Raw genomic sequence first — 54,608 nt, 5'->3', positions numbered from 1 at the left:
TAGGACAGCAGCTGGTGATGACGCCGCAATTGCGGCAGGCCATCCGGCTGCTGCAGCTGTCCGCGGCGGAACTGGAAGTCGAAATCGCGCAGGCGGTCGAAACCAACCCGTTGCTGGATTGGACCGAATCCAGCGTGTCCGTCGAAGCCGACGCCAGTCACGCCGATGGCACCAGCACTACCGCGCAGACCGAAGACCGCTACGAAACCGAAACACTCGCGCCCGCCGAGGCCGACTGGGGTCCCGGCGATGGCGAAACCTGGTACGAACGCACCGGCCCCGCCGATGCCGATGATGAGATGCCTGGCGCCGAACAGGTCGCCGAGAGCGAAACGCTGCAGGACCACCTGCTGTGGCAGCTGCACCTGAGCCCGCTGTCGCAACGCGATCGCCTCATCGCCGTCACGCTGATCGAGGCAATCGAGGACGACGGTTACCTGCGGGATTCCCTCGAAGCCATCGCCGAAACATTGAGCGCCGACATTCGTGCCGAGCCGGACGAGATCCTCATGGTGCTGCACCAGGTACAGCGCTTCGATCCCGCGGGCGTCGGCGCACGCACGCTCGGCGAATGCCTGGGACTGCAGCTCGCCACGCTGCCTGGCAACACGCCCGGCAGGGCCCTGGCGCACACGCTGGCCAACGGTCCGCTCGAGCGCCTGCCCAAGGTCGGCGTTGCGGGCATCGCCGCCGAACTCAAGCTGGACCCTTGCGAAGTCGAAACCGCCGTGCAGCTGCTGCGCTCGCTCGATCCGAAGCCCGGACTGCAGATTGGTGCCATAACCAACGACACCTACGTGGCGCCCGATGTCGTCATCTGGCGACAGCACGGCCTGTGGCGCGTCACGCTCGCCGACAGCATGCGGCCACGCATCAGCATCCATCGCGGCTACGAGGGCATGATCCGCCACGCCAGCGCATCCGACGCGCACTATCTTCGCGGCCACCTGCAGGAAGCGCGCTGGCTGCTCAAGAGCCTGGAAGCGCGCGGCGACACCCTGCTCAAGGTAATGCGCTGCCTGTTGCGTCAACAGGCGGCCTTCCTCGAGTTCGGCGACAGCGCGCTGCGTCCGCTCACCCTGCGTGAAGTCGCCGCCGAAATCGGCCTGCACGAATCGACCGTCTCGCGCGCAGTCGCGCGCAAATATGCGCGCACCCCGCGCGGCACCATTCCGCTGCGCTCCTTCTTCGCCTCCGGCATCGACACCGGGACCGGCGGCGAGGCCTCCAGCACGGCCATCCAGGCCATGATCCGCCAGCTGATCGAAGCCGAGAACCCGCGCAAGCCGCTGTCCGACGCACGGCTTGCCGAGTCGCTCAAGGCGACCGGCGTTCCTGTGGCTCGACGGACGGTGGCGAAGTACCGCGAGGCCATGAGCATCCCGTCTTCGCAGGATCGCGTGCGGATGTGACGCTCGCTGCACCCAGCCACACGGTTGGAATTGAAACCGTCAAAGGCCAACTTGATGGCTTCAGGTGTGTCGAATAACGATATTTTTCGGCCATCTTTTCCCCCGCCTTACGTCGCATTGCCATTCACCGGAAAGAGGCGTTGAATGGACTCACCCGAAGCCAGTGACGTGAGGAGGTCAACGATGCGTATCGAAACCTATGGCCAGCAGATCGAAGTCACCAACGCGCTCCGGGACTACGTCGAAAGCAAGCTCGAGCGATTGCAACGGCATTTCGACCAACCCTTCGATGTGCGTACCCAGCTGAGGCTCGACAAACCCGATCACCGGGCCGAAGCCACCGTCACCATCGCCGGCCGCGTGCTCCACGCCGACGCCGCCGCGATCGACATGTACGCCGCGATCGACCTGCTTGCAGACAAGCTCGATCGCCTGCTGGTCAAGCACAAGGAAAAGATCGTCGACCATCATCGCGGCGAAAGCCTCGCCCGCAACGGCGACTTTGCCTGAAGTGCGCCACCGCCCCGCAGCGGGCGGTGCAAGCATTGAACCTGGAAGGGACGGATCTCCGGATCCGTCCCTTGCCTTTTGTGGGCTCCTCATCTGCTCGTTCCGCATCGCCTCGCCTGGCCAGTTACCATTGCGCGGGGCGGCAAGCGGAGCGGCAGCATGAACCAGAGCATCAGCGCGGCGCAGCTTTTCGAGCAGCAACACGACAAGCTGGGACTGCGCTGGCTGGCGGGCGAGCGCATTGGCGGCCAACGCATTCTCGAAGCCGGCGACACGGTCTCGCGTCGCCCCTCGCTGGCCGGCTACCTCAACATCATCTATCCCAACAAGGTGCAGATCCTCGGCAGCGAGGAACTCTCGTGGCTCGACGCGCTCGATTCACGCCAGCGCTGGGACACGATCGTCAAGATCATCGACTTCAGGCCGCTTGCGCTGGTGATCAGCAAGAACCAGTCGTGTCCCGAAGACCTGCGCCGGCTCGCCGAGGAAAGCGATACCCCACTGTGGGTATCGCCCAAGCGCGGGCACGAACTGTTCAACCACCTGCAGTACCACCTCGCGCGCAAGCTCGCGCCGCGGATCACGCTGCACGGCGTCTTCATGGAGATCTATTCGATCGGCGTGCTGATCACCGGCGAATCCGGCGCCGGCAAGAGCGAGCTCGCGCTGGAACTGGTCACGCGTGGCCACCGCCTCGTCGCCGACGACGCTCCCGAATTCACCCAGATCGCACCCGACGTACTCGATGGCACCTGCCCGGACCTGCTGCAGGACCTGCTGGAAGTGCGTGGCCTGGGCGTGCTCAACGTGCGACAGATGTTCGGCGACACGTCGGTCAAGAAGAACAAGTACCTGCGGCTGATCGTGCACCTCACCAAGCCTGCACTGGAACCTCAGCCCAGCGGCATGGAACGCATCACTGGCGACCTGGGTGCGCGCCGCGTGCTCGACCTCGACGTGCCGATGATCACCCTGCCCGTCATGCCCGGCCGCAATCTCGCGGTCCTCACCGAAGCCGCCACCCGCACACATATCCTGCGCGCGAAAGGCGTCGATCCTGCCGCCGCCTTCATGGCGCGACACAGCCATTTCCTCGAACGCGCCGAGTGATTGCAATGAACGACGCGAACGCCACTCCTTCTTTCCGCGACGCACACGTGAACACTACCGCTGCCCCCACCCTCATCATCGTCAGCGGCATGTCCGGCTCCGGCAAGTCGGTCGCGCTCAACACGTTCGAGGATCTCGACTTCTACTGCGTCGACAATCTGCCGGCGGAGCTGCTGCCGCAGTTCGTGCAGAGCGTCACCGGGCAGAGCAATGCGCCCGAGAAGCTCGCCGTCGGCATCGACGTGCGCAATCGCCGCGACCTCGCCAACCTGCCCGAGTGGCTGTCGGCCGTTGGCACGCTCGGCCTCGACCCCAAGCTGGTGTTCTTCGACGCGAGCGACGAAGTGCTGCTCAAGCGCTATGCCGACACGCGCCGCCGCCACCCGTTGAGCACGCTGGGTTTGTCGCTGGTCGATGCGATCGCGCTGGAACGGCAGGTATTGCGCCCGCTTCGCCAGATCGCCGATGCCGTGGTCGACACGAGCGAGATGAACGTGCACGTGCTGCGCCGGCACGTGATCACAGAATTCGGGCTCGGCAGCGATGCGACCGTGTCGTTGCTGTTCGAGTCGTTCGCGTATCGCCACGGCGTACCCGCCGACGCCGACTTCGTGCTCGATGCACGCGCCCTGCCGAACCCGCACTGGGATGCCACCCTGCGCCCGCTTTCGGGCCGCGACGCCGCCGTGCGCGAATACCTCGATGCCGACCGGGACGTCGGCTTGTTCGTCGAACAGGTGAGCGCTTTCCTCGATACCTGGCTGCCGAAGCTGAAGTCGGAAGGCACCCGCAGCTACGTGACGGTTGCGTTTGGCTGCAGCGGCGGCCGCCACCGGTCGGTGTACCTGGCCGAACGCCTCGCCGAGCACGCGCGCGAGAAGGGCTGGGAGGAAGTCGCCGTCCACCATCGGGAATTGGACTAACCGCGGCGCCTTCCATTTGGGCAACAAAACCGTCCATCCGGACGCTTCCTGACCGTAACCCGGCTCTGATAAGTTGCAGGCATGTCCGTCGGCGTCCTGCTCATCACCCATGAAGGCATCGGCTCGGCCATCCTGGCCGTGGCCACGCGGTTGCTGCGCACGCTGCCGCTGCGCACCGAAGTGCTCGAGGTGCCCTTCGACGGCGATCCGGACGAACTGCTTCCGCTCGCCAGCGCGGCTTTGCGCCGCGTTGACGGCGGCCAGGGCGTACTGGTGCTGACCGATCTCTACGGCGCCACGCCCAGCAACCTCGCGGCGAAGGTCGCACGGCTGGGCACGCCGGTTCGCCGCGTGTCCGCACTGAGCCTGCCGATGCTGCTGCGGGTGATGAATTACGCCGAGCAGGATCTCGATGAACTGCCCTCCGTCGCCGGCGCCGGTGCGCGCAACGGCGTGATCATCGACGAGGCCTGAGGACTGCTGACGCCATGATCGAAAGGGAACTCACCGTCAGCAACCGCCTGGGCCTGCACGCGCGTGCGACGGCCAAGCTTGTGCAGTTGCTCGCGCCGTATCGCAGCAGTTGCACGCTTACGGCGAAGGGCCGCGAAGTGAACGCCAAGAGCATCATGGGCGTGATGCTGCTCGCTGCCGGCCAGGGCACGCAGGTGAAGCTGCGCGTGGAAGGCGAGGACGAGGACGCTACGGCCGAGGCCGTGTGTGCGCTGTTCGAGCGCCGTTTCGACGAAGACAGCTAAGGGGCCGAGGCCTGCCAATGCCTATGGCACAGAGTGCATTGCTTTCCAATGGCTGCCAGGTGGTGTTGCGTGGGGCTGCGCCTTGCTGCCTGCAAGGTCAAGCCACGCGGCGCCGCATGGCGGCCATTGGGAAGCAACCCGCAGGGCCGGGCCCGAATGGGCCCGGTGCGGTCCGCGCCATAGGCATTGGCAGGCCCTAAGCATGCGGCAGGAGTTCAAAGGGCTGGGAACGTCGCGTGGCAGCGCTCTGGGGCGCGCACGCATCCGCCTCCCGCACGCGCTGGAAGTCGCCGAGGAGCACATCCCCGAATCCCAGGTCGAAGCCGAACGCGCACGCCTGCAGCGCGCGATCGACACCGTGCGCACGGAAATGCATGCGTTGCGCGAGCGGCTGCATGGCGCGCTCGCGCACGAGATCGGCGAGTTCCTCGACCTGCATGCGCTGCTGCTCGACGACCCGGAACTGCTCCAGGGCCTCGACACGCTGATCCGGACCGGCCGCTACACGGCCGACTATGCACTGCGCCTGCAGCGCGACCGCATCGCCGCCGTCTTCGCCGGCATGGACGACCCCTATCTGCGCAGCCGCATCGACGACATCGACCAGGTCGTCGGCCGTATCCATTCGGCGCTGCACAGCCGCGAGAACGGTTCCGAAGGCGTGGCTGGCGAAATCCTGGTCACCGACAACATAGCGCCAGCGGAGCTCGCGCAGCTGCAGGCGCAGGGCGTGGTCGCGATCATCACCGCGGCCGGCAGCACCCTTTCGCACAGCGCCATCCTCGCCCGCAGCCTGCACCTGCCGCTGATCGTCGGCGTGCCCGGCGCGCTGCTGAAGATCAACGATGGCGATGCGCTGATCGTTGATGGCGGCAGCGGACTGGTGGTCGTCGAACCAGCACCCGCCGACCTGCGCGCGCATCGCCTGCGCGAGCGCGAATACATCCGCGAGCGCAAGGAACTGCATCGCCTGCGCCGCGAACCGACCCGCACCATCGATGGCGTCGACATCAATCTCTACGCCAACGCCGAATCGCGGGAGGACGTCGCCGAAGCGCACGCACTCGGCGCCACCGGCGTCGGCCTGTACCGCACCGAATTCCTGTTCCTGCAACGGCATGAACTGCCGGATGAGGAAGAACAGTTCCGCGCCTACCGCGATGTCGTGCTCGGCATGAGTGGCCGGCCGGTCACCATCCGCACGCTCGACCTTGGCGCCGACAAGGCCGACCGCACCGGCCTGGCGCTGCGCGACGAACCGAACCCCGCACTCGGTCTGCGCGGCGTGCGATTGTCGCTCGCGCGTACCGGCCTGCTCGAGACGCAGCTTCGCGCATTGCTGCGCGCGTCAGGCTACGGGCCGTTGCGCATCCTCGTACCGATGGTCACGTGCCGCGAGGAAATCCACGAAGTGCGCACGCAGTTGAAGCGTGTCGCGCGCGACCTGCGCACGCAGGGCCACGAGATCGCCGATCACGTGCCACTGGGCGCGATGATCGAAGTGCCTGCTGCCGCGCTCGCACTACCGGGCTTCATCTCCACCGTCGATTTCCTTTCCATCGGCACCAACGACCTCCTGCAGTACCTGCTCGCGGCCGATCGCAACAACGAGGCGCTGGCCGACCTCTACACACCGTTGCACCCGGCGGTCCTGCGGCTCCTGCGCGATGTCATCCGCCTCTCGCGCCTGCGCCGCAAACCCATCGCGGTCTGCGGCGAAATGGCGGGCGACCCGCTCTACGCGCCGCTTCTGCTGGCATTGGGGCTGACCGAATTCAGCCTGCATCCGAACACGTTGCTGGAAGTGCGCCGGGTGATCCGCGAATGCGACCTCGCCGCGCTGCGCAAGGACCTGCCACAACTCACCCGCGCACGCGATCGCGCAGGTATCGAAGCCTGGGTGCGGTCGCACCAGCCCTGCCCTTGAGGCAATCCGGCAACTCCGGGGTGGGCAGCCTCGCCCCGCCTCGTCATAATGCGCGCATGAACGCATAAAGCCCGGTCGCATCCTCGTGGATGCGGCTCATGCCAGCCGGAGTATCCATGGCCGAAGCCGTCCGCCACGACAAGACCGCGCGCCAGCTGCGTCTGCTGTCGGACGCGCTCGACTCCGGTCGTCTCGGCCCGGTACGTCGGCTGGTCAACACGCTCTCGCCGGCCGAAATCGGCAACCTCCTCGAATCGCTGCCACCGGCCAAGCGCACCGTCGTCTGGGGCCTGGTGGATGCCGAGGACGACGGCGAAGTGCTCGTCCACGTCGGCGACGACGTGCGCGAAAGCCTGCTCGCGGAAATGGACCCCGACGAAATCGTCGCGGCGGTCGAGGACCTCGACATCGACGATCTCGCCGACCTCGTCGAGGACCTGCCCGATACCGTCATCGACGAAGTCCTCAAGTCGATGGACCGCGAGAACCGCGAGCGCCTCGAACAGGTGCTCTCCTACGACGAGGACACCGCCGGCCGCCTGATGAATCCCGACGTGGTGACGGTCCGTACCGACACCACCGTCGACGTCGTGCTGCGCTACCTGCGCCTGCGCGGCGAACTGCCCGACCACACCGACCATCTCTACGTCGTAAGCCGCCGGCACCAGTATCTCGGCCGCATCGCGCTGCAGTCGCTGCTCACGCGCGAACCCAGCACGCCGATCAACCAGCTGGTCGACGACGAGCAGCCTGCCATCGGCGTCGATGAATCCGCCGACGAAGTCGCACGCCAGTTTTCCGACCACGACTGGATCTCCGCGCCCGTGGTCGACGACAACAACATCCTGCTCGGCCGCATCACCATCGACGACGTCGTCGACATCATCCGCAACCAGGCCGAACACCAGGCACTGGGTGCCGCCGGTCTCGACGAGGACGAGGACCTGTTCTCGCCCGTTCCGCGCGCGTGGCGCCGGCGCATCGTGTGGCTCGGCATCAACCTCGGCACCGCATTCCTGGCATCCAGCGTCGTCGGCCAGTTCCAGGGCACGATCGACCAGATCGTTGCACTCGCAGTGCTGATGCCGATCGTCGCGGGCATGGGCGGCAACGCGGGAACGCAGGTGCTCGCGTTGATGGTGCGCGGCCTGGCCCTCGGCCAGGTGGGCGCTTCCAACGTGCAGACGCTGATGTGGAAAGAGCTGCGCGTCGCGGCCATGAACGGCGTTGCGCTTGGCAGCATCGTCGGGCTCGCTACCTGGGCCTGGTTCCGCGACCCCATGCTCGCGCTGGTGATCGGCATCGCGATGACGCTCAATCTTCTGTTCGCGGCAAGCGCCGGCGTGCTTGTTCCCCTCACGCTCAAGCGCATGAGGCTCGACCCGGCGCTGGCCGGAGGCGTGATCCTGACGACGGTGACCGACGTCATGGGTTTCCTGGCGTTCCTTGGCCTGGCGACGATCATCCTCCTGCATTGAAGGCACATCGCATGCGCGCGCTCCGGTTCCTCCTTGCCTGCGCCGTTCTGTCCTGCGGAGCATGCAGCACACTTGCCACAGGACGCGACACCGGCGTATTCGTGAAGCGCGAGCTCACTGTCGATGGCGTCGCCCACCGCTATCGGGTATTCGTTCCCGCGCGCGACGCGGGAGGCCGCAAACCACCGGTCATCCTGTTCCTGCATGGCGTGGGCGAGCGCGGCAGCGATGGCGACAAGCAGGTGCACGTGGGGCTTGGTCCGCACGTGCGCGCGCACAGCGCGGAGTTCCCTGCCATCGTGGTGTTTGCGCAGGCGCCGGAAGATCGCGACTGGAAAGGTGAAACCGCCGCGCTCGCCCTCGCGGAACTCGAACACGCCACGGAAGAATTCAATGGCGACCGCGACCGCACCTATCTCACCGGCCTGTCGATGGGCGGCTACGGCACTTGGGAGATCGCATTGAGGGAACCACAGCGTTTCGCAGCGCTGGTGCCGATCTGCGGCGCCTTGCTGCCGCCGCGCGAAGAGCGCCTGAATCTCTTCGTCACGCCGCTCGCCGGTGAATCCGATCCGTACGCGACGCTTGCACGCCGGCTTCGCCACCTGCCGATGTGGATCTTCCACGGCGCGAAGGATGATGTGGTCCCGCCCGATGATGACCGCCGCATATATGCGGCGTTGCAGAGCGCTGGCGCCGATGTGCGCTACACCGAGTTCCCCGACGCAAACCACAATTCATGGGATGCAGCCTACGCGACGCCGGAAATGTGGCCATGGTTGTTCGCACAGCGCCGGAACGCGGCCGATGCGCGCCAGCGCTGATGACCAGACCGCGCTCGATGCCTTGAGCGCGCGGTTGTACGCGGCCTTCGGCAATGCGAATGGCGCAGTGCCCGATCTCGATGGACTTCGCGATGTGTTCCTGCCCGGGTGCGTCATCGCCAAGGCGGTCGACCCCGATGCGCAGGTGCAGGACCTGGAAGCCTTCATCGCACAACGCAGGCCACTGTTGACGGATGGCCGCCTCACTGGCTTTACCGAAAAGGAAACCGCGGCGCAGACATGGGCCTGCGGCAACATCGCCGGGCGCTGCAGCGTCTACGAGAAGTCCGGCATGCTCGACGGCGTCGCGTTCGCTAAGCGCGGCATCAAGAACCTGCAGTTCGTGCGACTTGCTGGGCGTTGGTGGATCAGTGCACTGGCGTGGGACGATGAACGCCCGGGACTCTCGATTCCTGACCGTCCGTAATCCGGCAGCTCCGACAGCGGCAGCGGGTTACCGCGCGAGCAGCATTTCCAGCGCCGCCATCCGCACCAACACGCCGTTGCTTACCTGGCGCAGGATCAGGGACTGCGGTCCATCGGCCACTTCATCGGTGATCTCGACACCGCGGTTCATCGGTCCCGGATGCATTACCACGGCTTCAGGCGCAGCACGGCGCAGGCGCGAAGCAGTGAGCCCGAAGTCGCGGTGATATTCGTCGAGCGATGCGATCAGCCCGTCTTCCATGCGCTCGCGCTGGATGCGCAGCATCATCACCGCATCGGCGCCTTCCAGCGCCGCATCGAAATCCTGCGTAACGACGCAACCCCGCAGTGTGCCGTCGTCCGGCAGCAGCGATGCGGGGCCGCACACGCGCACTTCGCCCGTGCCCAGCGTGCGCAGCGCATGCAGGTCGGAACGCGCGACGCGCGAATGCTTCACGTCGCCGACGATCAGCACCTTCAGTTTCGAGAAGTCCCGGCCCTTCGCCTGGCGCAGCGTCAGCATGTCGAGCAGGCCCTGGGTCGGATGCGCACTGCGGCCATCGCCGGCATTGAGCAGCGCGACGCCCGGCATTGCTGCATTCGCCAGAGCTTCGACGGCACCGTCCACCTTGTGGCGGATCACGAAGCCGCGCACGCCCATCGCCTCGATGGTTCGGAAGGTATCGAGATCGGTTTCGCCCTTCGTGGTCGAAGACGTCGACGCATCGAAGTTCAGCACATGCGCACCCAGCCGCTGCGCCGCCAGCTGGAAGCTCAGGCGCGTGCGCGTGGAAGGCTCGAAGAACAACGTGCATACCGCCACGCCGGCCAGTGCATCTCGCGCTTGCGCGCCATCGGCGAACGCCTGGGCCCGGTCGAGGACGGATTCGAGTTCGGCGCGCGGCAGCTTGTCCAGCGTGAGCAGGTGCTTCATTTCGGTCATGGGTGAAATGGGTGAAGTTGCCGGCGGTCAGCCGGGAGAAATTTCCGTACCGTCCTGCGGTGCCGCCAGCCAGCGTTCGACGATCACCGCGGCGGCGACCGCATCGAGCGCTTCGGCGTCGCGGCGGCGCTTGCGTCCTTCGGCGCGATCGCTGGCGAAGCGCTGCGCGGCTTCGATCGAACTCGCGCGTTCGTCCACGAGCACCGCCGGCAGCTTGAACCGCGACACCAGCTCCCGCGCGAACGCATGCGCACGTGCACGTGCAGGCTGGTCGCCGCCTTCCAGCGTCATCGGATCACCGACGATGAATCCGTCCGGCAGCCATTCCTTGCGCAGGCGCTCGATCGACGCCCAATCGGGACCATGCGCATGCACGTCGATGACCGCCAGCGCGCGCGCACCGGAACCGAACGCACTGCCGACCGCTACACCGATCCGACGGGCCCCGACGTCGAAGCCGAGCACGGTGCCGTCGCGACGGATGTTCATGCGAGCGTGTCGCTCATGCGTGCCCGGCGTAATCGGCCAGATGGGCGAAGTCGACGCCGATGCGCCCGGCCGCGGCCTGCCAGCGCGATTCCAGCGGCTCGGAGAACAGCAGTTCGGCATCGGCAGGCGCCGTCAGCCAGTCGTTCTCGGTGAGCTCGTGTTCGAGCTGGCCCGTACCCCAGCCGGCGCAGCCCAAGGCGACGATCGCATTGTCGGGACCGGCGCCGCGCGCCATGTCCTCGAGGATGTCGCGCGAGGTGGTGAGGAAGAGCTTGTCGGTGATCGCCAGCGTCGAATCCCAGCGCGGCCCGCCATCGTGCAGCACGAAACCACGCTCCGGATGCACCGGCCCGCCGGCCAGTACCGGCTGCGCGCGCAGCGATTCGGTACCACCTTCGACGCCCATCTGCCCGAGCACTTCACCGAGCGTGTATTCGGAACGGCGGTTCACCACGATACCCATCGCGCCATCGTCGTCGTGTTGGCAGATCAGCGCGACACTGCGCGAGAAGTTGGTTTCCGACAGCGCCGGCAGCGCGATCAGCAGCTGGTTCGTCAGGGGCTCGGGCATCACGGGCATGTGGGCATTCTAGCGCGAGGGCTCTAGGGCCTGTTAACGCTCTGCGGATAGGTCGCGTTGCTCCTCAGTGGCCGTCAGGTGGTGTTGCGTGCCGCAGCGCCTTGCTCATTGCAAGGTCAAGGCGCGCGGCGCCGCATGGCGGCCACTGAGGAGCAACCCGGAGGGCCGAGCCAGCCAGCGCACGATGCGGCGTCATCGCTCAGTTGCGTATCGACATACGCCTCGCACGCTGGCTGGCTCGGCGCGACCTATCCGCAGAGCGTTAACAGGCCCTTCGCGCCAGATGACGAAGGCCTGGCATCCGGGCGTAGGATGGCGGCTTTCCCGACCATTCCGTGCATTCGCCATGACCGCATCGAAGCTTCGTCCGCTCGCCCTCGCCTGCTTCGCCGCCCTCGCAATCGCCGCGTGCAAGCCACAGGCCGCCCAGGAAACCGCGACTCCCAACAGCGACGCGAAGCCCACAGTTTCGTACGCGCAGGCCCACGCAGGCGACTACGCCGTGGTGCCGCTAAAGGCCGATCTCTCGCGCCTCGACGAGAACACGCGACGCATGGTCGCCAAGCTCGTGCAGGCCGCCGATGTCATGAACGAACTCACCTGGAAGCAGAGCTGGCGCGGCGATCGCGCGGCCCTGCTCGCCCAGGCGCCCGACGATGCCACGCGCGAACTGGTGGACATCAACTTCGGCCCTTGGGACCGGCTGAACGAGGACACGCCCTTCATCGCGAACATCAAGCCACGCCCGCCGGGCGGCGTGTTCTATCCGGTCGACATGACCAAGGAAGAATTCGAGGCCGCCGACCTCCCCGGCAAGACGTCCAACTACACGCTGCTCCGCCGCGATGCGGCCGGCAAGCTGGTTACGGTGCCGTATCACGTCGAATACAAACCGGAGCTCGAGCGCACCGCCGCGCTGCTGCGGGAAGCCGCCGAACTCAGCGGCGACAAGTCCTTCGCCGATTACCTGCGGATGCGCGCCGATGCGCTGCTGACCGACGACTTCCGCGCCAGCGACATGGCGTGGATGGACATGAAGACCAATCCCGTCGACATCGTGATCGGTCCGATCGAGACCTACGAAGACCAGTTGTTCGGCTACAAGGCCGCGTACGAAGGACTGGTCCTGGTGAAGGACACCGAATGGAGCCAGAAGCTCGCGCGTTACGCGGCCTTCCTCCCCGAACTGCAGCGCGGCCTGCCCGTCGACGCGAAGTACAAGGCGGAAAAACCCGGCGCGAAGGCCGACCTGAACGCATACGAGGCCGTCTACTACGCAGGCGATGCGAACGTCGGCGCCAAGACCATCGCGATCAACCTGCCCAACGACGAGGAAGTCCAGCTCGCCAAGGGCACGCGCCGCCTGCAGCTGGAAAACGTGATGAAGGCGAAGTTCGACGCCATCCTCCTGCCGATCGCGAAGCAGCTGATCGCAAAGGACCAGCTGGCGAACGTCACCTTCGACGCGTTCTTCGCCGACACCATGTTCCATGAAGTCGCCCACGGCCTCGGCATCAAGAAGACACTCGACGGCAAGGGCACGGTCGACGAAGCGCTGAAGGAATATTCCTCCAGCTTCGAGGAAGGCAAGGCCGACATCCTCGGCCTGTACATGATCGATGCGCTCAGCAACAAGGGCGAGATGGAGAAGGACAAGCTGATGGACAGCTACGTCACTTTCCTCGCGGGAATCCTGCGCTCGGTGCGTTTCGGGGCTGCCGACGCGCACGGCAAGGCCAACATGCTGCGCTTCAACTACTTCGCCGATGCCGGCGCGTTCAGTCGCGACGCCGACGGCCGCTATCGTGTCGACTTCGACAAGATGCGCGCCGCGATGAATTCGCTGAGCGCGAAGCTGCTCACCGTGCAGGGCGACGGCGACTATGCCGAGGCCGCGCGCATGACCGAGGCGCTGGGCGTGATCAAGCCTGAACTGGCCTCGGATCTCGCGAAGCTCAAGGACGCGAAGATCCCGGTCGACGTGCGCTTCGAGCAGGGCCTGGACGTGCTCGGGTTGACTCAGTACGCGACGCCGGCCATGCAGTGACATGTCGGGCTACTGCGATTTTGCGAGGGGCCATCCGCTGCATGGCCCTTATCACGACACCGAATACGGCTTCCCGAGCCGCGACGAAGCGGTGCTGTTCGAACGCCTGATCCTCGAGATCAACCAGGCGGGCCTGAGCTGGGAGACGATGCTGAAGAAGCGCGAGGGATTCCGCCACGCGTACTCGGGCTTCGACGTGGATGCCGTGGCCGCTTATGGCGAGCGCGACCGCGAACGGCTGCTGGCGGACACCGGCATCATCCGCAACCGCCTCAAGGTCGACGCCGCGATCCACAACGCGCAGGTGATCCAGCGGCTGCGCATCTCGCACGGCAGTTTCGCTGGCTGGCTCGATGCGAATGTGATGGACGGGAACGAGCCCCGCGACAAGAGCGGCTGGGTGAAGCTGTTCAAGAAGACCTTCCGCTTCACCGGCGGCGAGATCACCAATGAATTCCTGATGAGCCTCGGCTACCTGCCCGGCACGCATCGCGAGGACTGCCCGGTGTTCGCGCGCATCGCGATGTTGAATCCGCCGTGGCGCAACCTGGCTTGGCCGCAGCAAGGTTGATCGCACCAATCCAAGCACCGAAATCGCGGAGGAATCGCGCATGACCCAGGGTACGCAGCACTCAGCCGACGACCCGCGCAACGCGGACATCCGGATCTGGATCAACGGCGCGCTGAAGCCTCGCAACGAAGCGGTCGTATCGGTCTTCGACAGCGGCTTCGTGCTCGGCGACGGTGTGTGGGAGGGATTTCGCGTGGTCGACGGGCATCCGGCCTTCCTGGATGCGCACCTGGACCGCCTGTTCGAAGGCGCGAAGGCGATCATGCTCGACATCGGACTGGACCGCGCCGGACTTACCGAGGCGATCTACGCCACGCTCGCCGCGAACGGCATGGATGACCACGCCATCCGGGGCGACGGCGTACATGTCCGGCTGATGGTCACGCGCGGCGTCAAGCGCACGCCTTACCAGGATCCGCGTGTGACGATCGGCCCGGCGACGATCGTGATCATTCCCGAATACAAGGCCGCTTCGACCGAAACGGCTTCGCGTGGGATATCGCTGTTCACCGTGCACGTGCGCCGCGGGTACCCCGACGTGCAGGACCCCAAGCTCAATTCGCACAGCAAGCTCAACTGCATCACTGCATGTATCCAGGCCTATACCGCAGGCGCGGACGAAGCGCTGATGCTCGATCCGCATGGCTTCGTCGCCACCTGCAATTCGACCCATTTCTTCATCGTGCGCAAGGGCGAGGTGTGGACGTCGACCGGCGAGTATTGCCTGGGCGGAATCACCCGCGGCAACGTGATCGCGATGTGCCGCGAAGCGGGCATTCCGATATTCGAAAAATCGTTCAGCCTGACCGACGTATATGGCGCCGACGAGGCCTTCGTGACGGGCACCTTCGCGGGCGTGGTTCCCGTGCACACGGTGGACGGCCGCCGCATTCGCGACGGACGCGGCCCCTTGGTCGAACGTCTGCAGTCGCTTTACCGCGGCCTCATTGCCCGCGATGCCGAAGCGCGCGCAAGACTTCGGGTGAGCGCTTCGCAATGAGCACACCGGTGCGCGTCGCGATGTGGTCCGGGCCGCGCAACATCTCCACGGCGATGATGCGCGCCTGGGAAAATCGCGAGGATTGCGTGGTGACCGACGAGCCGCTGTATGCGCATTACCTTGCCCATACCGGACTCGACCATCCGGGCCACGACGAAGTCATTGCCGAAGGCGAAACCGACTGGCGCAAGGTCGTTGCGGCATTGACCGGCCCCGCGCCCGAAGGGCAGCCGGTGTGGTACCAGAAACACATGACCCACCACCTGCTCGCGCACATCGACCACGGCTGGATCGCGCAGCTGCGCAACGTGTTGTTGATCCGCGATCCGCGCGAGGTCGTTGCCTCCTACGTGAAGTCGCGCGCCTCGGTCACGGCGCAGGACATCGGACTGCCGCAGCAGGTCGCGCTCTACGAGGAGCTGAGTGCGTCCGGCGAACCGCCGCCGGTCATCGATTCGGGCGATTTCCTGCGGGCGCCGGAAGCGCATCTGCGCGCACTTTGTGCATGGCTGGGCATCGAATTCACCCCACGCATGCTGCGCTGGCCACGCGGTCCGCGGGCGAGCGACGGCATCTGGGCGCCACACTGGTACGCGCACGTCTGGGAATCGACGGGCTTCGAAGCGCCGGCACCACGCGAGATCGAACTCTCCGGCGCGGCGGCCGAAGTCGCGGAGGAATGCCGTCCGCATTACGAGCGGCTGCACGCGCTGCGGGTGAAACTCTCGTCCTGAAGGACGACGGCGTCGTCACGGCATCCCTGCATTCATGGCGGTGTTCCACTACGGAGCAGCACCATGATCCGCAAGCTCCCCAGCGGCGGTTATCGGCTGTATTCACGCAAGAAGGACCCGCGCACCGGCAAGCGCCGCAACCTGGGCACGTTCCCGACACGCCAAGCCGCCGAGCAGCACGAGCGCGAAGTGCAGTTCTTCAAGCGCCGCGGCTGACGCTCACGAGTCGCCGACCATCGCGCCGCCATGCTTCACGCATGGCCATTCGCATCGGCATCTCGGGCTGGCGCTATGCACCATGGCGCGGCGTGTTCTATCCGGAAAAGCTGCAGCAGCGGCGCGAACTGGAATTCGCGTCCGGCGTATTCCCGACGATCGAAATCAACGGCTCGTTCTATTCGCTGCAGTCCCCGAAAAGCTGGAAAACCTGGCACGACGAGACCCCACCCGGCTTCGTCTTCGCGGTAAAAGGCCCGCGCTACATCACCCACCTGCTCAGGCTGCGCGAGTACGAAACGGCGCTCGCCAATTTTCTTGCCTCTGGCGTGCTGCAACTCGGGCCGAAGCTGGGGCCGATGCTCTGGCAGTTCCCGCCGAACTTCCGTTTCGATGAAGAACGCTTCGAGAACTTCTTCACCCACCTGCCGAAGGACACGGACACGGCACTGGAGCTTGCGCGCAAGCGCGACCGCTCGCGGATGAGCGGCCGGACCGCGTTGCCGACGCAGGCGAACCGACGACTAAGGCATGCCGTGGAGATCCGGCACGAAAGCTTCCGCGACGACGCGTTCGTGCGGTTGTTGCGCCGGCACGACGTCGCCCTCGTCGTCGCCGACACCGCCGGGCGCTGGCCGCTCCTGGAAGATGTCACCGCCGACTTCGTCTACATCCGCCTGCATGGCGATGAAGAGCTGTACGTGAGCGGCTACACCGACAAAGCGCTGGACCTGTGGGCTCGGCGCATCGACGCGTGGTCACGCGGTGCGGAGCCCGATGACGCCCGCAAGGCCAGCTCGCTAAAGCCGCGGCGGCGCGCGTCGCGCGACGTCTATTGCTACTTCGACAATGACGCCAAGGTGCACGCGCCGTTCGATGCGCAGACGCTCGCCATGAAACTGGGCTTGCGCGACGACGTCACTGCGCGCGGTGTGCCGGCGACACCAAAGGCGGAACCGCCGCGGTCGATGCAGGTGTTTGGCCGGCTTGAGAAGCGTCCGTAGCGCCGGCCTGACCGGTGCTGCGGGCATCGCACCCCGGCGCTACGAAGCAGAGCAGCGGAGCAAGCTCCGCTCTACAAAGCTGGCTCGCGCGTTCCAACAAAAAAGCCAGGCGAATGCCTGGCTTTTCCGGGCAGCCGGTGGCGAGGATCAGCGGACTTCCGCCACCTCGACACCATCCAGCCCCTGCGACAGCGTCTTCGCGTCGCCGCCCTGGGCGAGCTTGATCCGCAGGCGAACTTCGTTCTGCGAGTCGGCGTAACGCAGCGCATCTTCATAGCTGATCTCGCCGGCCTGGTACAGCTCGAACAGGCTCTGGTCGAAGGTCTTCATGCCGAGCTGCACGGATTCCTTCATCACTTCCTTCAGCTTGTGGATCTCGCCATCGCGGATGTAGTCCTGCACCAGCGGGGTGCCAAGCAGGATTTCCATCGCCACGCGGCGGCCCTTGCCGTCGGGGGTCGGGATCAGCTGCTGCGCGACCACGCCCTTCAGGTTGAGCGAAAGATCCATCAGCAGCTGGCCGCGGCGGTCTTCCGGGAAGAAGTTGATGATGCGGTCCATCGCCTGGTTGGCGTTGTTCGCGTGCAGCGTGCACAGCACCAGGTGACCGGTTTCGGCGAACGCGATCGCGTGGTCCATGCCCTCGCGGGTGCGCACCTCGCCGATCATGATCACGTCGGGCGCCTGGCGCAGGGTGTTCTTCAGTGCGTTGTCCCAGCTGTCGGTGTCGATGCCGACCTCGCGCTGGGTGATGATGCAGCCCTCGTGCTTGTGCACGAATTCGATCGGGTCTTCGATCGTGATGATGTGGCCGGTCGAGTTCATGTTGCGGTAGCCGATCATCGCGGCGAGCGAAGTCGACTTACCGGTACCGGTCGCACCGACGAAGATGATGATGCCGCGCTTGGTCATCGCCAGCGTCTTGATGATCGGCGGCAGGCTCAGCTCTTCGACCGTCGGGATCTTGGTCTCGATGCGGCGCAGGACCATGCCGACCTGGTTGCGCTGGTAGAAGCACGACACGCGGAAGCGCCCGACGCCGGTGACGCCGATCGCGAAGTTGCACTCGTGGGTCTTTTCGAACTCCTCGCGCTGGCTCGGCGTCATCACGTTGAGGACGAGGTCGCGGCTCTGCTGCGGCGTCAGCGGGTTCTGCGTGATCGGCGAAAGCTTGCCGTTGACCTTCATCGACGGCGGCATGCCGGCGGTGATGAACAGGTCCGACGCCTTCTGGTGCGCCATCAGCTTGAGGAAGGAGGTGAAGTCGATGGTACTCATGCGTTAGCTCCCTGCGGAGGTGTTCTGCTGTGTTTCATGCTGATCGGGCGATCAGTCGAACAACCGCTTGTCCTTGGCGTACATGCGGGCCTGCGGCTTCAGGATCAGGCCGCGCTTGACCAGGTCCTGCAGGTGCTGGTCGAGGGTCATCATTCCGTACTGCTGGCCGGTCTGGATCGACGAGTACATCTGCGCCACCTTGTCCTCGCGGATCAGGTTACGGATCGCTGGAATGCCGACCATGATTTCCCAGGCCGCGGTACGGCCGCCGCCGACCTTCTTCAGCAGCGCCTGCGAGATCACGGCGCGCAGCGATTCGGACAGCATCGAGCGGACCATCGGCTTTTCGCCGGCGGGGAACACGTCGATGATGCGGTCGATGGTCTTCGCGGCCGACGAGGTATGCACGGTTGCGAACACGAGGTGGCCGGTTTCCGCGGCGGTCAGCGCCAGGCGGATGGTTTCCAGGTCGCGCAATTCGCCGACGAGGATGTAGTCGGGGTCTTCGCGCAGCGCCGAGCGCAGCGCCTCGTTGAAGCCGTGCGTGTCGCGGTGCACTTCGCGCTGGTTGATCAGGCACTTCTGCGAAGTGTGGACGAATTCGATCGGGTCCTCGACGGAGAGGATGTGCGCGTATTCGCTCTTGTTGATGTGGTCGAGCATCGCCGCCAGCGTGGTCGACTTGCCCGAGCCGGTCGGGCCGGTTACCAGGATCAGGCCCTGCGGCTGGTCGATCAGTTCCTTGAAGATGCGCGGGCAACCCAGGTCGTCCAGGGTGAGCACTTCGGAAGGAATGGTACGGAACACCGCACCGGCACCGCGGTTCTGGTTGAACGCGTTGACGCGAAAGCGCGCCAGGCCGGGGATCTCGAACGAGAAGTCGACTTCGAGGAATTCTTCGTAGTCGCGCCGCTGCTTGTCCGACATGATGTCGTACACGAGCGCGTGGACCTGTTTGTGGTCCAGTGCCGGAATGTTGATTCGGCGAACGTCGCCGTCCACGCGGATCATCGGTGGCAGGCCTGCCGACAGGTGCAGGTCCGACGCCTTGTTCTTGACCGAGAACGCCAACAGTTCGGCGATATCCATGCGTGCTCCCCTGCACTGCAAGTGGTCCGGTAAACCGGAATGATGATGTTGCTACGTACCGGCAGAATGCTGGAACGCTTATGCCCCGTGAGGCAGTATAGCCCCCAGCCTGCACCAAAAAACCAGCCCTTTCGAGCCCTTTTCCGGGCCCTACCCGAGAACTGCGAACGTGCTCACGCACGCCCTGCAAGAGATCCTGCACCGTTTAGAAAACGCAGCCCAAGCAGCGGGGCGGCCAGTCCCACGGCTGTTGGCGGTCAGCAAGACCCAGCCTGCGGATGCCGTGGCCACGTTGGCGGGCCTCGGGCAGCGCGCGTTCGGCGAAAACTACGTCCAGGAGGCGGCAGCCAAGCAGGCCTCGCTCGCGCATATCGGGCTGGAATGGCATCTGATCGGCCATCTTCAGTCGAACAAGGCGAAGGAAGCGGCTTCACGCTTCGATTGGGTGCAGACCGTGGATCGCGAGCGGCTCGTGCACGCCTTGGCGAAGTACCGGGAGGCGAGGCGATCTCCGCTGAATGTGCTCATTCAGGTGAACATCGACGATGAAGCCAGCAAACACGGCTGCCGGCCGGACGAAGTCGCAATGCTGGCCGCGCTGATCGCCGCGCAGTCCAATCTGATGCTTCGCGGACTGATGGTGATCCCCTCGCCACATGCGGACGTCGAAGCACGGCGGCCCGCCTTCCGGCGCGCGCGTGAATTATTCGATTCGCTTGCGGCGGCGCATACGCACGTCGATACGCTGTCGATGGGCATGAGCGACGATCTCGAGATCGCCATCGCCGAAGGCGCGACCCTGGTGCGCGTGGGGACGGCACTGTTCGGCGCGCGTCCCCGCAAGAACTGAGCATTCCCCACCTGAACAACGGGCTCGGACGCAGCAGCTTCGCGAGCCCCTGCCGCGCGAGCTACGATGCCCCGACTTCCACTGAATGATTCATCCGCGCCGATGACCGCAAACTCCTTCGCATCCGGTCCCGTCGCCTTCATTGGCGGCGGCAACATGGCCCGCAGCCTGATCGGTGGACTGGTGGCGCGCGGCGTACCCGCTTCATCGATCCGGGTGGCCGAACCGATGGCGGAACTGCGTGGCTCGTTGACGCGCGATTTCGGCGTCCATGTCTTCGCCGACAACGCGACGGCAGCGGCGAACGCCACCACCTGGGTGCTGGCCGTGAAGCCGCAGGTCATGCGCGCCGTCTGCGAAGCGCTGGCCCCGGCGGCACAGGCGACTCGCCCTCTGATCGTTTCCATTGCCGCCGGCATCACCGCTGCGCAGCTCGAGCGGTGGCTGGGAGGCAGTCTCGCCGTGGTTCGCACCATGCCGAACACGCCGGCCCTGCTCGGCGCCGGCGTGACCGGCCTGTTCGCCAACGGCCGCGTCGATGCCGCGCAACGCGAACAAGCCGCGGACCTGCTGGAAGCCGCGGGCCGGAACGTGTGGATCGAGGACGAACCGTCGATGGATGCAGTGACCGCAGTGTCCGGCAGTGGCCCGGCCTACGTATTTCTCCTCGCCGAGGCAATGCAGTCGGCGGCCGAAGCCGAGGGCCTCTCGAGCGAGGCAGCGCGTACCCTGGTGCAGCACACGATCCTGGGCGCCGCGCGCATGCTGGTCGAGAACGACGAGATGCCCTCCGAACTGCGGCGTCGGGTGACTTCCCCGGGCGGCACCACGCAGGCGGCGATCGAACAGTTCGAAGCTGGCGGCTTCGCCGATCTCGTCCTGCACGCGATTCACGCTGCCACTGAGCGTGGACGCCAGCTTTCGGCCGCCAACGACTGAGGCACGCCATGTTCCGGATCCTGATCGCGACTTCCTGTCTCCTGGTGCTGTGCGGCTGCGGTGGCGGAAGTGCGCCGACGCCCGCGCCCACTGCGCCTGCCACCCAGCAGGAAACCGTCAGCCGCATCGGCGACATCACCATTCGCGCGACCGCACTGCAGACCTCGACGCTCGCGGCGGAAGTCGCCCGCCAGTACGGCATCGCACGCGACGACCGTACCGTCATGCTGCTGGTCGGTGTCCGCCAGGGATCCGATGCGCAGGAAATCGCCCTGCCCGCCGACATCACCGCAACCGTCACCAACCTCAGCGGGCAGCGGCAACCGGTCACGCTGCGGGAACTGCGCAGCGGCGACCCGTCGACAGGCCCAGGGCAGGCTCTGCTCGATTACGTCGGCACGGTGGAAACGAGCTTGCCGGATACCCTGCGATTCGACATCAGCATCGTGCGCGAAGGCGGCGCGAGATCGACGATGCAATTCAGTCGCGAGTTCTATCCGCACTGAAACTTCAGGCGTTGGCCCAGGCCCGGATGATGCGGGCGATCTCGCTCACGCCTTCGGTCAGCGCCGCGGGACCGGGCTGGAGAATGATCGGCGACTTGATTTCATGCAGCTCGCCATCGCGCACGGCCGGAATGGCGTCCCAACCGGGGCGTGCGGCGACTTTTTCCGGGCGGAACTTCTTGCCGCACCATGATCCCAACACGATGTCGGGCGCGCGCCGCACCACCTCGCTGCCGTCCTCGAGAATCCGCTGCTTCGCCAACGACTCGGTCGCGCGTTCCGGGAAAACGTCGTCGCCTCCAGCGATGCGGATCAGCTCGGCCACCCAACGGATACCCGTGATCAACGGCTCGTCCCATTCCTCGAAGTAGACCTTCGGCCGGCGCGGCAGGCTGGCGGCGGCGCGCCCGATGTCGGCAAGTCCGCGCTGCAGCTCGTCGGCATAGGCATTCGCCTTGTCCACCGCGCCCACGAGCGCGCCAAGACGGCGCACATAGTCGAGGATCTCTTCAACCGACCGGTGGTTGCTGATCCAGACCTCGACGCCACGGCGGATCAGCTCGGCGGCGATGTCGGCCTGGATGTCGGAGAAGCCGATCACGAAGTCGGGCTTGAGCTTCAGGATCTCGTCGATCTTCGCCGACGTGAATGCACTGACTTTCGGCTTTTCCTTGCGCGCGATTGCAGGCCGGACCGTGAACCCGCTGATACCCACGATGCGATGCTGCTCACCGAGCGCGTACAGCACTTCGGTGGGTTCTTCGGTGAGGCAGACGATGCGTTGCGGGCCCATGGCTCAACCGGAAAGATGCTTGCGGAAATACACCACGCGTTCGGTTTCCTCGAAACCGCAGGCGACATGCGCGCGATGGCCGGGCTGATTGTCGAGCAGCACGTCGGAAGCCAGTTCGGCACACCCCTGCTCGCGGGTCCACTGTTCGACGGCGGCAACCAGCGCACGACCGGCACCTCGGCCCCGTGCTTCGGGAACGACGTACCAGCCCTCGAGGAAACCCACCGGAGAGCTCCCGGTGCCGTTCACGTAGTCGCGGCGCAACGCGGCCTCGGCGAAACCGCATGCGCGGCCATCCGCGTCGATGGCCAGGAAACCAATCGTCCCGCACGGCTGCGCCAGGACGCGGCGGAGTTCGACGGCATGCGACGCCGCATCGTCTTCCGGCCACAAGGCGGCGCGCAGTTCGGCCCACGCGCCGACATCGGCTTCAGCAGCGCGGCGGACCTGCCATCGCGATGTCACGGATACAACATCCGCTTGGTCCATTCGCCCGCGCGATTGCGCTCGTACAACCAACGCTCGTGCAGGCGGAATTCCGCACCGAACCAGAATTCGATCCGTTCCGGTTTCACGCGCAGCCCGCTCCAGCGTGGTGGGCGCGGGACGTCGCGGCCTTCGAATTCCGTTTCGGCTTTGTGCACTCGTTCGTCGAAGGTTTCGCGCGATTCGAGCGTCTCGGACTGCTTCGACGCCCATGCACCGAGCTGGCTGCCGCGCGGACGGCTGGCAAAGTAGCTGTCGGCCTCGGCGTCGCCGACGATTTCGACGGCACCCTCGATGCGCACCTGCACGCCATTGCGCACGCGCGGCCAGTGGAACAGCAGCGCGGCGTGCGGATTGGCCTGGAGTTCGCGGCCCTTGCGGCCATCGAGATGGGTGTAGAAGACGAAGCCGCGCGCGTCGTGGGCCTTGAGCAGCACGATCCGCGCCGAAGGCCGTGCGTCGAGCGTGGCGGTGGCGACGGTCATTGCCGTGCGGTCGGGCTCGCCCGCAGGCGCGGCTTCGTCGAAGAGCTGGTCGAAGGTGGCGAGTGCTTCGGCGTAGAGAGCGGCGGTCGTCATGCCGCCATTGTAAAGGGCGGGCCAGTGGAGACGCGCCCACCGGCCCTGCGCAACCGCCGCGTAACGGCGGCCGTTGTCCCGCAATGCCGCCCTACTCGACCACGAAACTCACGCGCAGGTTGACGCGCCACTCGACCACGTTGCCGCCGTCATCGGTGACCACCTTGATCTCGTTGACCCATGCGCCCTTGATGTTCTTGACCGACTCGGCGCATTTCTTCAGGCCGGCTTTCACCGCGTCTTCCATGCTGGTCTTCGAGGCGGCATTGAGTTCGATGATCTTGGCTACGGACATGGTCTTCTCCCTGGAGTGCCGTGCGCCGCGGAATGCGGAGACGCGGAAACCCGAAGCTACGCCGCGATTTGTTAAGACCGCGGCTACAATCGAAGCCATGAATCCGGCCAGCAACCTGATCCTCGTCGGCCCCATGGGCGCCGGTAAAACCAGCATTGGCCAGCGCCTGGCCGCGCGCTTCGGCCTGCGCCTGGTGGATGCGGACCGGGAAATCGAGCGCGAGAGCAACGCGACCGTGGTGGAGCTTTTCGAACGTGAAGGCGAAGCCGGCTTCCGTGGGCGCGAGAGCGCGGTGCTGGCGCGCCTGCTGCAGGAAGACGGCATCGTGTTGTCCACCGGCGGTGGCGCGGTGCTCGATGGCGACAATCGTGCGTTGCTGCGCGAACGCGGTTTCGTCGTGCATTTGCAGGCCAGCGTCGGGCAGCAACTCGCGCGGCTTGCACACGATCACACGCGCCCGCTGCTCGCGCGCCCGGATCGCGAACAGGTGCTGCGCCAACTCGCTGCGATTCGCACGCCGCTGTATGCGCAGGTCGCGGACCTGGCCTTCGATGCGGACGATCTCGACATCGACTCTGCTTCCGCGCGACTGGCCGACCTGCTCGCCCGCCACTGGCAACGCCTCGGAGCTGCCGCATGAACCTGTTGCACACCGATGCGCTTCGCACCGTCGACGTCGCGGGCGATGCGCCTTACGCGATCACCATCGGTCCTGGGCTGCTGGACCCTGCGCACGCGGGCAATGCCAAACGCCTGCGGGACGTGCTGCGTGGCCGGCATGCGCTCGTCGTCAGCGACAGCCATGTCGCACCGCTGTACGCCGAGCGCGTCGAAGCCCTGCTGCATGCCGCGAAGCCGCAGATGGTGCTGGCGCAGTGGGTGATGCCCGCGGGTGAGCAGGAAAAAACCCTGGCCCGCTTCGGCGAATGCCTCGATGCGCTCGCCACGCTCGGCGCCACGCGCGATGCCGTGGTCATCGCGCTGGGCGGCGGCGTTGTCGGGGATCTCGCCGGTTTCGCGGCCGCGTGCTGGATGCGCGGCATCGACTGCGTCCAGCTGCCGACGACTTTGCTGTCCATGGTCGACTCGTCCGTCGGTGGCAAGACCGCGGTGGACCTGCCGCAGGGCAAGAACCTCGTCGGCGCCTTCCATCCGCCCCGCGCGGTCGTCGCGGATACCACGATGCTGCGCACGCTGCCGGATCGCGAACTGCGCGCGGGCCTCGCCGAAGTCGCCAAGTACGGCGCCATCTTCGACGCGGATTTCCTGCCGTGGCTCGATCGCCACGCCGACGCGCTGCTTGCGCGCGACGATGCCGCACTCGCCGAAGCCATCGCGCGATCCTGCGAATTCAAGGCCGATGTGGTCGCGCGCGATCCGTACGAGCGCGGCCATCGCGCCCTGCTCAATTTCGGCCATACGTTCGGCCACGCGATCGAGGCCGCGCAGGGATACGCCGGCACCGGCCGCGATGCGCTCAATCATGGCGAAGCGGTGGCGGTCGGCATGGTGCTGGCCGCACGGCTGTCGACGGTGCTCGGTCTCGCGCCTGCTGAAGATGCGGAGCGGCTCGAATCGTTGCTGCAACGATTTGGCCTGCCCACGGCCGTGCCTGGCGGGCTGGACGCGCAATCCCTGATTGCCCGCATGAGGCTGGACAAGAAGGCCGATGCGCAGGGATTGCGCTTCGTGCTGTGGGATGGCGCGGGTAGCGCGCGTGTAGTGGCGGGCGTTGATGAAGGCACGGTCCGCGCGGTGCTCGAGGCCCGTTGACGGTCGCGGCATGCCGCGGTGTGCGCTGCGCAAACGATGGATGGTCCGGATGCGCCAAACGGTCGTGCGTAAAGCGCACGCTACGAGAGGCAGCCACGCCCGAGGATCCTCTCCAGCGATGGACCGGTAGTTCGCCATGACAACGCGCGGCGGCGCGTTTTTCAGCCTGGCACGTCCTGATCCCCTGGGGCCCCTTTACAATGCGCGTCCCATGCGCCTGCTCCTGCAACAACGACCCCAAGGCCACGAAGCCCCGCGCTTCGTGCAGCTGATGCTGCAACCCGACCTGCTGGGCGGCTGGGAACTGGTGCGTGAAACCGGTCAGATCGGCGGCCGCAGCACGGTACGGCGCGAGGTCTTCCTCGATCAGTCCGCCGCGCTCGCCGCGCTGGAACATGCGCGGGACCAGCAGCTCAAGCGCGGCTTCCAACTGATGTTTGCCCAGGGCGTCGAAGCGCCGAAGTAGTTTCCTGCCGTCATCGCGAGCGCAGAGAGGGAGGCCCGCGGTTGACCCGAATCCATTGTGAAAAATGATGCCGCGCCGGCGGCCGACGATGACAAACTGACGGGCTTCCCCGGCACTGCGGCCATAACCGTCCCAGCCGTGCCCGACATACATAAGAACAACAAGGCTGACCTCATGTCCCCCACTCCACTCAAGAACGACCGCCTCCTCCGCGCGCTCCGCCGCGAACCTGTCGACTGCACGCCCGTCTGGCTGATGCGCCAGGCCGGCCGCTACCTGCCGGAATATCGCGCCACGCGCGCCCAGGCCGGCAGCTTCCTGGCGATGGCGAAGAATCCGGAACTCGCCTGCGAAGTCACGTTGCAGCCGCTGCGCCGCTTTCCGCTTGATGCGGCGATCCTGTTTTCCGACATCCTCACCGTGCCCGATGCAATGGGCCTGGGCCTGTATTTCGCAGAGGGCGAAGGTCCGAAGTTCGAGCGCCCGATCCGCTCGGCTGCCGACATCGACCGCCTCGGCGTGCCGGATATGGAAACCGACCTGCGCTACGTGATGGATGCGGTGCGCACGGTCCGCCGTGAACTTGATGGTTCCGTGCCGCTGATCGGCTTCTCCGGATCGCCCTGGACGCTGGCCTGCTACATGATCGAAGGCGGCGGCAGCGACAACTATTCGAAGGTGAAGTCGCTCGCGCTCAACGAGCCGGCAGCGATGCACAAGCTGCTCGGCGTGGTCACCGACGCGGTGATCGCGTATCTCGCGGCGCAACACCAGGCTGGCGCGCAGGCGTTGCAGGTGTTCGACACCTGGGGCGGCGTGTTGTCGCCCTCGATGTATCGCGAATTCTCGTTGCGCTACCTGCAGCGCATTGCCCGGGAACTGCCACGCGGCGAAGGCGCGCAACGTGCACCGCTGATCCTGTTCGGCAAGGGCAATGCGCCGTACGTCGAAGAACTTGCAGCAAGCGGTACCGAAGCGGTCGGCGTCGACTGGACGATCGATCTCGGCGATGCCGCACGCCGCGCTGGCGGCAAGGTCGCCATCCAGGGCAATCTCGATCCGGTCACGCTGTACGCCGAACCCGATGCAATCCGCCGCGAAGCCGGCCGCGCACTGGACAGCTACCGCGACGGCAACGGCGGTTCACGCGAGAACCATGTCTTCAACCTTGGTCACGGCATGTCGCCGGACATGAAGCCCGAACATGTCGCCGTGCTGGTCGATGCGGTGCATGAGCTCAGCAGGCGCTGAGGCGGCCCGCGTCATTCCCTTGGACCATTCTGCTTTTGCGTGGTGGGTAAGGCGGAAAGCACGCGACCGTAAAATCAATGGATCCCGACTTGACCCGCCTTCGGCTATGGCAAAGCGCTTCGCCGAACGACGGAATGGTGATGCGACCGGTTAATCCACCGGTCTCAAGCCTTCAGATCGAAACAACCTCCGCCGGCCACGACGAATCCTGCACGCGCCCATCCGTGGGGATTGCCTGCTCCAGCAGCGCCATCAGCATCGCCTTGGTCATCGGCTTGCGGATGAAATGATCGAAACCGGCTTCGATCGCCTCGGGCTCGGCACCCGCATCCGCTCGCGCCGTAACGGCGATGAGGGGTTGCGTGAAGCCCTGGATTCGGAGCTGGCGCGCGAGGGCGAGGCCATCCATGCCGGGCAGGTCGAGATCCAGCAGCGCGGCGTCGAACGGCGTCGTTGCGACCGCTGCGAGCGCAGCCAGGCCGTGCGGCACGTGCACGACGTGATGACCGAGCAAACGCAGCAGGCCCGTCAGCACGTCGGCCACGGTCGGATCATCCTCGACCAGCAGCAGCGAGAAGCTGCGTGGCGCCGGCGCATCCGTTTCGCCGACATCTTCGCGCCCTGATGGATTCGCCACCGTCTCCAATGGCAGGCCAACACTGAAGCGAGTGCCCTCGCCCGGCGTGCTGTCGATTTCGATCCGGCCATCCATTGCGGCGGCGAGTTCCTGGCTGATGGCCAGCCCCAGTCCGCTACCGCCATAGCGTGCCGCGGTGCGCGCGCCTTCGGCCTGTTCGAAGCGGCGGAACAGGCGCGATCTCTGCTCGGCATTCAGCCCGGGACCGGTGTCGACGACCTCGAAGCAGATCCCCTGCGGCGCGAGTTTCGCCACGCGCAGCGACACGGTCCCGCGCTCCGTGAACTTCACCGCGTTACCGAGCAGGTTAAGCAGTATCTGCCGCACGCGCGCGACGTCGCCACGCACGTGACGCGGCGTGTCGTCCGCGATCGCCGAGGCGAAGGCGAGGCCGCGCTGCTTCGCCAGCGGACCGACCAGGCCGGCGAGCTCGTCCATCAACGCGTGCAGGTCGAAGGCCTCGTCGGCGAGTTCGAGCCTTCCGGATTCGATCCGCGCAAGGTCGAGGGCATCGTTCACGAGTCGCAGCAGGTGCTCGCCCGCTCCGCGGATGGCCGCGACATGACCGCGCTGCTGCGGATTGAGTGGCGTCGAGAGCAACAGTTCGCTCATGCCCAGCACGCCGGTCATTGGCGTGCGCACTTCGTGCCCGAGCGTCGCGAGGAAGCGGGTCTTCGCCTCCGAGGCCTGTTCCACGAGGTCCTGTTTCTGCTTCGCCATCTGCCATGCATGGCGGCGCCGGACGCGGTCGCGATAGCGCGTCGCGAGCGACAGCACGGCGACTGTGCCCGCAAGCAGGAACGCCATCGTTGCCCAACCCGCGCGCCACCACGGCGGCTGCACATCGAACGCGACCGTCTGCACTGGCGACCACACGTTGTCCGCCGCGCGCGCCTGCACCTGCAGGCGGTAATGCCCGGGCTTCAGGCGAGAGAAGATGCGCTCGCCGCTCGCACCCGTCTCCACCCATCCGGCGTCATAGCCATCGAGACGGAAGCGATAGGCGTGGTTGCGCGCATCGTTGAACGACAGCAGTCGCGCGACGATGCGGACTTCACGATCGTCGTGCGCCAATCCGATCGGGGCATCCGGCGAGAAGGACACCTGTTCCTCGCCACGCAACGCGCCGATCGATTCGATCACCAGGCGCGGTGGCGTACTGCGTTCGCGCACGGCGGCGGGATCGAAGATGACCAGCCCTTCGGTCGCACCGGCGAGAATGCGGCCATCGCCGGGTCGGACGACCGGCGCGTCTTCGAATTCCTGGCCCGGCAGGCCATCGTGCACCCCGTAGATGCGCACCGAACGCTCCGCCGGATTCACCCGGATGAGCCCGCGCACGCTGGTGAGCCAGACGTTTCCGGCGATATCGATGACCAGCCCACTGGGTTCGATCGCGGGGAAGCTGCTGCGCGTATCGATGCCGGACACAAGCGCCAGCGATGCGCCATCCCAGCGATACGACTCCACCGCACCGAAGCGTGCCAGCCAGACCGTTTCCCTTTCGCCATTGGCGAAGCCGAAAACATGCCCGCGAGGCGTTCCGGGCACGGGTTCGAAACGGCGCGAACCGCCATTCCACATCAGCAATCCGTTCGAACCGGAGAGCCACAGCGCACCATCGGGACCACGGCCGATCTGCTCTATGGAGAAGTCCGCGGGCAGCCCGCTCTCGCCGCCCTTCAACGAAAGCTGCACGCGTCCTTCTTCATCGCGGAGCTGCACGCCATGGTCGGTCGCCAGCCACACGGTTCCGTCCGCCGTCTGCGCGAAGCGTGCTTCGCCGAACAACGTGCCATCGGTGGTATCGGAGCGGTTCCAGCGCGTCACGCTGCCCGAGGCCGGGTCGATGCGCGCCAATCCTTCCTGCCAGCTCGCCCAGACGTGGCCGCGGCGATCCTCGAATACATCGGCGAGCACGTAACCCGATCCGACATCGCGCGCGACATGCGCGACCTGGCCGGTCTCCGGATCCAGTCGATCGAGCACCCCACCCGTCCCGACCAGCCACATGTGTCCACTGGCGGAAGGCGCGATGCCGCGAACATGCGCATTCGCGATCGACGTGGTGTCGTCCACGCGCCGCGAAAGTACGGAGAACCGCCGCCAGTTCGCCGGCAGGTACCACAGCCCGTTGTTGTAGCTCACGAACCAGAGACCACCTTCGCGATCCTCGTGCGCACCGATCCACGCCGGCCGCACGAGTCCGCTCGATACCGTGCTGTACAGCGGCACGGATTCGATTGCGCTCTCGCCATTGATGCCCAGGCCAGCAGGCACGTCGAACCAGTACTGCCCGCGGCGATCATGCCTCAGCACGTGCAGCACCTTCGTATCGCCCGCGAGCGCCGCCCACGGCGACTTCGAGTACGTTCCGTCCGGCCGGCGAACGCTGACCCCGTTCGGCGTCGCGATCCACAACGTGCCATCGCGCTCCATCGTCAGGCCGTTCACCACCGGCGAATTCAATGCATCGGCGGGCACACGCTCGAAGTCGCGTCCGGTCCATCGCGCGACACCGCCCTGCGTGCCGATCCACAGGGTTCCCTCCGGCGCGACGACGAGCTGGCCCACGCCCGCGTGCGGCAGGCTGCGGGGATCGCCTGCGCGCGGCATGAAGCGGGTGACGGTTTTTCCATCACCGCCTATGCGGTAGAGCCCGGCGTCTGCGGTGCCGAACCAGACCACGCCGTCGGACGTCGACACGACCGACCACACGTCGTCGCTGGCCATGCCCGGCGTGTTGCTGCGGTCGAAGTAGCGGAACCGGCGGCGCTGCGCGTCGAACACGCCCAGTCCTGCCTGGTGCGTGCCGAACCACACGCGATTGCCCGCATCGACGTGCACCGACCAGATGAAGTTGTCGTGCAGACCCTGATCCACGCGCCAGGTGCGGAAGTCGACCCCGTCGTGGCGCGACAGGCCATCGCTGGTCGCGATCCACAGATAACCGGAGCGGTCTTCGGCGATGCCGTTGATCCGGTTGGACGGCAGCCCGTCGGCCACGGTCAGTTGCCGTGGGCGCGGCGTTTCCGGCAGGCCCGCATGCACAGCCGCCGACATGCCGGCCAGCAGCACCGCGAGCAGGACCCGGCCGGCGATGCCATCAATGCAGCGCCGCAAAGCGAGCGTAGCGAACGCCTTCCTGGCGCGTGTCATGCCGGCTCCTGCCATGCGATCCCCCCGGATCATTCCCCGGCACTAGGCTCGGGCAAGCCGGGGCGAACCGCAAGTCGCAGCGTCCTTCACACGAATTCGGGCCCGCGTCGCCCGATCGCCGTTCAAAACATCGCCATTCAAGATCCCGAGCCTAGAATCCAGTCGCATTCCGTCCAGGTCACGCCCATGGCAAACCGCTTCCGCTGTCTCCTTGCCTGCTCCCTGGCGTGCGCAGGTGCTGCAAACGCGGCCGGCCCGGAAACCTACGCTCTCGATCCGGTGCATACCCGCGTCGTCTTCCTGGTCGAACACGCGGGCTTCTCACGCGCGATGGGCGCCATTTCCGGCAGTTCCGGCACGCTCCGTTTCGATCGCGACGACTGGCGCGATGCGCAGCTCGACGTTACGGTGCCGCTCACGCGCCTGGATCTTGGCGATGCGAAATGGAATGCCGCCGCGCTGGCCGGCAACCTGCTCGACGGCAAGCGCTATCCGGAGGCCCGTTTTGTATCGACCCAGGTCGAAGCCATTGACGCCGACCATGCCAGAGCCTGCGGCGACCTCACGCTTCACGGGGTCACGGGACCGGTATGCATGGACGTGACGTTCAATGCGCTCAAGCGCCACCCGCTGCCGCCGTTCCGCCGCACAGCGGGTTTCTCCGCTACCGCGACGTTGAGCCGCAAGGCATTCGGGATCGACGCCTGGCCCAGCGTGATCGGCGACGAGGTGAAGCTGCTGATCGAAGCCGAAGCCGTGCGCAGCCGGACAGGCCAGGTCGACGACGAGCCAAGCGGGAACGAGCCGCCTGAAAGCACGCCAGCCGAAACCGACCCGGCCGAAAGCCAACCCGAAGGCGAACCCATTCCCGTCCCGCCCGCCTCTTCCAATCCGTAGTCCTTCGCACGAGACCGTCCATGACCTGGAAAAACACCGACGAACGCTGGGGCCCCGTCAGCCAGCTGCTGCACTGGCTGATCGTGCTGCTGATCCTCGGGATGGGCACCGTCGGGCTGGTGATGACGGAGATGCGCAACAGCCCGGACAAGATCCAGGTGTACCTGCTGCACAAATCCTTCGGCCTCACCGTGCTCGTGCTGATCGCGCTGCGCCTGCTATGGCGCCTCTATGCCGGTGCGCCGAAGCCGGTGCCGGGCACGCCGCACTGGCAGGAACGCATCGCTTCGCTCACCCATGGCGCGCTTTACGCGCTGGTGTTCGCGATGCCGATCAGCGGCTGGGTGCTGAATTCGGCCGCGGGCTTTCCGCTGCGCTGGTTCAACCTCTTCAACCTGCCGTCGATCGCGGCGAAGAACGAATCGCTTCATGAACTGTCGGAACAGGTGCACGAATGGCTGTTCTGGACGCTGATCGCGGTCGCGCTCGTGCACGCTGCGGCGGCGATCTACCACCACGTTTTCCAGCACGACGCGACGCTCGCGCGCATGTTGCCGCGCGGCTGGCTGCGCGTGCCGGGCACTGACCATGCCCTTCCCCCGATTACCGAGGAATCACGAGATGTCGTCTAAATCCATTCTCTTCGCCGCCCTCCTGCTCGGCGCGGCGCCGGTTTTCGCCGCCGACTATGTGCAGGCGCCGGGCTCGGCGCTCACCTTCGCCGGCAGCTACCAGGGCGAAGTATTCACTGGCAAGTTCCCGGGCTTCGTCACGAAGCTCTCGTTCGACCCAGCGCAACTGGCGACATCCAGGCTCGATGTCACCATTCCGCTGGCCACCGCGAGTACCGGCAACAGCGATTACGACGGCGAGATGCGCGGCAGCGCGTTCTTCAATTCGGCGAAGTTCCCGCAGGCGCGCTACACCGCGACGAAATTCCGCGCACTCGGCGGCAACAGGTACGCGGCTGACGGAACCCTTAGCCTGCGCGGCGTGAGCAAGCCGGTCACCCTGACCTTCACCTGGACGCCGGGCGCCAAGCCGGTGCTGACCGGCAAGGCGGTGGTGAAGCGGCTCGACTTCGGCGTGGGCGAAGGCGATTGGGCCGATACGGAGCTCATCCCGAACGACATCGCGGTGGGCACGAAGGTGATCTTTACGCCAGGGAAGTAAGACCGGCCTTGTGGAGCGGAGCTTGCTCCGCTGCTCCTGCACGAACGACAGGCCACCCTGTGACGCCCGTGCCTGCGGTGCGGCTCGTCGTAGGCCGTCAGCACCCGCGCAGGCGCGACGCTACAAACGGCGGCTCGATCTACAAGCGGCACGGGATATGCAATCGTGCGTACGGCGCACGTTACGCCCCGTTCCGGCCAAGCCACCTTTGCAACTGTTCGGCATCGAAAGGCCATCCCAGCTCGGCCGCACGCTCCTCGTCGCGCAAGACCGGTACGCGGATTCCGTAGCGCGCTTCGAGCTCGTCGTCGCCATCGATGAACACGCTTTCGAATTCCGGAGCACGCGCCTGCGCCAGCACCTCGAGCGCGAGGTCGCAAAGGTGGCAGTCATCGCGCTGGAACAAGGTGAGGCGGGGCCTGGGAATGGGCATGAACAGTTCGATGCTGTATGGCAGGGCAGGTCCGCCGCGGCGCGTAGAATAGTCGGATCGCCCACTTGCCATCCCTCGTGGGCCCGGGAGTATTGCGTGGCTGTCAGCAGTTTCGATTTGTTCAAGATCGGCATCGGGCCGAGTTCGTCCCATACCGTTGGCCCCATGAGGGCGGCCTGTCGCTTCGCGCAGAAGTGGCTCGAGGAGAACGGCAATCTCGCGAAGACCGCGCGCGTCCGCGCCGAGGTGTTCGGGTCGCTCGCATTGACCGGCCGTGGCCACGGCACCGACAAGGCGGTGCTGATGGGCCTGGAAGGCCACATGCCGAACCAGATCGATCCCGACGTGATTCCCGACGCGCTCGCCCGCATCCGTGGCGAAAAGAAGATCCGTGTACTGGGCCGGCACGAAATTCCGTTCGACGAGAAGAACGACCTCGTCATGAACAAGCGGCAGAAGCTGCCGTTCCACACCAACGGCATGCGATTCACCGCCTTCGATGCGAATGGCGAAGTGCTGGCTACGCGCGATTACTACTCGGTCGGCGGCGGCTTCGTCGTCAACCAGGACGAGGCGGCGGAAGACCGCATCGTCGCCGACACCACCGAACTGCCCTACCCGTTCCACAGCGGCGCCGAATTGCTGCAGCAGTGCGAAGTGCATGGGCTCACGATCGCGCAGCTGATGTTCGCCAACGAGCACGCATGGCGAAGCGGCCCCGAAATTCGTGACGGGCTTCGCGAAATCTGGAAGGCGATGCAGGACTGCGTCGCCCGCGGCATCCTCCAGGAAGGCACCTTGCCCGGCGGCCTGCACGTCGCGCGGCGCGCACCGGCGTTGTACGCGGAGCTCTCCGAACGCCCCGAAGCCGCGATGCGCGATCCGCTGACGGTGCTCGACTGGGTCAATCTCTACGCCCTGGCCGTGAACGAGGAAAACGCGGCCGGCGGTCGCGTGGTCACCGCGCCCACCAATGGCGCGGCCGGCATCATTCCAGCAGTCCTGCACTACTACGACCGCTTCTGCGCACCGTCGAGAACGGGCGGCGCGAATGAGCCGGACGGCCGCGAAAAAGGAATCTTCGACTTCCTTCTCACCGCCGCGGCCGTCGGCATCCTCTACAAGGAAAACGCCTCGATCAGCGGTGCCGAAGTCGGCTGCCAGGGCGAAGTCGGCGTGGCCTGCTCGATGGCGGCCGCGGGACTCACCGCCGCGCTCGGCGGCACACCCGGCCAGATCGAGAACGCGGCCGAGATCGGCATGGAACACAACCTCGGCCTTACCTGCGATCCCATCGGCGGCCTGGTGCAGATCCCGTGCATCGAGCGCAACGCGATGGGGTCGGTCAAGGCGATCAACGCGAGCCGCATGGCGATGCGCGGCGACGGCAAGCACAAGGTGTCGCTGGACAAGGTGATCAAGACCATGCGCGACACCGGCCGCGACATGCAGGACAAGTACAAGGAAACCTCGCGCGGCGGCCTGGCCGTCAACGTCATCGAATGCTGACGCTTCCGGCGGCACGATGCCGGCGCACGCTGCAGTGCTGAAGGGAAGAATCGGCATGACGATGCATTCGGCGAACCCCGCTCCGCGGTTTCGACTGTAGACTGGGGCCATGCAAGGAAAGGCCCGGGACATCCAACGCTTCCTGCTGTGGACTGCGCTCTATCTCGCCGGCGCGGTGATTGCATCGCGTTTTCTGCGCAGCCCCGATGGGGTCTCACTGCTCTGGCCAAGCGCCGGCATCGGCTATGCCCTTGCAGTGCGTTACGGCCTGCGCTGGACCGGCGTGGTCGCGCTCGGGACGCTTCTTTTCGCATTGTCCTCCGCGAATCCATCGCCGCTCTATGTAACCCTGACCGTCACCGCGAAAACCGCGGCCACGGCCATCGCGGCGTGGTACGTGCTGCGCGGGCAGGCCATGCACCTGCGTACCAGCGACGGCATGCGGCTGCTGGGCGGTGGCGTGTTGCTGGCGATCCTCAGCGCGGCGTTCGGGGTGTTTGCCCTGCAACAGACCGGGCGACTGGAAACGGCGCATATCGCCGATGCGTTCGCGCGATGGGCGCTTGGCGACGTGCTCGGCATTGCCGTCGTGACGCCAACGCTGCTGCTGGCGACGACCAGCCGCAACCCGGAACACCCGCTCTCGCCGTTCCATGAGCCATCGAACATCCGCGAGCGCCTCTTCTGGCTCGCATTGCTGGCAACGTGCTTCCTCGCCATCCGTTCGCTCGGCGATCGCGGGATTTACGTGCTCGGGCTGGTCAGCCTCCCGCTGGTGTTGCTGCTGTGGTCGGCACTGCGTTTCTCTGCAGTGTGGACCTCGGTTACCGCGGGTATCACCGTTCTCTATTTCAGCGTGTCGACGGTACTGGGCCTAGGCGGCTTTACCGCGCCCAGGACGCTACTCGAAGCAACGGTCCTGCTGCTTCTGCTCTTCCTGGTGGCGATTATCCCCGTGATGATGGCGCTGGCAGGCCTGGAGCAGCGCACGACTTCGTATGCGCTGTACCAGCGTGCGACACGCGACACGCTGACGGGCCTGCTCAACCGCACCGCGTTCGAGGAAGAAGCCCGACGCCACCTTTCGACCACGAGCACGCCCGCAACTCTGCTGTATCTAGATCTCGACAACCTCAAGATCATCAACGACAGCACCAGCCACGTCGCCGGCGACGACATGATCCACGCGATTGGTGGCGTCATCGCGGCAACGGTCGGCAACGATGCGCTGGTGTCGCGTACCGGTGGCGACGAGTTCGCCATCCTGCTGCCGCGCGCGGAAGCCGGTGCGATCGTGGAAGCACGCCGCCTGCTCACTGAAATCGAGGCGATGCGCGTGCCCTGGGGCGACCAGGTGCTGACGACCACCGCAAGCATCGGGCTGGTTTCGGCCACCGCGCAGAACGAACCCTTCAACGGCCGCGACTACGACGTGCTCTTCTCGCACGCGGATGCGGCCTGTTTCGCCGCCAAGGAGCTCGGCGGAAACCGCTTCCACGTCACCTATCCCAGTAGCGACGAGGCGCAGGCGCACAGCGCCGTGATGCGTTCGGCACTGCGAATCCGCGAAGTTCTTGAACGCGAACAGTTCCTGCTCTACGTGCAGCCCATCGTGCCGATGCATGGGACCAGCAACGCCGGCGTGCATTTTGAGGTGCTGCTGCGCTGGCAGGAGCCCAGTGGTCGCATCCACGTACCCGCGGAATTCATTTCGGCTGCCGAACGCTTCCGCATGGGCCCGCGCATCGATCGGTACGTGATCAACGCGGCGCTGACCTGGATGGAAAAGAATCCGCAAGCCGCGAAGGGCGTCTCCAGCTGCGGCATCAACCTGAGCGGCGCCACGCTGACTGACGAGCACTTCGCCGACTACCTCGCCGCGCGCCTGCGCCGCAGCAGTTTCCCGGCGCAGAACCTGTGCCTGGAAATCACCGAAACCAGCGTCGTGCGCGATCGCCAGCGCGCGCAACGCTTCATCGCGCAGATGCGCGACCTCGGCTGCCGCTTCGCACTCGACGACTTCGGCACGGGGTTCTGCTCCTTCGGCTACCTCAACGATCTCGACGTCGACTACATCAAGATCGACGGCAGCTTCATCCGTGGCCTGGACCAGTCGCCGCTGTCGCAGGCGGTCGTGCGCTCGATCGGCGAGATCGCGCACGTCATCGGCAAGAGCACCATCGCCGAGCAGGTGGAAACCTCCTCCGAGCACGGCCTCCTGCAGGAGATGCAGGTCGACTACGCGCAGGGGTATCTGTTCGGGCGGCCGCAGTCGATAGAGACGTTCTTCGCACCGGCGGCGGCCGATCCTTCGATTGCCCGGGCTGGCAGCGCTTAAAGCACCGAGCGGGCAATACGCAGTGCATCGTCCAGCAGGCCGGCCGCGGTAACTTCCGCGCCGGCGCCAGGCCCCTGGATCACCAGCGGCTGCGTGCGGTAGCGATCCGACCAGATCGCCACCTTGTTGTCGGTGCCTGTGCCTGCGGCGAGCGGATGGTCGCCGGGCAGTGCCTCGAGTCCGACCCGTGCATGGCACCGGCCATCATCACTGCGATCCAGACGCGCGACGAAGCGTAGCTTTTCGCCGTTCTTGTAGGCCTCGGCGAAGCGGCGGCGCAAAGGCACGTCCATCGCCGGCAGCGCGGCGTCCACGGCTTCCTTCGACAGCAGCACCAGTTCGCGCGGCACCAGTGAAGTCACTTCGACATCGTGCGGCTCGATTTCGAAACCGGCGGCGCGCGCGAGGATCACGGTCTTGCGGCGCACATCTTCGCCGGAAAGATCGTCGCGCGGATCGGGTTCGGTGTATCCCGCGTCGCGCGCCTGCCGCACCAGCGCCGAGAACGGCCGCATGCCGTCGTACTGGTTGAAGAGCCACGCGAGCGAGCCGGAAAGAACGCCCGCGATGCCGTGGATGCGATCGCCGCCGGCTTGCAGCTCGCGCAGCGAACGCAACAGCGGCAATCCGGCACCGACGGTGGCGCTGTCGCCATAGTCCGCACCGGCTTCTGCTGCATCGCGGATCGAACGCCAGCGCGCGAGCGACGTGCCCTGCCCCAGCTTGCAGGCGGTCACTACGTGGATGCCATGGGTGAGCCAGCGCGCGTGCTGTTCGGCGACAGCTTCGCTCGCGGTGGCGTCGATGATGATGCGGCACCCGCCTGCGCCGAGCGTTGTTACCGGGGCAATGAGATCGGATGGAGCCGCTGCCGCCACGCGCGAAGGTGCTGCTGACGCTGACGCGCTTGCGCCAAATGCCATCGCCGCCTGGCGCGGGCACACCCCTTCTTGATCACTCACTGCAACCCGCGAATTCGCCACGTGCACGAGCCGCAGCCTGTCGGCGAATGGCGTATCCACCCACGACGCGAGCCGCTTGAGCACGGCGTGCCCGACGGTACCGGTGCCGAGCAGCGCGATGCGCGCGCGTGGCGCCGCGACCTCCTCCGGGCGAAAACGCGGCGCCGGGAAGACGGCTTCGAGCGCGCCGGCGTTGGTCCTCATTTCGTGACGCGGCGTTTGTCGTCGCAGAAGGCCTGCGCGCGCTCGAGCGCGGCAGCGATGTCGGCGGCCAGGTCGTCAGCGTGCTCGATCCCGACCGACAGTCGCAGCAGGCCGTCGCCGATGCCGGCGGCGGCGCGCGCTTCGGCTGACATCGCCGCATGGGTCATTGTCGCCGGATGCGCGACGAGGCTTTCCACGCCACCGAGCGACTCGGCGAGAGTGAAGCACTCCAGCCCATCGAGGAACGCACGCACCGCGTCCGCGCCGCCTTCGAGCTCCACGCTCAACATGGCGCCGAAACCGCTCTGCTGCTTCGCCGCGATCGAGTGGCCGGCATGATCCTGCAGTCCCGGATAGTGCAGCGCCGCGACGGCAGGATGTCCATCAAGCAGTGCCACCAGCGCCTGCGTGTTTTCCTCGTGCACGCGCAGGCGTGCATCGAGCGTGCGCAGGCCGCGCAGCGTGAGGAAGCTGTCGAAGGGCGAGCCGGTAAGACCCAGCGCATTCGCCCACCACACGACCTGCGTGTGCTGCTCGGCGTCCTTCGACACGACTGCGCCGCCGACCACGTCGCTGTGGCCATTGATGTACTTGGTCGTCGAATGCAGGACGAAGTCGGCGCCGAACGCGATCGGCTGCTGCAACACCGGCGACAGGAAGGTGTTGTCGACCACCGCGAGCGCGCCGGCCTTGTGCGCGGCTTCGATCACGAAGCGCAGGTCGGTGATGCGCAGCAACGGGTTGGATGGCGTTTCGACCCACACCACCTTGGGCGAATCCTGCAGGGCTTCAGCCAGCGCGCGTGGATCGGTGAGATCGGCGGTGACGAGTTCGAACGCGCCTTTCTTCGCCAGTGCGTTGAACAGGCGCCAGCTGCCGCCGTAGCAATCGTGCGGCACGACCAGGCGATCGCCCGGCTGCAGCAGCGCGTTCAGCAGCAGGGTGATCGCGCCCATGCCCGTCGCAGTGACGACGCCACCCGCGCCGCCTTCGAGGTCCGCAAGCGCTTCGCCGAGCAGGTCGCGCGTGGGATTGCCGCTGCGCGTGTAGTCGTACTGGCGCTTCTGCTCGAAGCCGGCGAAGCTGAAGTTCGACGACAGCACGATCGGCGGCGTCACCGCACCGAACGCAGGATCGCGATCGATGCCGGCGCGCACGGCGCTGGTACAGCGATTGCGGAAAGCGGGACGAAGGGGCTGGATGCTCATGCGGCGGCCTCGATGGAAATGTCGGAACGGAACGTCGCAGCTGCCTGCAGCGCCCGGGTCAGGATGGTGGCGATCGCGGCTTCCTCCTTGAGGAAGGCGTCGTGGCCATACAGCGAACTCAATACTTCGATGCACGCGTTGCCGCGCAGGCGTTGCGCGAGTGCGGTGCTGTCTTCCACGGGCACGAGCCGGTCCTCTTCGACAGCGACGACCGTCACCGGCGTGTCGATGCGCTCGGGCTCGACCGATTGCAGGTCGATGGATTCGGACAGGCGCTGGAACGCGACCGGCGAAGTGCGTGCGGTGTACTGCGCGCCGCAGTAATCGAGATAGTCCTCGGCCGCGACGCGCACGCGGCCGTCGACGATCTTCGCGGCGTCGAAACGCCCGGCGAATTCCTCCGGCGTGCGGTAGCTCAGGATCGCCAGCTGGCGCGCGAGCGCGAGGCCGTGCGTTTCGTCGCACTGCAACGCCCCCAGCGCCACCGCGCGGCGCTGCAGCGCGCGCCATGCGCTCGAAAACGGATGCGCGCGATGCGCGCCGCTGATCGCAACCAGGTGATCGAGGCGCGCGCCATGGCGCGCCGCGAACTGCAGGCCGACCATCGCGCCGTATGAGCAGCCGACGAAGGCACGCAGCCGTTCGATACGCAGGGCATCGAGCACGGCCGCGACGGCATCGGCCTGGTCGGCGGGATCGATCACCACGTCGAGCGTGCCGTCGCCTCCCAGCCAGTCGAAACCGACGATGCAGTGCTGCGATGGATCCAGCGCACGGCCAACACCGGACTGCGCTTCCCACCAACCGGGCTCCGCGAAGGCCTCGCTACCGGCCACGTGGCGGTGAGCGGAGATGCCACCTGCGACGAATACCGCCGGCAGATCTTCGTGGCCGAGGATTTCGTAGCGCAGCGTCACGGTGCGGGTGCCGGCATACCGGAGTGCCAGGGTCACCGCGACGTCGCCGCGCCGTGCGGGAATGGCGGAGCGCGCGCCCGGCTGGAGGGATGCGGGATCGATGCCGGTCGCCCGATGGAGGCAGGAAGGATTTTCGGAAGTGCTGACGAAGCTCATGACGGTGATTCCATCCAGGAGGACCACCGAGGCGTCAGCTGCGCGTCCGCCGCGAACGGCGAACCCACAACCATCTTCCGGATCACAGCGCGAAGCGGCTGGTCCGCAGGAGTTGGCACCTTCCCGCCGTCACCGCAATGCGGTGGAAGCGGTAGGTTGCCCCGGCGTCAAAGGGCCTGTCCCTCAGCCGGTCTCGATGGATGGCAGGCAGTCTGCCAGCGCCTCGCGCCGTTCGTCAATCTCTTCATCCGCATAAAGAGATTCATATTCCCTTTCGTCATGACGCTTCCGGCACGACAAGGCTCCGGCGCCGCGTTCCTGTGCACTTCCGTCCACCTGCCTCGCGCGGCGCGTACCGACTACACTTCTTTCATGAATCCACGTTTTATTCTCGCCACAGGCCTGGCTGCCCTGCTGGGCGCCTGCGCCACCGCCCCACGCGAATCCACTCCCGCTCCTGTCATCGCCGCTCCCGAGCCGGTCACGGTCGTGGAGGCCTACCTCTCGGCCGAACTGCCGACGGAAGAGCTCGATTCGCTCGCGGCCTGGCCCACCGAAGACGGCAGGACGCTGCTGATCGCCAGCGGCAAGTCGAGCCATCGACTGGTGGTGTTCGACGCGGATACCGGCGAACAGCTGCGCACCATCGGACAGGAGGGCCAGGGACCGGGCGAGTTCAAGCGCCCCAACGGCGTTGCCGTGCAGGGCGATTACCTGTTCGTCGTCGAGCGCGACAACCATCGCGTACAGGTGCTGTCACTGCCGGACTTCAAGGTCGTCGGCATGTTCGGCGAGAAGGAGCTGCGCAGCCCCTACGGCATCTGGCTGACCGAAACCGAACCGGGAGAGTTCGAGGCCTACGTCACCGACAGCTTCATGTACGGCAAGAAGTTCGATGTGGTGCCGCCGTTCAACGAACTCGACCAGCGCGTGCGTCGTTATCGCGTCTCCTTCGACCACGACGGCGGCATGCGCGCGCAATACGCAGGTTCCTTCGGCGATACGCGCGAGGAAAGCGCGCTGCGCATGGTCGAATCGATCGCCGGCGATCCCGCCAACGACCGCATGCTCATCGCCGACGAGGACCGCCGGCATCTGTCGACGCTGCGTGAGTACAGTTTCAGCGGCCGCTACACGGGGCGCACCCTGCCACAGGATGCATTCGGGGCCGAAGCCGAGGGCGTGGCGCTCTGGACCTGCCCGGACGGGAGCGGCTACTGGATCGCGGTCGATCAGCTCGCACCGCTCACCATCTTCCATCTGTTCGATCGCGTGACGCTGCAACCGCGCGGCAGCTTCCACGGTGCGACCACAGCGCGCACGGACGGCGTGGCGCTGCATGCCGCGGCGAGCGCCGGCTTCCCGGGCGGCGCGCTGTTTGCCGTGCACGACGACAAGTCCATCGCGGCGTTCGACCTGCGTGATGTGGCACGATCGCTCAACCTGAAGCAGGGTTGCACCGAGTAGGGACATGGTGTTCTCACGCCGCTTGCTTACGTTGGGGATTGCCGCACTGGTGGCCGGAGCCGCCATGAGCACGCACGCGGCCAAGGTCTACAAGTGGACCGACCGGAACGGCGTCACCCATTACGGCGACAGCGCGCCCGACAACGCGAGTGCGGCGGTGAAGTCGGGGTCGGTGAAGGTGATTCCCGTGGCGGCCGAACCGGGCGCCGTCGCGCGCCTTCGCCTTGAAACAAACAACGGGCGGTATCTGGCCTTCGCCGACAACAATCTCGCGGGACCGATCGAAGTGCTGCTGCAATCGCGCGGGGGCGGCGTCGATAGCGATCCGCCGCTGCCGGCGCGCGCCACCGTGCCCGCACGTGGCTCGACGCTGGTCGCGGTGCTCGACGGCTCGCGCGGCGGCGAGCTGCTGATGGACAGCCTACCCGGGGATCCCAGCGCGCAGCCCCGCGACTTCGAGTACCTCCTGCCGCTGCAACAGCGCGGGTTTCGCATCGACCAGGGATTCGGTGGCGGCTTCAGCCACAATGACTCGCAGAACCGCTATGCCATCGATTTCGCCGCGGAGATCGGCACGCCGGTGCTCGCAGCGCGCGAGGGCGTGGTCATGCAGGTCGAGAACGACTTCGCCAAGGCGGGCCTCAACCGCGAGCGTTACGGCGGCCGCGCCAATTTCATCCGCATCCTCCACGACGACGGCACGATGGCGCTGTACGCGCACCTGCGCGAGGAAGGCGTCCTGGTCCGGGTCGGCCAGCGCGTGCGCGCGGGGCAGCAGATCGGGCTGTCGGGGAACACCGGCTTCACCACCGGGCCGCACCTGCATTTCGTGATCCAGGTGAACCGCGGGATGAAGCTGGAGTCACTGCCGTTCCGCATGCGCGGGCCGGCGGGCCCGTTGCGGATTGCCGGTGGCGCCGGTCACTGAGCCGCCTCGCGGCCTATAATTCCCGCCCTTTCCCGCTTCCCGACGCGTCGCCCGGCGCGCCGCTGCCATGTCCGACGTTTCCCTCGAAGCCCAGCGCCGCCGCACCTTCGCGATCATTTCGCACCCCGATGCCGGCAAGACCACGCTCACCGAAAAGCTGCTGCTGTTCGGCGGCGCGATCCAGATGGCAGGGTCGGTCAAGGGCCGCAAGGCCGCGCGCCATGCGACATCCGACTGGATGGCGCTCGAAAAGGAACGCGGCATCTCGGTGACGTCGTCGGTGATGCAGTTCCCGTACGAGGGCCGCATCGTCAACCTGCTCGACACGCCCGGCCACGCCGACTTCGGCGAGGACACTTACCGCGTGCTCACCGCGGTCGACTCCGCGCTGATGGTCATCGACGTCGCCAAGGGCGTCGAGGAACGCACGATCAAGCTGATGGAGGTGTGCCGCCTGCGCGACACGCCGATCATGACCTTCATCAACAAGCTCGACCGCGAGGGCAAGCCGCCGATCGACCTGCTCGACGAAGTCGAAAGCGTGCTCGGCATCCAGTGCGCGCCGGTCACGTGGCCGATCGGCATGGGCCAGCGCCTCAAGGGTGTGGTGCATCTCGTCACGGGCGAAGTGCATCTGTACGAACAGGGCCGCAACTTCACCCGCCAGGATTCCACGATCTTCCCCTCGATCGACGATCCCGCCCTCGAGGCACGCATCGGCGCCGCCATGCTTGCCGAGCTGCGCGACGAACTGGAACTCGTGCAGGGCGCCTCGCATCCCTTCGATCCCGCGGCGTACCTGGCCGGCAAGCAGACACCGGTATTCTTCGGTTCGGCAGTCAACAATTTCGGCGTGCAGCTGCTCCTCGATTTCTTCGTCGAACACGCGCCGTCGCCGAAGCCGCGCGCGACGACCACGCGCGAAGTCGCGCCCTACGAGCAGCATCTGTCCGGTTTCGTCTTCAAGATCCAGGCGAACATGGACCCGCAGCACCGCGACCGTGTCGCATTCATGCGCATCTGTTCGGGCAAGTTCAGTGCCGGCATGAAGACCTTCCACACACGCAGCGGCAAGGAAGTGAAGCTGGCGAACGCGCTCACGTTCATGGCCAGCGATCGCGAGATTGCCGAGAGCGCGTGGCCGGGTGACGTCATCGGCATCCACAATCACGGAACGATCTCGATCGGCGACAGTTTCAGCGAGGGCGAATCACTGTCGTTTACCGGAATTCCCAACTTCGCACCGGAACTGTTCCGTCGTGCGCGCCTGCGCGATCCGCTGAAGCTCAAGCAGCTGCAGAAGGGTCTGGCGCAGTTGTCGGAAGAAGGTGCGACGCAGTTCTTCCGTCCGCTGATGTCAAACGACTTGATCCTGGGCGCAGTCGGCATGCTGCAGTTCGACGTGGTGGCGTATCGCCTGAAGGACGAGTACGGCGTCGACGCCAGCTTCGAGCAGGTCAACGTCGCCACCGCTCGCTGGATCAAGTGCGCGGACGCGAAGAAGCTGGAGGAATTCCGCGACAAGAACGCCATGAACCTGGCGGTTGACGCCGCGGGTGAGCTGGTCTACCTGGCCCCGACCCGCGTCAACCTGCAACTCGCGCAGGAACGCGCGCCGGGCGTGCAGTTCCTCGCCACCCGCGAACATGCGCATGCGGTGTCGATCGACTAGATACTGACCGGCCCACATTCCAGTTCGATTGGCTAACGCCCGTACCGCGGGGCCGCGACATTAATAGGCCGAGCAGACCGGGACGCAACAAACGCTTCGACACGAAATGAAAAGCCCGGTCAACCCGGGCTTTTTTTGTTTATCCAACCGGGATCAGGCTGGTCCAGATCGTAGTACTCGAAAATCAGGTGAATACGATCCGTCGTTCCATCATTGCGCACCGCATGGATCCCCAGATTGTTTACCTCGACAGCGTCTCCTTCCGGGAAGTGATACACCTTTTCCCCTATGCGAAATCCGACCTGCGGATTGGTCAGTAGCGGGACATGGATCTTGTGCGGCCACTGCGCTGCAGGATTCGCGTCGACATGCGGCAGGATTTCGCCACCCGGGGGCATTCGCGCCAGCATGACCCTGGGATACGCAGGCCTCCCGTACCCATAGGGACGCGTGGCCTGCTCCATTACCGGAATGAGCACACTTCGCCAAGCCGGCCACAACGGCCAATCCGCGGATTCCCGCCAATCTTCGTGATTGGTGATGAACCGGAAAATGATGTGGCGGGTATCGGTGAAAGCCTTATATCGATGATTGGGCTTTCCCTGGTTCTCGGCATCCCAGGCCGACTCGGGAATGGCAAGCACGGCACTGCGAAGGCTGCCGATGTCTACGCGGCCAAGCGGACGGACCGACGTGGTTTTTCGTGGATTGGGCAGCATGGTTATCGTGGAAGCTGGAACGTTCATGGCGGAGCTCAGAACCGGTAGTCGAACAACTCGAGATCGCGGCGATAGAGGTCGGCCACGCCATCGATCAGTTGCTGGTCATAGTAATTGCGGTAATCCCCGCGACGCGAACTGTTGACCTGGTCCAGCAGGCGGGACGGAATGCCGATCCGGGCACAGATGGCATCGTAGGAGGCCTGCATTTCCTCCACACGCCCGACAGTGTCAGCCAGCATCCGCCCGTCTTCCGCGGTGACAAACGTGTGCTGGGGTACGAAGAGGATGTGATGCATGGGCCGTACTTCGAACAGGATGTTGCGCATCACCGCTTTTGGATTGCGATTGAACGCATCGGTTGCCCGGGTCATGAAGGCACAGTACGAAACGAAACGATCGAACGGATTGCGTACGAATGCGAACTTCAGGTAGCTCGCGAACTTCTCTTCCCCCAAGTACGGCCGGATCTGCTCCAGGGTGATATGCCCATGTTTGATGGACGCAAGTTCCGCGAACGGAAACCGTTTGTTGACGAACAGTCCCACCTGCTCCAGGTCCTCCGCACTCATGTGCTCCCGCAACGCCTGCCGGACTGAATGCGTTCCCGTCTTGGGAATGGCGGCGAAGACAAAGCGGTGCTGGTGCGAGATGATCATGCGGACGCCAGGTGCGGGAAGCCGGAACAAATGATAGGCGAGCCCCCGCGCTTCCGCCCCGGAGCATTTGCTCCACGCACCCGGACGATTCTCTGACCATGACAGTGATATCGGCTCCGCACGACGCCCGCGAGGAACTGGCCAACGCCTGGACCCATGGCCTGGGCGCTACCGCCGCACTGGCAGGCGGGGCGGTACTGATCGCGCTCGCAGCCACTCGCGGAGACACGTGGCAACTGGTTGGGGCCATCGTGTTCGGAATCAGCCTGCTGCTGCTCTATGTCGCCTCGACGCTCTATCACGCGATCCGGCATCCGCTCGCGAAGGCGCGGCTGAAGGTCTTCGATCATTGCGCGATCTATCTGCTGATCGCCGGGACCTACACGCCATTTACGCTGATCGGGCTGCGCGGCGCGCTTGGCTGGTGGCTGTTCGCGGCAATCTGGACGCTGGCGCTTGCCGGCATCGCTTTCAAGCTGTTCTTCACCGGACGCTTCAAGCTGCTGTCGACGATGATCTATGTCGCCATGGGCTGGCTGGTGCTCGCCGCGATCGTGCCGGTGTTCCGCGCCCTCGATGGCTGGACGTTCGGATGGCTGCTCGCCGGTGGCGCCTGCTACACGCTGGGCACTTTGTTCTATCACCGGCCCGCGATGCGGTATTCGCATGCGGTCTGGCACATGTTCGTGATTGGGGGCAGCGTCTGCCATTACGTCGCCGTCATGGCGCAGGTATTGCACCGCGCCTGAGCTTCGCAACTCTGAATCGCCCACAACGCATTCACCCACGCTTGACCCCGGGTTGTCGAAGGTGGAACCAACCAAGCCACGGAGGCCGTGATGACGCGTTTCGCATACGCGCTGTCGTTGGCCATGCTAGTAGCGGGATGCAAGCCAACCGTATCACCGCCGCAACCTGACACCGCGACCCGCACTGAAACGGCAGAGCTACCGCCGATGCAGGCGAGCGCGATGCGCGGACGGGAGATGCGTCCCGCCGGGGTCACGATGCGCTACAGCTGCGAACAGGGCCATCGCGTCGACATCGTTGGCAGCAACACTGCGCGCGTCATTCTTCATGACGGACGCATCATCGACATTTCCCGCGTAGCCAACAGTGCTCCTCCGCGATATGCCGGTGTGGCCTTGTCGTTTGATATCGGCAGCGAAGGCGCAACGCTTGGCCAGGACGAAACGGGTGGTTTCGCCTGCCACGAGGCCGATTGAACGCCCGGCATGGACATGCATCGCCCGCGCGAATCGGCTGTTGCAATCGCGGGCGGCTTGCGGCGCCATCCATGGCTGAGCTTGTTGGGCCTGATCCTGGTGGGACTGGCCATCCTGATCCTGCTGTGGGACTGGAACTGGTTCAAAGGTCCCATTGAACGCCAGGTGGAAGCGCGCACCGGGCGCGAATTCGACATCGGTGGAAACCTCGACGTCGACCTCGACTGGACCACGCCGACCATCCGCGCGGATCGCCTGCGCTTCGGCAATGCGAAGTGGTCGAAACAGCCGACGATGGCCTCCGCCGATCGCGTCGAGTTCAGGATAGAAGTCTGGCCGTTGCTGCGCCGCCAGGTCCGCATTCCAGACCTGCGGCTCACACGGCCGGTACTGCATCTTGAGATGGGCCCGCAACGCATCGGCAACTGGAAATTCGGTAAAGGCGGCGAAACCGACACGCAGTTCGCGCAACTCCGGATCGACGGCGGAAAACTGACCTTCGTCGATGCAGCCGCCCGCACCGACATCGCGGCCGATGTATCCAGCCAGCGCACGCATGAGAAGGCCGGATCTTCGGTTGTTGTCGAAGGCGGCGGACACTGGAAAGGCAATCGCTTCCGGGTGGAAGGAACGGCCGAGTCACCGCTGGCCCTACGGGATCGTCAGCGTCCGTACCACGTCGATGCGCATGCAACAGCGGGTGCGACGAAGGCACACGCTCGCGGAACGCTGACCGATCCGATACTGCTGCGCGACTTCGACCTGCAACTGGCCCTCTCGGGCCAGGACATGGCCGATCTGTATCCGCTGATCGGCATCGTTACGCCCAATACGCCGCCCTACAAACTCGATGGCCGGCTTACGCGGGAGGCCAACGGGCCCAACGGATACATCTGGCACTACGACAATTTCCGGGGCGTCGTCGGCGACAGCGACCTCGCCGGCGATGCGAGCGTCGCAACAGGCGGCGCAAGGCCCGACCTGCACGCGGATATCGCTTCGAAGCGGCTTGACTTCGACGATCTGGCCGGCTTCATCGGCAAGGCACCGCACGCCGGCGATGGCGAATCCACGAACGCGCGATTCGCGGCACAGACCGCAAGCGATCGCGCGAAAACACGCCTGTTGCCGGATCGTCCCTATGAGCTCGACAAGCTTCGCGCCATGGATGCCGACGTCCGCTACAAGGCGCACCGCATCAACGCGCCGAAATGGCCGCTGGACAACATGGAAACGCACCTGCGGCTCGAGAACGGGTTGCTGCGCCTGGAGCCGCTCAACTTCGGCGTCGCGGGCGGACAGGTGCGTTCAATCGTACGAATGGACGCGCGCGAAAGTCCGATCCGTACCCGCGCCAGGATCGATGCCAGTGGATTGAACCTGCGGCAGTTGGTTCCCGACGTGAAGCTCGCGCAGGACGCGATCGGGCGGCTTGGCGGCAAGGTGAACCTCGCGGGCACCGGTAATTCGATCGCGCTGATGCTCGGCAGCAGCGACGGTGATGTAGCCGTCGGCATGGGGCGCGGGCAGATCAGCAACCTGATGATGGAGCTGGCGGGCATCGATGTCGCCGAAACACTCAAGTTCATCGTTCGTGGCGACCGCAAGGTGCCGATCCGCTGCGCCTTCGGCGATTTCGCGGTGGAGAACGGCGTCATGAAGGCCCGTTCGCTCGCGTTCGACACCACTGACACGATCATCCTTGGCGAGGGCACGATCAGTCTTCGCGACGAAACGTTGCGTCTGAAACTGCGACCACGTCCGAAAGACCGCAGCCTCATCTCGCTGCGCGCACCGCTGTGGATCGACGGCACATTCAAGGACCCCGAATTCCATCCGGACTACGGGCGCATCGGCCTGCGCGGCGCATTGGCGGTGGTGCTGGGGAACATCGCGCCGCCCGCCGCGTTGCTGGCGACGCTGGAACTCGGACCGGGCAAGGATTCGTCGTGCGGCGGGCGCTACGCGAAGTGACGAACCGGCCCGTGTGCTGTGCGCACTGCTTTGCCAATTCGTCATCCCCGCATGCTTCTGGCGGGGCCCGTGACTTCGCGTTTTTACGTCCCCGTGCACATCCAGGCTTCACGCAGACCGCCGCTTGAATGCATCAACTCGCGATATACCGCTGCAACTGATCGAGTTCGACCTGTTGGTCCTCGATCACCGCCTTCACGAGATCGCCGATCGATACCACGCCGATTACTTCGCCACCCCTGACTACCGGCAGGTGGCGGATACGGTTGTCGGTGACGACCTGCATGCAATGGTCCGCGGTGTCGTCGGGGCGCACGGTGATGACATCGGCCGTCATGATCGTGCTCACCGGCGTGTCGCCCGATGAGCGGCCCTGCAGCACGATCTTCCGCGCGTAGTCGCGTTCCGAGAGGATGCCTGCCAGCCGCGACCCTTCCATGACCAGCACCGCGCCGATCCGTTTTTCGGCCATCAGCCGGATCGCGTCGATCACCGGCGCGTCGGGCGCTATCGCATAGATCTCAGGGGCTTTCGCTTCGAGCAGCTGCCGTACGGTACGCATGGGCTTCTCCTTCGCTGGCGACTGGCGGGACCGAGAATACTCCTGCCGCCGGCTTCCAGACGTCGACCAGGTACAGCGGCCGCTGCTTGGCTTCGTCATAGATGCGGCCCAGGTATTCGCCGATCATGCCCAGCGCGATCAACTGTACTCCGCCGAGGAAAAGGATCACCGCCATCATGGTCGGCCAGCCCGCCACGGGATCGCCCCAGAAGAGCGCCTTCACGATCACCCACAGGGCATACAGGAACGCGACGGCCGCCGTCAGCAGCCCGAGGTAGGTCGCCAGGCGCAAGGGTGCGGTCGAGAAGCTGGTGATGCCTTCCAGCGCGAAATTCCACAGGCGCCACAGGTTGAACTTGCTGTCGCCGGCGCTGCGTGCGTCGCGGTGGTAGGGGATCGCGACGGTATTGAATCCGACCCAACCGAACAGCCCTTTCATGAAGCGATGGCGCTCGCGCATTTCCCGCAATGCAGCGAGCGAGCGCTGCGACAGGAGCCGGAAATCACCTGTGTCGGCAGGAATCGGCGTATGCGACAGGCGCCCGATGACGCGATAAAAGGCATGCGCCGTCGCGCGCTTGATCCAGCCCTCGCCTTCGCGTTCGATGCGGGTGCCGTAGACGTCGTCATAGCCTTCACGCCACCTGGCGACGAATTGCGGGATCAGTTCCGGCGGGTCCTGGCCGTCGGCGTCGAGGATCAGCGCCGCGCCCGCTTCCACGCGATCGAGGCCTGCGGTCAGCGCAGCTTCCTTGCCGAAGTTGCGGGACAGGCGCAGCAGGCTCACACGTGGATCGCCGGCCGCGATCCGTTGCAGCACCGTCCAGGTGGCGTCGCGGCTTCCGTCGTCGATATAGAGGACGCGCCCGTCGACGTCATGCATGCCCTGCAACGCGGCGCTCAGTCGCGGATGAAGCAGCGGCAATGCATCGGCTTCGTTGTAGGCCGCTACAACTACGGTCAGCAGGTCACGGGTCATGGGCGGATGGTAACGCGGCAGGCCTCTGCTTCAGTCGAGCCGCTGCAGGAACGCCGGTCCGCCCATGTAGCGCATCTGCCGCTGGATCGCATTGCTGCGGCGCTGCACGTAAGGTCCCGGCCGGGCGATGCTGTAGCGCCGCGGATTCGGCAGAACCGCGGCCATTCTCGCGGCCTCCGCGGGCGCGAGCCGGTTGGCGTCCTTGCGGAAATACGTGCGTGCCGCGGCCTGCGCGCCGTACACGCCGTTACCGAGCTCCACGGTATTGACGTAGACCTCGATGATGCGGCTCTTCGGCCACAGTGTTTCGATCAACAGGGTGTACCAGACCTCCAGTCCCTTGCGGGCCCAGCGCGTGACGCCCTGTCCCTTCCACAGGAAAAGATTCTTGGCCGTCTGCTGGCTGATGGTGCTGGCGCCGCGGATCCGCTTGACCGGCTTGTTCCGTTTGCGCGCGCGCTCTTCGGCACGCTCGTTGTGCGCACGCGCTTTTTCAATCGCCTGGAAATCGAAGCCGTTGTGGTTCGCGAAGTTCTGGTCTTCCGAAGCGATCATCGCCAGCGGCACGTTTCGCGAGATGTCATCCAGATCGCGCCAGTCGTAGGCGACACGGAAGCCGAAGTCGCCCGAACCCACGGCTTCCAACTGCCGCGCCGCCATGAAAGCGGTGAACGGCGGGTCGATGAATCGCAACAGCAACACCTGCAGAACCGTTATCGCCACGAACAGCAGGGGCAGCCGCCACAACCACGAACGCCAGCGCCTGCGCCCGGGCGAAACCGCTACAGCGACCGTATTCTGTTCTGCGTCTTGCACCCGACTTCCCCCATCCCCATCTTTGCGGCCATCCCCGCAAACCGCGCGCATTATCCCTTGACTGCTGCGCGCCTTACCGTGTGAATCCGATGACGAACCTTGCAGACCGTGACCAGCTGAGCCGTTTCCTGATCGATGGTGCCGGCGTTCGCGGCGTTCGCGTGCACCTGCGGGAGACCTGGCAGCAGATACGCACCCGCGTCGCCAGTTTCAATCAGGAACTGCCCGAGGCCGCCGCCGAACTGCTGGGCGAAGCCGTAGCTGCATCCGCGCTGTTCACCGGTCACGCCAAGGTCGATGGCCGGTTGTCGGTACAGCTTCGCGGACACGGCGCGCTGCGGGCCTTGTTCGCTGAGTGCACGGCGGCAGGCACACTGCGCGGCATCGCGCAGTTGGCGGAGGACGGAACCGTTTCGCGGGACCTGCGCGAACTGGGACCAGATGCCGTACTTGCGATCACCATCGAAAATCCTTCGCGCGACGATCGCGAGCCGGTCCGGTACCAGGGCCTCGTGGAACTGGAGGCGGATTCCCTTGCAGGGGCCTTCGAGGATTACTTCCGCCGGTCGGAGCAGCTGCCCACGCGCCTTCTGCTGGCCGCAGACGAGAACTCCGCCGCTGGGCTCATGCTGCAGAAGCTCCCCGGGGATGCGGGCGATGGCGACGGATGGTCGCGTGCCGGCGCCCTGTTTGACACGCTCTCACCACGCGAGTTGTTGGAATGGACGGACGAGCAACTGGTGACGCGCCTGTTCCATGAGGACGGGGTCCAGATGCTCGGCACCAAGCCCCTGGCATTCGGATGCTCCTGCTCCCGGGAACGGGTCGAGTCGATGCTGGCCTCGCTCGGAGAGGAGGAAGCCCATGCCGCCCTGACCGACGGGGAGGCAGTCGTGCGTTGTGAGTTCTGCGGCCAGTCGTACCGCTTCAGCACGGAGCAGATCACCGGCCTTTTCACCCCCGGACCGGACGTCCAGCCCGCCCCGGAACGTACCCAATAAGCAGCTTGCGACGGATCGCACAGATTGTTAAATAAGCATAAAGTAGCTATAGTCCCAGACCCAGAAAGCGGGGAACTTCGCCGGCCCTACCAGGTCGTAACCACGCCATGAAAGCGCGCCTGCTCCAACTGCCTCTCGCCCTGTTGCTCGCCTTCGGTGCAGCCACGGGCGCGCATGCGCAGTCGACGGCTACGCGTTCGGACGCGACGTTGCTCCCGGTGTGGAATACGAACGGCAAGCTCGAAGCCGTCCTGCAACTCGAGCCGAGCGCGGCTCCCGCTGCAGGGGCCCGGTGGCGCGCCGGCGGCAACACGCTCGACGCGGTTTTCGGGGTGGCGGCCGGCGACACGCTCGGCTTGGTGTGCGATCGCAAGAGCGGACTCGCCGCGACCATTGGCAACCTCGCCAACCATTGCATGCTCGCCACGCTCGACAACGACGGCAGCAACGATCGCCAGCTCAGTGCAGGCACCAGCCTTACCCGCGGCAGCAACCGCATCGGCCTTGTCTTCGGCAATGCCCGCGACACCTTGCCCGCGTGGCTGAGTCCCAACAGCAAGACGAGCCGCGTCGACGAGAACAGCCTGACGTTCTATGGCCAGAAGAACGTCGGCCGCGAGGCAACCGTTTCCATCGGCGGCACGCTGGCCCGGGCGCGGCTGATCCCGGCCGACGACATCCCCTCCGAAGTCGCCGACCGCTGGACGACCAGGACCATCACACTCGGGGCGGGCGTGGGAAATTTTGGCGCAAACATCATCGGCCGCGTCGTCGACACCCCCGGCCTGCCAGGCCAATGGAGCGGCTTGGGACTGGGGCTTACCTGGCGCACGCCCTGGAGCGGCCAGCTCACCGTCGGCGCCGAAAACGTCGTCACCCGCGGCAAGAATCCGTTTGCCCCCGGCAATAGCGACAAGGACGAGGGCACCGTGCCCTACGTCCGGTACGAGCAGGATCTCTAGCTCGCTCTCTGAGGCCCGATTTGGGGGCCTCCCAGCTTTCTCTGCATTGTCCTTGATCCCGCTGGCGCCGCCTGCAGGCCATTCGGCGGCGTTTGTTAACGACACTTTAATTTTTCAAAGGACGGGTCTACTATCCGGACGGCCTTGCCGGATTTGGTGTCTTTCTTGACCCCACCGGGGAGGTTCCCATGGGAAATAAACCAAGACCGACTTGGAGAGAGAGATGACCTTGAAGACCAACCAGCTCCGCGACGCAATCAAAATTGCTATCGCAGTGGGCACGATCGCCGGCACCGGCACTGCGTTCGCGCAGGACGCCGCGGCGCCGCAGGAAAAAGAAGCCACTACCCTCGATCGCATCGAGGTGACCGGTTCGCGCATCAAGCGCACCGACATCGAAACCTCGCAGCCGGTGTTCTCGCTGAGCCGCGACGAAATCAGCGCCCAAGGCCTGACGTCGGTCGGCGACGTGATCCAGAACATCACGTCGAACGGCTCCACCCTCAACAGCACGTTCAACAACGGGGGCAACGGCGAAACCCGCGTCAGCCTGCGCAACCTCGGTTCCAACCGCACCCTGGTGCTGGTCAACGGCCGTCGCTGGATCGGTGGTACCGGCCTGGGCGGCGCGGTCGACCTCAACACCATCCCGACCGCTGCGGTGGAGCGCATCGAAGTCCTGAAGGACGGCGCATCCTCGATCTACGGTTCGGATGCCATCGCCGGCGTCGTGAACGTCATCCTGCGCCAGAACTTCGACGGTGCCGAAGCCAACGCCTACATTGGCCAGTACG

General features: G+C 65.7%; 56 protein-coding genes and 1 riboswitch (1 of these 57 running past the window's edge). Of the genes, 37 read left to right on the top strand and 19 right to left on the bottom strand.

Features of this window, described 5'->3' with window-relative positions; genetic code table 11:
• From ASD14_RS09535 to ASD14_RS09490, 10 genes are all read left to right on the top strand, one after another.
• On the top strand, nucleotides 1-1,412 hold the 3' portion of the coding sequence (locus tag ASD14_RS09535) for an RNA polymerase factor sigma-54 (RefSeq protein ID WP_056133467.1). It extends 25 nt beyond the left edge of the window; the window shows 1,412 of its 1,437 coding nt (coding positions 26-1,437); the start codon falls outside the window, past its left edge; the stop codon is at nucleotides 1,410-1,412.
• Nucleotides 1,413-1,595: 183 nt separating this feature from the next.
• The gene (gene raiA / locus ASD14_RS09530; protein ID WP_056132575.1) at nucleotides 1,596-1,922 is read left to right on the top strand and encodes a ribosome-associated translation inhibitor RaiA; all 327 of its coding nucleotides are present in this window, start codon (nucleotides 1,596-1,598) and stop codon (nucleotides 1,920-1,922) included.
• A gap of 159 nt (nucleotides 1,923-2,081) precedes the next feature.
• On the top strand, nucleotides 2,082-3,032 hold the full coding sequence (gene hprK, locus ASD14_RS09525; protein WP_056132572.1) for an HPr(Ser) kinase/phosphatase: 951 nt from the start codon (nucleotides 2,082-2,084) through the stop codon (nucleotides 3,030-3,032).
• 5 nt (nucleotides 3,033-3,037) lie between these two features.
• A complete protein-coding gene (gene rapZ, locus ASD14_RS09520) occupies nucleotides 3,038-3,955 on the top strand; it encodes an RNase adapter RapZ (RefSeq protein WP_056132568.1) in 918 nt (305 codons plus the stop codon).
• Nucleotides 3,956-4,036: 81 nt separating this feature from the next.
• Nucleotides 4,037-4,429 (top strand): PTS fructose IIA subunit family protein, encoded by a 393-nt coding sequence (locus tag ASD14_RS09515; RefSeq protein WP_056132565.1) that lies wholly within the window; start codon nucleotides 4,037-4,039, stop codon nucleotides 4,427-4,429.
• A 14-nt stretch (nucleotides 4,430-4,443) separates the two neighbouring features.
• On the top strand, nucleotides 4,444-4,713 hold the full coding sequence (locus tag ASD14_RS09510; RefSeq protein WP_056132561.1) for an HPr family phosphocarrier protein: 270 nt from the start codon (nucleotides 4,444-4,446) through the stop codon (nucleotides 4,711-4,713).
• Nucleotides 4,714-4,915: 202 nt separating this feature from the next.
• Nucleotides 4,916-6,640 (top strand): phosphoenolpyruvate--protein phosphotransferase, encoded by a 1,725-nt coding sequence (gene ptsP / locus ASD14_RS09505; protein WP_056132558.1) that lies wholly within the window; start codon nucleotides 4,916-4,918, stop codon nucleotides 6,638-6,640.
• Between the two features lie 116 nt (nucleotides 6,641-6,756).
• The gene (gene mgtE, locus ASD14_RS09500; RefSeq protein WP_056132556.1) at nucleotides 6,757-8,118 is read left to right on the top strand and encodes a magnesium transporter; all 1,362 of its coding nucleotides are present in this window, start codon (nucleotides 6,757-6,759) and stop codon (nucleotides 8,116-8,118) included.
• Nucleotides 8,119-8,129: 11 nt separating this feature from the next.
• Nucleotides 8,130-8,942, top strand: coding sequence for a prolyl oligopeptidase family serine peptidase (locus ASD14_RS09495; protein WP_056132553.1), 813 nt, complete (start codon nucleotides 8,130-8,132; stop codon nucleotides 8,940-8,942).
• The gene (locus tag ASD14_RS09490; RefSeq protein WP_056132552.1) at nucleotides 8,926-9,369 is read left to right on the top strand and encodes a hypothetical protein; all 444 of its coding nucleotides are present in this window, start codon (nucleotides 8,926-8,928) and stop codon (nucleotides 9,367-9,369) included. Before ASD14_RS09495 ends, ASD14_RS09490 begins: the two co-directional genes overlap by 17 nt.
• Nucleotides 9,370-9,396: 27 nt before the next feature.
• On the opposite strand, the gene ASD14_RS09485 is transcribed toward ASD14_RS09490, so the two are convergent.
• The 3 genes from ASD14_RS09485 to ASD14_RS09475 are packed head-to-tail and all read right to left on the bottom strand — an operon-like array spanning nucleotide 9,397 to nucleotide 11,380.
• A complete protein-coding gene (locus tag ASD14_RS09485; RefSeq protein ID WP_056132551.1) occupies nucleotides 9,397-10,311 on the bottom strand; it encodes an aspartate carbamoyltransferase catalytic subunit in 915 nt (304 codons plus the stop codon).
• A 27-nt stretch (nucleotides 10,312-10,338) separates the two neighbouring features.
• Nucleotides 10,339-10,800, bottom strand: coding sequence for a Holliday junction resolvase RuvX (gene ruvX, locus ASD14_RS09480; protein ID WP_056132548.1), 462 nt, complete (start codon nucleotides 10,798-10,800; stop codon nucleotides 10,339-10,341).
• A 13-nt stretch (nucleotides 10,801-10,813) separates the two neighbouring features.
• On the bottom strand, nucleotides 10,814-11,380 hold the full coding sequence (locus tag ASD14_RS09475; protein ID WP_056132544.1) for a YqgE/AlgH family protein: 567 nt from the start codon (nucleotides 11,378-11,380) through the stop codon (nucleotides 10,814-10,816).
• Nucleotides 11,381-11,726: 346 nt separating this feature from the next.
• Between ASD14_RS09475 and ASD14_RS09470 the strand changes: the two genes are divergently transcribed.
• The 6 genes from ASD14_RS09470 (at nucleotide 11,727) to ASD14_RS09450 (ending at nucleotide 16,952) form a co-directional block, all read left to right on the top strand.
• Nucleotides 11,727-13,427 carry a Zn-dependent hydrolase gene (locus ASD14_RS09470; protein ID WP_056132541.1) on the top strand — a complete coding sequence of 567 codons (1,701 nt, stop codon included), beginning with the start codon at nucleotides 11,727-11,729 and terminating at the stop codon, nucleotides 13,425-13,427.
• Between the two features lies 1 nt (nucleotide 13,428).
• A complete protein-coding gene (locus ASD14_RS09465; protein ID WP_056132538.1) occupies nucleotides 13,429-13,998 on the top strand; it encodes a DNA-3-methyladenine glycosylase I in 570 nt (189 codons plus the stop codon).
• 40 nt (nucleotides 13,999-14,038) lie between these two features.
• Complete coding sequence (locus tag ASD14_RS09460; RefSeq protein WP_056132533.1) at nucleotides 14,039-14,998, top strand: aminotransferase class IV; 960 nt, start codon at nucleotides 14,039-14,041, stop codon at nucleotides 14,996-14,998.
• Nucleotides 14,995-15,732, top strand: a complete 738-nt coding sequence (locus ASD14_RS09455) for a hypothetical protein (RefSeq protein ID WP_056132530.1) — start codon at nucleotides 14,995-14,997, stop codon at nucleotides 15,730-15,732. Before ASD14_RS09460 ends, ASD14_RS09455 begins: the two co-directional genes overlap by 4 nt.
• Before the next feature lie 63 nt (nucleotides 15,733-15,795).
• Nucleotides 15,796-15,948: a hypothetical protein gene (locus tag ASD14_RS16330; RefSeq protein WP_157475249.1), complete on the top strand. Its 153-nt coding sequence runs from the start codon at nucleotides 15,796-15,798 to the stop codon at nucleotides 15,946-15,948.
• A gap of 41 nt (nucleotides 15,949-15,989) precedes the next feature.
• Entirely contained in the window at nucleotides 15,990-16,952 is a 963-nt protein-coding gene (locus ASD14_RS09450) for a DUF72 domain-containing protein (protein WP_082538885.1), read from the top strand.
• Between the two features lie 147 nt (nucleotides 16,953-17,099).
• Here the strand turns inward: ASD14_RS09450 and ASD14_RS09445 are convergent, their stop codons facing one another.
• Nucleotides 17,100-18,230: a PilT/PilU family type 4a pilus ATPase gene (locus tag ASD14_RS09445; protein ID WP_056132528.1), complete on the bottom strand. Its 1,131-nt coding sequence runs from the start codon at nucleotides 18,228-18,230 to the stop codon at nucleotides 17,100-17,102.
• 51 nt (nucleotides 18,231-18,281) lie between these two features.
• Nucleotides 18,282-19,319, bottom strand: coding sequence for a type IV pilus twitching motility protein PilT (locus ASD14_RS09440; RefSeq protein WP_056132523.1), 1,038 nt, complete (start codon nucleotides 19,317-19,319; stop codon nucleotides 18,282-18,284).
• A 169-nt stretch (nucleotides 19,320-19,488) separates the two neighbouring features.
• On the opposite strand from ASD14_RS09440, the gene ASD14_RS09435 reads away from it, so the two are divergent.
• From ASD14_RS09435 to ASD14_RS09425, 3 genes are all read left to right on the top strand, one after another.
• The gene (locus ASD14_RS09435) at nucleotides 19,489-20,169 is read left to right on the top strand and encodes a YggS family pyridoxal phosphate-dependent enzyme (RefSeq protein ID WP_235565369.1); all 681 of its coding nucleotides are present in this window, start codon (nucleotides 19,489-19,491) and stop codon (nucleotides 20,167-20,169) included.
• A 102-nt stretch (nucleotides 20,170-20,271) separates the two neighbouring features.
• Nucleotides 20,272-21,108, top strand: a complete 837-nt coding sequence (proC, locus tag ASD14_RS09430; protein ID WP_056132520.1) for a pyrroline-5-carboxylate reductase — start codon at nucleotides 20,272-20,274, stop codon at nucleotides 21,106-21,108.
• An 8-nt stretch (nucleotides 21,109-21,116) separates the two neighbouring features.
• Nucleotides 21,117-21,614, top strand: coding sequence for a DUF4426 domain-containing protein (locus tag ASD14_RS09425; protein ID WP_056132517.1), 498 nt, complete (start codon nucleotides 21,117-21,119; stop codon nucleotides 21,612-21,614).
• 4 nt (nucleotides 21,615-21,618) lie between these two features.
• Here ASD14_RS09425 and ASD14_RS09420 read toward each other — a convergent pair whose 3' ends face one another.
• The 4 genes from ASD14_RS09420 to ASD14_RS09405 all read right to left on the bottom strand — a co-directional run bounded on the left by ASD14_RS09420 (nucleotide 21,619) and on the right by ASD14_RS09405 (nucleotide 23,766).
• On the bottom strand, nucleotides 21,619-22,407 hold the full coding sequence (locus tag ASD14_RS09420) for a cobalamin-binding protein (protein ID WP_056132514.1): 789 nt from the start codon (nucleotides 22,405-22,407) through the stop codon (nucleotides 21,619-21,621).
• Nucleotides 22,408-22,410: 3 nt separating this feature from the next.
• Nucleotides 22,411-22,896: an aminoglycoside 6'-N-acetyltransferase gene (gene aac(6') / locus ASD14_RS09415; RefSeq protein ID WP_157475247.1), complete on the bottom strand. Its 486-nt coding sequence runs from the start codon at nucleotides 22,894-22,896 to the stop codon at nucleotides 22,411-22,413.
• Entirely contained in the window at nucleotides 22,869-23,471 is a 603-nt protein-coding gene (pdxH, locus tag ASD14_RS09410) for a pyridoxamine 5'-phosphate oxidase (protein ID WP_056133451.1), read from the bottom strand. Before pdxH ends, aac(6') begins: the two co-directional genes overlap by 28 nt.
• A gap of 91 nt (nucleotides 23,472-23,562) precedes the next feature.
• Entirely contained in the window at nucleotides 23,563-23,766 is a 204-nt protein-coding gene (locus tag ASD14_RS09405) for a dodecin family protein (protein ID WP_056132507.1), read from the bottom strand.
• 97 nt (nucleotides 23,767-23,863) lie between these two features.
• Between ASD14_RS09405 and ASD14_RS09400 the strand changes: the two genes are divergently transcribed.
• The 4 genes from ASD14_RS09400 (at nucleotide 23,864) to hemE (ending at nucleotide 27,256) form a co-directional block, all read left to right on the top strand.
• Nucleotides 23,864-24,406, top strand: a complete 543-nt coding sequence (locus tag ASD14_RS09400) for a shikimate kinase (RefSeq protein WP_056132503.1) — start codon at nucleotides 23,864-23,866, stop codon at nucleotides 24,404-24,406.
• A gap of 5 nt (nucleotides 24,407-24,411) precedes the next feature.
• Nucleotides 24,412-25,539, top strand: a complete 1,128-nt coding sequence (gene aroB / locus ASD14_RS09395; RefSeq protein WP_056133443.1) for a 3-dehydroquinate synthase — start codon at nucleotides 24,412-24,414, stop codon at nucleotides 25,537-25,539.
• A gap of 211 nt (nucleotides 25,540-25,750) precedes the next feature.
• Nucleotides 25,751-26,005 (top strand): WGR domain-containing protein, encoded by a 255-nt coding sequence (locus tag ASD14_RS09390; RefSeq protein WP_056133439.1) that lies wholly within the window; start codon nucleotides 25,751-25,753, stop codon nucleotides 26,003-26,005.
• Nucleotides 26,006-26,179: 174 nt separating this feature from the next.
• A complete protein-coding gene (hemE, locus tag ASD14_RS09385) occupies nucleotides 26,180-27,256 on the top strand; it encodes a uroporphyrinogen decarboxylase (protein WP_056133437.1) in 1,077 nt (358 codons plus the stop codon).
• A gap of 172 nt (nucleotides 27,257-27,428) precedes the next feature.
• Here hemE and ASD14_RS09380 read toward each other — a convergent pair whose 3' ends face one another.
• Complete coding sequence (locus ASD14_RS09380) at nucleotides 27,429-31,052, bottom strand: ATP-binding protein (RefSeq protein ID WP_082538883.1); 3,624 nt, start codon at nucleotides 31,050-31,052, stop codon at nucleotides 27,429-27,431.
• 186 nt (nucleotides 31,053-31,238) lie between these two features.
• On the opposite strand from ASD14_RS09380, the gene ASD14_RS09375 reads away from it, so the two are divergent.
• The 3 genes from ASD14_RS09375 to ASD14_RS09365 are packed head-to-tail and all read left to right on the top strand — an operon-like array spanning nucleotide 31,239 to nucleotide 33,122.
• Nucleotides 31,239-31,949, top strand: coding sequence for a YceI family protein (locus tag ASD14_RS09375; protein WP_056132500.1), 711 nt, complete (start codon nucleotides 31,239-31,241; stop codon nucleotides 31,947-31,949).
• A 20-nt stretch (nucleotides 31,950-31,969) separates the two neighbouring features.
• The gene (locus ASD14_RS09370) at nucleotides 31,970-32,581 is read left to right on the top strand and encodes a cytochrome b (RefSeq protein ID WP_082538882.1); all 612 of its coding nucleotides are present in this window, start codon (nucleotides 31,970-31,972) and stop codon (nucleotides 32,579-32,581) included.
• Nucleotides 32,571-33,122, top strand: a complete 552-nt coding sequence (locus tag ASD14_RS09365) for a YceI family protein (protein WP_056132496.1) — start codon at nucleotides 32,571-32,573, stop codon at nucleotides 33,120-33,122. Before ASD14_RS09370 ends, ASD14_RS09365 begins: the two co-directional genes overlap by 11 nt.
• 181 nt (nucleotides 33,123-33,303) lie before the next feature.
• Here the strand turns inward: ASD14_RS09365 and ASD14_RS09360 are convergent, their stop codons facing one another.
• Nucleotides 33,304-33,555, bottom strand: a complete 252-nt coding sequence (locus ASD14_RS09360) for a glutaredoxin family protein (RefSeq protein ID WP_056133431.1) — start codon at nucleotides 33,553-33,555, stop codon at nucleotides 33,304-33,306.
• Between the two features lie 96 nt (nucleotides 33,556-33,651).
• Here ASD14_RS09360 and ASD14_RS09355 point away from each other — a divergent pair, with 96 nt between their 5' ends.
• A complete protein-coding gene (locus ASD14_RS09355) occupies nucleotides 33,652-35,064 on the top strand; it encodes an L-serine ammonia-lyase (protein ID WP_056132493.1) in 1,413 nt (470 codons plus the stop codon).
• A gap of 109 nt (nucleotides 35,065-35,173) precedes the next feature.
• Nucleotides 35,174-37,402 (top strand): EAL domain-containing protein, encoded by a 2,229-nt coding sequence (locus ASD14_RS09350; RefSeq protein ID WP_056132488.1) that lies wholly within the window; start codon nucleotides 35,174-35,176, stop codon nucleotides 37,400-37,402.
• Here the strand turns inward: ASD14_RS09350 and ASD14_RS09345 are convergent.
• Genes ASD14_RS09345 through ASD14_RS09335 form a run of 3 tightly spaced genes read right to left on the bottom strand, consistent with a single transcriptional unit; the run spans nucleotide 37,399 to nucleotide 40,849 of the window.
• A complete protein-coding gene (locus tag ASD14_RS09345; protein WP_082538881.1) occupies nucleotides 37,399-38,568 on the bottom strand; it encodes a hypothetical protein in 1,170 nt (389 codons plus the stop codon). The two genes, ASD14_RS09350 and ASD14_RS09345, sit on opposite strands and share 4 nt — an antisense overlap.
• Entirely contained in the window at nucleotides 38,565-39,776 is a 1,212-nt protein-coding gene (locus ASD14_RS09340; RefSeq protein WP_056132486.1) for an O-succinylhomoserine (thiol)-lyase, read from the bottom strand. Before ASD14_RS09340 ends, ASD14_RS09345 begins: the two co-directional genes overlap by 4 nt.
• On the bottom strand, nucleotides 39,773-40,849 hold the full coding sequence (locus tag ASD14_RS09335; protein ID WP_056132484.1) for a homoserine O-succinyltransferase: 1,077 nt from the start codon (nucleotides 40,847-40,849) through the stop codon (nucleotides 39,773-39,775). The genes ASD14_RS09340 and ASD14_RS09335 overlap by 4 nt, the downstream gene beginning before the upstream one ends.
• Before the next feature lie 67 nt (nucleotides 40,850-40,916).
• Nucleotides 40,917-41,052, bottom strand: a riboswitch (SAM riboswitch).
• A 169-nt stretch (nucleotides 41,053-41,221) separates the two neighbouring features.
• On the opposite strand from ASD14_RS09335, the gene ASD14_RS09330 reads away from it, so the two are divergent.
• The 3 genes from ASD14_RS09330 (at nucleotide 41,222) to ASD14_RS09320 (ending at nucleotide 44,916) form a co-directional block, all read left to right on the top strand.
• The gene (locus ASD14_RS09330) at nucleotides 41,222-42,316 is read left to right on the top strand and encodes a 6-bladed beta-propeller (protein WP_082538924.1); all 1,095 of its coding nucleotides are present in this window, start codon (nucleotides 41,222-41,224) and stop codon (nucleotides 42,314-42,316) included.
• A 64-nt stretch (nucleotides 42,317-42,380) separates the two neighbouring features.
• Complete coding sequence (locus tag ASD14_RS09325) at nucleotides 42,381-43,244, top strand: M23 family metallopeptidase (RefSeq protein WP_235565368.1); 864 nt, start codon at nucleotides 42,381-42,383, stop codon at nucleotides 43,242-43,244.
• Nucleotides 43,245-43,311: 67 nt separating this feature from the next.
• Nucleotides 43,312-44,916 carry a peptide chain release factor 3 gene (locus ASD14_RS09320; RefSeq protein WP_056132478.1) on the top strand — a complete coding sequence of 535 codons (1,605 nt, stop codon included), beginning with the start codon at nucleotides 43,312-43,314 and terminating at the stop codon, nucleotides 44,914-44,916.
• Between the two features lie 119 nt (nucleotides 44,917-45,035).
• Here ASD14_RS09320 and ASD14_RS09315 read toward each other — a convergent pair whose 3' ends face one another.
• Both ASD14_RS09315 and ASD14_RS09310 read right to left on the bottom strand, forming a co-directional pair.
• Complete coding sequence (locus ASD14_RS09315; RefSeq protein ID WP_056132475.1) at nucleotides 45,036-45,662, bottom strand: aspartyl/asparaginyl beta-hydroxylase domain-containing protein; 627 nt, start codon at nucleotides 45,660-45,662, stop codon at nucleotides 45,036-45,038.
• Between the two features lie 8 nt (nucleotides 45,663-45,670).
• A complete protein-coding gene (locus ASD14_RS09310; RefSeq protein ID WP_056132472.1) occupies nucleotides 45,671-46,294 on the bottom strand; it encodes a sulfotransferase family 2 domain-containing protein in 624 nt (207 codons plus the stop codon).
• A 98-nt stretch (nucleotides 46,295-46,392) separates the two neighbouring features.
• Here ASD14_RS09310 and ASD14_RS09305 point away from each other — a divergent pair, with 98 nt between their 5' ends.
• The 3 genes from ASD14_RS09305 (at nucleotide 46,393) to ASD14_RS09295 (ending at nucleotide 49,494) form a co-directional block, all read left to right on the top strand.
• Nucleotides 46,393-47,043 (top strand): hemolysin III family protein, encoded by a 651-nt coding sequence (locus ASD14_RS09305; RefSeq protein ID WP_056132467.1) that lies wholly within the window; start codon nucleotides 46,393-46,395, stop codon nucleotides 47,041-47,043.
• 258 nt (nucleotides 47,044-47,301) lie between these two features.
• Nucleotides 47,302-47,520, top strand: a complete 219-nt coding sequence (locus ASD14_RS16510) for a hypothetical protein (RefSeq protein ID WP_235565367.1) — start codon at nucleotides 47,302-47,304, stop codon at nucleotides 47,518-47,520.
• 9 nt (nucleotides 47,521-47,529) lie between these two features.
• Complete coding sequence (locus ASD14_RS09295; protein ID WP_056132461.1) at nucleotides 47,530-49,494, top strand: AsmA family protein; 1,965 nt, start codon at nucleotides 47,530-47,532, stop codon at nucleotides 49,492-49,494.
• A gap of 133 nt (nucleotides 49,495-49,627) precedes the next feature.
• On the opposite strand, the gene ASD14_RS09290 is transcribed toward ASD14_RS09295, so the two are convergent.
• From ASD14_RS09290 to mtgA, 3 genes are read right to left on the bottom strand one after another with little or no spacing between them, the layout of a single operon-like run.
• Nucleotides 49,628-50,056, bottom strand: coding sequence for a CBS domain-containing protein (locus ASD14_RS09290; protein ID WP_056132457.1), 429 nt, complete (start codon nucleotides 50,054-50,056; stop codon nucleotides 49,628-49,630).
• Nucleotides 50,016-51,035: a glycosyltransferase family 2 protein gene (locus ASD14_RS09285; protein ID WP_056132454.1), complete on the bottom strand. Its 1,020-nt coding sequence runs from the start codon at nucleotides 51,033-51,035 to the stop codon at nucleotides 50,016-50,018. Before ASD14_RS09285 ends, ASD14_RS09290 begins: the two co-directional genes overlap by 41 nt.
• 30 nt (nucleotides 51,036-51,065) lie before the next feature.
• Complete coding sequence (gene mtgA / locus ASD14_RS09280) at nucleotides 51,066-51,851, bottom strand: monofunctional biosynthetic peptidoglycan transglycosylase (RefSeq protein ID WP_056132450.1); 786 nt, start codon at nucleotides 51,849-51,851, stop codon at nucleotides 51,066-51,068.
• Between the two features lie 89 nt (nucleotides 51,852-51,940).
• Between mtgA and ASD14_RS09275 the strand changes: the two genes are divergently transcribed.
• From ASD14_RS09275 to ASD14_RS09265, 3 genes are all read left to right on the top strand, one after another.
• The gene (locus tag ASD14_RS09275) at nucleotides 51,941-52,852 is read left to right on the top strand and encodes an Hsp33 family molecular chaperone HslO (RefSeq protein ID WP_056132448.1); all 912 of its coding nucleotides are present in this window, start codon (nucleotides 51,941-51,943) and stop codon (nucleotides 52,850-52,852) included.
• Nucleotides 52,853-52,995: 143 nt separating this feature from the next.
• Nucleotides 52,996-53,814 (top strand): hypothetical protein, encoded by an 819-nt coding sequence (locus ASD14_RS09270; RefSeq protein WP_200947056.1) that lies wholly within the window; start codon nucleotides 52,996-52,998, stop codon nucleotides 53,812-53,814.
• A gap of 223 nt (nucleotides 53,815-54,037) precedes the next feature.
• On the top strand, nucleotides 54,038-54,608 hold a 571-nt coding region (locus ASD14_RS09265; RefSeq protein ID WP_157475243.1), incomplete at its 3' end, for a TonB-dependent receptor plug domain-containing protein.

The sequence above is a fragment of the Lysobacter sp. Root494 genome (assembly GCF_001427225.1).
Lineage (GTDB): Bacteria > Pseudomonadota > Gammaproteobacteria > Xanthomonadales > Xanthomonadaceae > Agrilutibacter.
The sequence above is the reverse complement of the archived record's forward strand: the minus strand, read 5'-3'. Positions and strand labels throughout refer to the sequence as shown.

Bases quoted from the DNA above. Each gene is read 5' to 3' on its own strand.
- raiA (WP_056132575.1), top strand. From the start codon at position 1,596: ATGCGTATCGAAACCTATGGCCAGCAGATCGAAGTCACCAACGCGCTC.
- hprK (WP_056132572.1), top strand. From the start codon at position 2,082: ATGAACCAGAGCATCAGCGCGGCGCAGCTTTTCGAGCAGCAACACGAC.
- rapZ (WP_056132568.1), top strand. From the start codon at position 3,038: ATGAACGACGCGAACGCCACTCCTTCTTTCCGCGACGCACACGTGAAC.
- ASD14_RS09515 (WP_056132565.1), top strand. From the start codon at position 4,037: ATGTCCGTCGGCGTCCTGCTCATCACCCATGAAGGCATCGGCTCGGCC.
- ASD14_RS09510 (WP_056132561.1), top strand. From the start codon at position 4,444: ATGATCGAAAGGGAACTCACCGTCAGCAACCGCCTGGGCCTGCACGCG.
- ptsP (WP_056132558.1), top strand. From the start codon at position 4,916: ATGCGGCAGGAGTTCAAAGGGCTGGGAACGTCGCGTGGCAGCGCTCTG.
- mgtE (WP_056132556.1), top strand. From the start codon at position 6,757: ATGGCCGAAGCCGTCCGCCACGACAAGACCGCGCGCCAGCTGCGTCTG.
- ASD14_RS09495 (WP_056132553.1), top strand. From the start codon at position 8,130: ATGCGCGCGCTCCGGTTCCTCCTTGCCTGCGCCGTTCTGTCCTGCGGA.
- ASD14_RS09490 (WP_056132552.1), top strand. From the start codon at position 8,926: ATGCGCGCCAGCGCTGATGACCAGACCGCGCTCGATGCCTTGAGCGCG.
- ASD14_RS09485 (WP_056132551.1), bottom strand. From the start codon at position 10,311: ATGACCGAAATGAAGCACCTGCTCACGCTGGACAAGCTGCCGCGCGCC.
- ruvX (WP_056132548.1), bottom strand. From the start codon at position 10,800: ATGAACATCCGTCGCGACGGCACCGTGCTCGGCTTCGACGTCGGGGCC.
- ASD14_RS09475 (WP_056132544.1), bottom strand. From the start codon at position 11,380: ATGCCCGTGATGCCCGAGCCCCTGACGAACCAGCTGCTGATCGCGCTG.
- ASD14_RS09470 (WP_056132541.1), top strand. From the start codon at position 11,727: ATGACCGCATCGAAGCTTCGTCCGCTCGCCCTCGCCTGCTTCGCCGCC.
- ASD14_RS09465 (WP_056132538.1), top strand. From the start codon at position 13,429: ATGTCGGGCTACTGCGATTTTGCGAGGGGCCATCCGCTGCATGGCCCT.
- ASD14_RS09460 (WP_056132533.1), top strand. From the start codon at position 14,039: ATGACCCAGGGTACGCAGCACTCAGCCGACGACCCGCGCAACGCGGAC.
- ASD14_RS09455 (WP_056132530.1), top strand. From the start codon at position 14,995: ATGAGCACACCGGTGCGCGTCGCGATGTGGTCCGGGCCGCGCAACATC.
- ASD14_RS16330 (WP_157475249.1), top strand. From the start codon at position 15,796: ATGATCCGCAAGCTCCCCAGCGGCGGTTATCGGCTGTATTCACGCAAG.
- ASD14_RS09450 (WP_082538885.1), top strand. From the start codon at position 15,990: ATGGCCATTCGCATCGGCATCTCGGGCTGGCGCTATGCACCATGGCGC.
- ASD14_RS09445 (WP_056132528.1), bottom strand. From the start codon at position 18,230: ATGAGTACCATCGACTTCACCTCCTTCCTCAAGCTGATGGCGCACCAG.
- ASD14_RS09440 (WP_056132523.1), bottom strand. From the start codon at position 19,319: ATGGATATCGCCGAACTGTTGGCGTTCTCGGTCAAGAACAAGGCGTCG.
- proC (WP_056132520.1), top strand. From the start codon at position 20,272: ATGACCGCAAACTCCTTCGCATCCGGTCCCGTCGCCTTCATTGGCGGC.
- ASD14_RS09425 (WP_056132517.1), top strand. From the start codon at position 21,117: ATGTTCCGGATCCTGATCGCGACTTCCTGTCTCCTGGTGCTGTGCGGC.
- ASD14_RS09420 (WP_056132514.1), bottom strand. From the start codon at position 22,407: ATGGGCCCGCAACGCATCGTCTGCCTCACCGAAGAACCCACCGAAGTG.
- pdxH (WP_056133451.1), bottom strand. From the start codon at position 23,471: ATGACGACCGCCGCTCTCTACGCCGAAGCACTCGCCACCTTCGACCAG.
- ASD14_RS09405 (WP_056132507.1), bottom strand. From the start codon at position 23,766: ATGTCCGTAGCCAAGATCATCGAACTCAATGCCGCCTCGAAGACCAGC.
- ASD14_RS09400 (WP_056132503.1), top strand. From the start codon at position 23,864: ATGAATCCGGCCAGCAACCTGATCCTCGTCGGCCCCATGGGCGCCGGT.
- ASD14_RS09390 (WP_056133439.1), top strand. From the start codon at position 25,751: ATGCGCCTGCTCCTGCAACAACGACCCCAAGGCCACGAAGCCCCGCGC.
- hemE (WP_056133437.1), top strand. From the start codon at position 26,180: ATGTCCCCCACTCCACTCAAGAACGACCGCCTCCTCCGCGCGCTCCGC.
- ASD14_RS09380 (WP_082538883.1), bottom strand. From the start codon at position 31,052: ATGACACGCGCCAGGAAGGCGTTCGCTACGCTCGCTTTGCGGCGCTGC.
- ASD14_RS09375 (WP_056132500.1), top strand. From the start codon at position 31,239: ATGGCAAACCGCTTCCGCTGTCTCCTTGCCTGCTCCCTGGCGTGCGCA.
- ASD14_RS09370 (WP_082538882.1), top strand. From the start codon at position 31,970: ATGACCTGGAAAAACACCGACGAACGCTGGGGCCCCGTCAGCCAGCTG.
- ASD14_RS09365 (WP_056132496.1), top strand. From the start codon at position 32,571: ATGTCGTCTAAATCCATTCTCTTCGCCGCCCTCCTGCTCGGCGCGGCG.
- ASD14_RS09360 (WP_056133431.1), bottom strand. From the start codon at position 33,555: ATGCCCATTCCCAGGCCCCGCCTCACCTTGTTCCAGCGCGATGACTGC.
- ASD14_RS09350 (WP_056132488.1), top strand. From the start codon at position 35,174: ATGCAAGGAAAGGCCCGGGACATCCAACGCTTCCTGCTGTGGACTGCG.
- ASD14_RS09345 (WP_082538881.1), bottom strand. From the start codon at position 38,568: ATGAGGACCAACGCCGGCGCGCTCGAAGCCGTCTTCCCGGCGCCGCGT.
- ASD14_RS09340 (WP_056132486.1), bottom strand. From the start codon at position 39,776: ATGAGCATCCAGCCCCTTCGTCCCGCTTTCCGCAATCGCTGTACCAGC.
- ASD14_RS09335 (WP_056132484.1), bottom strand. From the start codon at position 40,849: ATGAGCTTCGTCAGCACTTCCGAAAATCCTTCCTGCCTCCATCGGGCG.
- ASD14_RS09330 (WP_082538924.1), top strand. From the start codon at position 41,222: ATGAATCCACGTTTTATTCTCGCCACAGGCCTGGCTGCCCTGCTGGGC.
- ASD14_RS09325 (WP_235565368.1), top strand. From the start codon at position 42,381: ATGAGCACGCACGCGGCCAAGGTCTACAAGTGGACCGACCGGAACGGC.
- ASD14_RS09320 (WP_056132478.1), top strand. From the start codon at position 43,312: ATGTCCGACGTTTCCCTCGAAGCCCAGCGCCGCCGCACCTTCGCGATC.
- ASD14_RS09315 (WP_056132475.1), bottom strand. From the start codon at position 45,662: ATGAACGTTCCAGCTTCCACGATAACCATGCTGCCCAATCCACGAAAA.
- ASD14_RS09310 (WP_056132472.1), bottom strand. From the start codon at position 46,294: ATGATCATCTCGCACCAGCACCGCTTTGTCTTCGCCGCCATTCCCAAG.
- ASD14_RS09305 (WP_056132467.1), top strand. From the start codon at position 46,393: ATGACAGTGATATCGGCTCCGCACGACGCCCGCGAGGAACTGGCCAAC.
- ASD14_RS16510 (WP_235565367.1), top strand. From the start codon at position 47,302: ATGCGCTACAGCTGCGAACAGGGCCATCGCGTCGACATCGTTGGCAGC.
- ASD14_RS09295 (WP_056132461.1), top strand. From the start codon at position 47,530: ATGGACATGCATCGCCCGCGCGAATCGGCTGTTGCAATCGCGGGCGGC.
- ASD14_RS09290 (WP_056132457.1), bottom strand. From the start codon at position 50,056: ATGCGTACCGTACGGCAGCTGCTCGAAGCGAAAGCCCCTGAGATCTAT.
- ASD14_RS09285 (WP_056132454.1), bottom strand. From the start codon at position 51,035: ATGACCCGTGACCTGCTGACCGTAGTTGTAGCGGCCTACAACGAAGCC.
- ASD14_RS09275 (WP_056132448.1), top strand. From the start codon at position 51,941: ATGACGAACCTTGCAGACCGTGACCAGCTGAGCCGTTTCCTGATCGAT.